The 50,041-nt window shown below is 75.0% G+C and carries 10 protein-coding genes; 9 read left to right on the top strand and 1 reads right to left on the bottom strand.

The window, feature by feature from the left end; genetic code table 11:
• Positions 1–91: 91 nt before the first annotated feature.
• Genes AB0917_RS12645 through AB0917_RS12635 form a run of 3 tightly spaced genes read left to right on the top strand, consistent with a single transcriptional unit; the run spans position 92 to position 42,275 of the window.
• The gene (locus AB0917_RS12645) at positions 92–11,206 is read left to right on the top strand and encodes an amino acid adenylation domain-containing protein (RefSeq protein WP_366819505.1); all 11,115 of its coding nucleotides are present in this window, start codon (positions 92–94) and stop codon (positions 11,204–11,206) included.
• Positions 11,203–26,838, top strand: coding sequence for an amino acid adenylation domain-containing protein (locus tag AB0917_RS12640; RefSeq protein ID WP_366819504.1), 15,636 nt, complete (start codon positions 11,203–11,205; stop codon positions 26,836–26,838). Before AB0917_RS12645 ends, AB0917_RS12640 begins: the two co-directional genes overlap by 4 nt.
• Positions 26,835–42,275, top strand: a complete 15,441-nt coding sequence (locus AB0917_RS12635) for an amino acid adenylation domain-containing protein (RefSeq protein WP_366819503.1) — start codon at positions 26,835–26,837, stop codon at positions 42,273–42,275. The genes AB0917_RS12640 and AB0917_RS12635 overlap by 4 nt, the downstream gene beginning before the upstream one ends.
• Positions 42,276–42,336: 61 nt before the next feature.
• Here the strand turns inward: AB0917_RS12635 and AB0917_RS12630 are convergent, their stop codons facing one another.
• The gene (locus AB0917_RS12630) at positions 42,337–43,326 is read right to left on the bottom strand and encodes an ABC transporter substrate-binding protein (protein ID WP_366819502.1); all 990 of its coding nucleotides are present in this window, start codon (positions 43,324–43,326) and stop codon (positions 42,337–42,339) included.
• Positions 43,327–43,465: 139 nt separating this feature from the next.
• Here AB0917_RS12630 and AB0917_RS12625 point away from each other — a divergent pair, with 139 nt between their 5' ends.
• The 6 genes from AB0917_RS12625 to AB0917_RS12600 all read left to right on the top strand — a co-directional run bounded on the left by AB0917_RS12625 (position 43,466) and on the right by AB0917_RS12600 (position 49,781).
• Complete coding sequence (locus tag AB0917_RS12625; RefSeq protein WP_366819501.1) at positions 43,466–44,263, top strand: siderophore-interacting protein; 798 nt, start codon at positions 43,466–43,468, stop codon at positions 44,261–44,263.
• A gap of 7 nt (positions 44,264–44,270) precedes the next feature.
• Positions 44,271–45,134, top strand: a complete 864-nt coding sequence (locus AB0917_RS12620) for an alpha/beta hydrolase (RefSeq protein ID WP_366819500.1) — start codon at positions 44,271–44,273, stop codon at positions 45,132–45,134.
• Positions 45,131–46,861 carry an ABC transporter ATP-binding protein gene (locus AB0917_RS12615; RefSeq protein WP_366819499.1) on the top strand — a complete coding sequence of 577 codons (1,731 nt, stop codon included), beginning with the start codon at positions 45,131–45,133 and terminating at the stop codon, positions 46,859–46,861. The genes AB0917_RS12620 and AB0917_RS12615 overlap by 4 nt, the downstream gene beginning before the upstream one ends.
• Positions 46,854–48,578 (top strand): ABC transporter ATP-binding protein, encoded by a 1,725-nt coding sequence (locus tag AB0917_RS12610; protein ID WP_366819498.1) that lies wholly within the window; start codon positions 46,854–46,856, stop codon positions 48,576–48,578. Before AB0917_RS12615 ends, AB0917_RS12610 begins: the two co-directional genes overlap by 8 nt.
• Before the next feature lie 116 nt (positions 48,579–48,694).
• Positions 48,695–49,243: an FABP family protein gene (locus AB0917_RS12605; RefSeq protein ID WP_366819497.1), complete on the top strand. Its 549-nt coding sequence runs from the start codon at positions 48,695–48,697 to the stop codon at positions 49,241–49,243.
• Between the two features lie 112 nt (positions 49,244–49,355).
• The gene (locus tag AB0917_RS12600; RefSeq protein WP_366819496.1) at positions 49,356–49,781 is read left to right on the top strand and encodes a DUF4190 domain-containing protein; all 426 of its coding nucleotides are present in this window, start codon (positions 49,356–49,358) and stop codon (positions 49,779–49,781) included.
• The last annotated feature ends 260 nt before the right edge of the window (positions 49,782–50,041 follow it).

Below are 50,041 nucleotides of genomic sequence, written 5' to 3'. Positions count from 1 at the left end.
TGAACGCCTGCGTCGGGTCGATCAACCCTTGCCCTGCCAGGAAGTCGACCACTGCGCAGGCATCCTGCACGTCCACTTCGCCCCAGCGCAGGTGCTCGGCCACCCGCTCTCCGTCCGGCAGATCTTCGACACCCCGACCGTCGCCGGCCTCGCCGCCCGCTCGGCGCCCCCGGCAGCCGCCCTGACCGCCCTCGAAAGCGCCGACGACGTCGCAGGCGCCGGCGGCGGCACCCCGCCCCTCTCGCCCGCGCAGGCCAGGCTCTGGTTCCTCAGCAGGCTCCAGCCCGGTACCAACTACCACCTGCCGTTCGTCCTCACCCTCACCGGGGAGACCGACCTGGACGCCCTGACCGCCGCCGTCGCCGACCTCGCCGACCGCCACGCCGTGCTGCGCACCGTCTTCCCCGAGACCGACGGCACCCCCGTCCAGCGGGTCCTGGAGGACGCCCCGGCGGTCCGCGTCCAGGCGGCCGACGGCCCTCAGGAGGTGGAGCGGACGCTCGACGCCCTGAGCGCCGAACCCTTCGACCTCGCCACCGAGCCCCCGCTGCGCGTCACCGTGCTGACCGAGGCGGACCGCACCACCGTGTTCCTGCTCATCCACCACATCGCGGCCGACGAGTGGTCGGTCGAACCCCTGCTCACCGACCTCTCCGCCGCCTACCGGGCCCGCCTGACCGGCCGGGCACCGGAGCTGCCCACGCTCCCCGTGCGCTACACCGACTACGCCCGCCGGCAGCGGAAGCTGCTGGACGGCGGGCACCTGGAGGACCGGCTCGACTTCTGGCGCCGTACGCTGCGCGGCGCCCCGGCCACCCTCGCGCTGCCCACGGACCGGCCGCGCCCGGACACCCCCAGCGGACGCGGCGGATTCGTCCCCTTCGCCCTGCCCGACGAGGTCGCCTCCCAGCTCCGGGCACTGGCCGCCGACGCCGGGGTGACACCGTTCATGGTGACCCAGGCCGCGCTCTGCACCCTGCTCCGCGGGCTCGGCGCGGGCGACGACATCCCCCTCGGTGTCCCGACCGCCGGCCGGGACGAGCCCCACACCGAGGAGCTGATCGGCTTCTTCGTGAACACCCTCGTCCTGCGCACCGACCTCTCCGGTGACCCGTCCTTCCGTGAACTCCTGGGCCGGGTACGGGCCGTGGACCTGGACGCCTTCGACCACGCGGAGCTGCCCTTCGAGCGGGTGGTGGAGGAGCTCAACCCCGAACGCGGCGCGGCGAACCCGCTGTTCCAGGTCATGCTCACCTACCAGAACCGCACCGAGCCCCCGTTCACCGCGCCCGGAGTGGCGGCCGGCTTCGCCCTGCGGGAGACGCCGACCGCCAAGTTCGACCTCACCGTCGGCTTCACGGACCACCTCGCCACCGGGGCCCTCGAAGGGGCGGTCAACTACAGCGCCGACCTGTTCGACCGCGCCACCGCACGCGCCCTCGCCGACCGGCTCGTGGCCGTACTGGCCAGGGCGGTCGGCCGCCCGGACGCCCCGCTCAGCTCCATCGGCGTTCTCCTGGACGGCGAGGAGGACGTCCTGCTGCGCGGCTGGAACCCGCGCGGTGACCACGCGGGCACCCCGTCCCCGCTCGACCGGTTCGCCCAGGCCGTGCGGGTGCGGCCCGAGGCACCCGCCCTCACCCACGAGGGGCGCACCCTCACCTACGCCGAACTCGACGCCCGTACCAACTCCCTCGCGAGGGAGCTGATGTCGCGCGGTGCCGGGCCCGAGGAACGCGTCGCCCTGCTGCTGCCCCGCTCGCTCACCCTCGTCGAAGCGGTGCTCGCGGTCGCCAAGACGGGGGCCGCCTACGTCCCCGTCGACCCCGCGTACCCCGACGACCGCATCGCCTGGACCCTCCAGGACGCCGCCCCCGCCCTCGTCCTCACCGACACGGCCACCGCCGGCCGCACCCCCGCCACCTGCGCCGCGCCCGTCCTCGTCCTGGACGACGACACCCGCGCCGACACCTGGCGGCGACACGCACAGGGCCCGGTCACCGACGCCGAACGCACCGCCCCCCTGCGCCAGGACCACGCCGCCTACCTCATCTACACCTCCGGCTCCACCGGCCGCCCCAAGGGCGTCGTCGTCACCGGCCGGAACCTGGCCCGCCTCTTCGACGCCACCGCCGAGCACGGCTTCGGCCCCGACGACGTCTGGACCCTCTTCCACAGCCACGCCTTCGACTTCTCCGTCTGGGAGATGTGGGGCGCCCTGCTCCACGGCGGCCGCCTGGTCGTCGTCCCGCACACCGTCACCCGCGCCCCGGACGAGTTCCTCGCCCTGCTGCACGAGGAGGCAGTCACCGTCCTCAACCAGACGCCCTCCGCCTGCTACCAGCTCACCGAGGCGCTCACCGCCCCCGGCTCACCCGGCGCACCGCCCGCGCTGCGGCTGATCGTCCTGGGAGGGGAGGCCCTGGACCCGGGCCGGCTCGATCCCTGGCTCCAACTGCCCGCCCCACCACGCGTGGTGAACATGTACGGGATCACCGAGACCACCGTCCACGTCACCGCCCACCCCCTCACACCCGAGGCGGCCGTCCCCGGCACCAGCCCCGTCGGCCGGGCCATCGACGACCTGCGCCTCTACGTCCTGGACCGCGCCCTGCGACCCGTACCGCCCGGTGTGAGCGGCGAGTTGTACGTCAGCGGGGCCGGGCTCGCCCGCGGCTACCGGGAACGGCACGCGCTGACCGCCGAACGCTTCGTCGCCGACCCGTACGGCGCGCCCGGAGCCCGTATGTACCGCAGCGGCGACCTCGCCCGCTGGTCCGCCGACGGCACCCTCCACTACCTCGGCCGGGCCGACAGCCAGGTGTCGCTGCGCGGCTTCCGCATCGAGACCGCCGAGATCGAGGCGGTGCTCCGCATCCGGGGCGGGGCCCGCTCCGCCGCCGTACTCCTGCGCGAGGACCTGCCCACCGGCCCGGGGCTGGTCGCCTACACCACCGGGGACGTCCCCGGCCGCGCCCTGCGCGAGGCGTGCGCGGCCACCCTGCCCGCCCCCATGGTGCCGTCCGCGTTCGTCGGTCTGGAGCGGCTCCCGCTGACCGCCAACGGCAAGCTGGACCGGGCCGCCCTGCCGCTTCCCGAGGCGAGGAACGGGGACGTCGAGGGCCGGACCGCGCGGACCGCGCAGGAGCGGCTGCTCGCCGGGCTGTACGGGGAGGTGCTGGGCCGCGCCCCCGTCGCCGTGGACGAGGACTTCTTCGCCCTCGGCGGCCACTCGCTGCTCGTCACCCGCCTCGCGGGCCGCGTCCGCGCGGAGCTGGGCCTCGACGTCCCCGTACGGACCCTCTTCGAGGCCCCGACCGTCGCCCGGCTCGCCGCCCGCCTCACCGGACTCACCCGCACCCCGGGGGACGGCCCGCCCGCCCTGACCCGCGCAGCCGAACGCCCCGAGCGGCTGCCGCTCTCACCCGCCCAGGCCCGGCTGTGGTTCCTGCACCGGCTCGGCGGGGCGGCCGCCACCTACGCGGTCCCCCTGCTGCTGACGTTCCACGGCCCCGTCGACGGGCCCGCCCTCGGCCGCGCCCTCACCGCCCTCACCCACCGCCACGAGATCCTGCGCACCAGCTACCCCGAACACGAGGGCCGCCCGGTCCAGCAGGTGCTGCCCGCCGCCGCCTCCGTACCGCTGGACCTCGTCCCCCTGGACGGCGAGAGCCCCGCCGACGCGGCCCGGCGCCTGGCAGCCGAGCCGTTCGACCTGGCGGACCGGCCACCGCTGCGCGCCCATCTGCTGACCGGACCGGGCGGTGAACGCGCCCTGCTGCTGGTGCTGCACCACATCGCCTTCGACGAGGGCTCCACCGGACCGCTCGTACGCGATCTCGCCCAGCTGTACGGAGCCGAACTCGACCCCGCCCACGGGGAACCGGCCGAACCCGTCCTCCAGTACGCCGACTACACCCTGTGGCACCGCACGGCCACCGACGCCCGGGAGAAGGGCCTGCTGGCCTACTGGCGCACCGCGCTCGCCGGAGCGCCCGAGGAGATCCCGCTGCCCTGGGACCGGCCCCGGCCCACGGAGGTCGACGAACGGGGCGACTCCGTGGAGTTCACCATCCCCGCCGAGACCCACCGGGCCGCCGCCCAGCTCGCCCGCTCCGGCGGCGCCACCCTCTTCATGACGCTCCAGGCCGCCCTCGCCGTCCTGCTCGGCGCCCACGGGGCGGGCCACGACCTGCCGATCGGCACCACACTCAGCGGCCGTGGCGAGGACGCCCTCGCCGACCTTCCCGGACTCGTCGCCAACACCGTCGTCCTGCGCACCGACACCTCCGGCAACCCCACCTTCGCCGAACTCCTCGCCCGGGTCCGCGCGGTCGACCTGGACGCCTTCGACCACGGAGAGCTGCCCTTCGAACGGCTCGTGGACGACCTCGCCCCGGAACGCTCCCTCTCCCGCCACCCCCTCTTCCAGGTCGCCCTGATCCACCAGAACGCCCCGCAGCGCACCCGCCCCTTCGGCCCGGCCGGTGTCGAGGTGGAGCTGGTCGAAACCAGGGCCGCCAAGTTCGACCTGACCCTCGCCGTCGTCGAGGACGCCGGTACGGACGGCCTGCGGGCCGCCTTCAACTACCGCACGGCCCTCTTCGACCGCCCGACCGTCGAAGCCCTCGCCCGCCGGCTGACCGGCCTGCTGCACCGGCTCTGCGCCTACCCCGACCTCCCCCTGAGCCACATCCCGGTCCTCGACGGGCCCGAACAGCGCTGGGTGCTCGCCGCGTCGACCGGCCCCGACGTGCCGCTGCCCGCCCGCACCCTCACCGACCTGGTGCGCGAACAGGCCGCCCGCACCCCGGCCGCCGAGGCGCTGCGCGAGGGAGCCCGCAGCTGGAGCTACGGCGAGTTCGACACCGAGGCCGACCGGCTCGCCGGGCTCCTCGCCGACCGGGGCGTACGACGCGGTGACACCGTGGCCGTGGCCCTGCCCCGGAGCGCCGGACTCGTCCTGGCCGTCCACGCCGTACAGCGCGCCGGCGCCGCCTACCTGCCCCTGGACCCGGCCCTGCCTCCGGCCAGGATCCGCGACCTCCTGCGGGACGCGGACGCCTCGCTGCTGATCACCGAGGCGGCCGCGCCCCTGCCCGAAGGCGCGGCCGACGGCCTCCCGGTGCTCGACATCCGCTCGCAGGACGTGCCGCGCTCCACCACCGTGCCCGACACCCCCCGGCCCGCCGACCCCGCCTACACCCTGTTCACCTCCGGCTCCACCGGCCGTCCCAAGGGCGTCCGCGTACCGCACGGCGCCATCGCCAACCGGTTGCGGTGGGCCCAGGAGACCTACCGGCTCACGGCGCGGGACCGCGTCCTGCTCAAGACGCCGGCGAGCTTCGACGTATCGGTCTGGGAGCTGTTCTGGCCGCTGCTGGCCGGCGCCACCCTCGTCACCGCCGGACCCGACGACCACCGCGATCCGGCCGCCCTCGCCCGGCTGATCCGCCAGCACGCCATCACCACCGCGCACTTCGTCCCCTCGATGCTGACGGCCTTCACCGCAGTCGCCGAGCCCGACGACTGCGCCACGCTGCGCCGCGTCATCGCCAGCGGCGAGACCCTGACCGCCGCCGGGGCGGCCGGGCTGCGGCGCCTGGCCCCGCACACCGAGCTCCACAACCTCTACGGGCCGACCGAAGCCGCCGTCGACGTCACCGCCCACCACGTCACCGGCGACGACATCGCCGCCGGACGCGTCCCGATCGGCGCACCCGTGTGGAACACCACCACCCTCGTGCTGGACGAGCGGCTGCGCCCGGCGCCGCCCGGAGCGGCGGGGGAGCTGTACCTCGCCGGCGTACAGCTCGCGCACGGCTACCACGGCAGGGCCGCGCTGACGGCCGAACGGTTCGTCGCCCACCCCTACGGTCCGCCCGGCAGCCGCCTCTACCGCACCGGCGACCTGGCCCGGCTGCGCGCCGACGGGGTGCTGGAACACCTCGGGCGCGTGGACGACCAGCTCAAACTGCGCGGACAGCGCGTCGAACCCGGCGAGATCCAGGCGGTGCTGGACGCCCACCCGGCGGTCGCCCACAGCGCGGTCGTCGCCCGCCAGGACACGGCCACCGGGGCGACGCACCTCATCGGCTACGTCGTCCCGCGACCGGCCTCCGACCGGCTGCCCGCCGGACTGGACGAGCACCTGGCGGCCCGGCTGCCCGCCCACCTCGTCCCCACCGCCCTCGTCCCGCTCGCCGCCCTCCCGGTCACCGCCAACGGCAAGCTGGACCGGGCCGCACTGCCCGCCCCCGACCTGGCCCCCTCGGACACCGCGACCGGACCCGCCACCGACGAGGAACGCCGGCTGGCCGCTCTCTTCGCCGAACTCCTGCGGACCGAACACGTTGGCGTGCACGACAGCTTCTTCGCCCTCGGCGGCGACAGCATCCTCTCGATCCAGCTCGTCAGCGCCGCACGCAAGGCCGGGATCGTCTTCACCCCGCAGGACGTCTTCCGCCGCCGCACGGTCAGCGGCCTGCTCGCCGTCGCCGGACGCGCCGCCGCACGGACGGAGCGGCGGGACACCCCGAGCACCGAGGACGACGGGGCACCGGGACGGCTCACCCCGCTCCAGGAGGGGCTGCTCTTCCTCTCGCAGTACGACGGGCCGCAGGGCGACCGGCCCCGGCACGACGGAGCGCGGGGCGCGGGCGCCGACGTCCTGGACGTCTACCACGTCCAGGTCGTGATCCGGCTCGCGGACACCCTCGACACCGACCGGCTGCGCACCGCCCTGCGCACCGTCGTCGACCGCCACGACCCCCTGCGTACCGGTTTCACCGCCGGCGAGGACGGCTGGACCCAGCGCGTCCACCACGGTGCCGAGCCCGAGGCGGACGAGCTGGACCTGCGCCGCCGCAAGCCCCGGGAGCAGGAGCGGCGCGCGCTGCGCCGCATCGACGACGAACGGCGCCGCCGCTTCGACCTGGCCGCCCCGCCGCTGCTCCGCGCCACCCTCATCCGCCGCACCGGCACCACCGAACTGGTCCTCACCGGCCACCACCTGGTCCTGGACGGCTGGTCCCTGCCCTTGCTCGTCCGGGAGATCCTCCACAGCTACGCGGGCCTGGAGCTGCCCCCCGCACCCCGGTACGCGCACTACCGGTCCTGGCTCGGCGCCCAGGACGAGGCGAGCGCCGCCGAGGCGTGGCGGCACGCCCTGGACGGGGTCACCGAACCCACCCGGCTCGTTGCCGACGACCCCGGCGAGAGCGAACTGCCCGACGAGCACGTGGTGGCGCTGGACGCCGAACTCACCGCCCGCGTCTCGGCGTTCGCCCGGGACCGGGAACTCACCCTGGGCACCCTCACACAGACCGTGTGGGGCCTGGTGCTGAGCGCGCACACCGGCCGCCGCGACGTGGTCTTCGGCACCGTCGTCTCCGGCCGGCCCGCCGACGTACCCGACGCGCCGGACATGATCGGGCTGTACGTCAACACCGTGCCCGTACGCGTCACCCTGCGCCCCGAGGAGACGCTCGCCGCACTCGCGGAGCGCGTCCAGGACGAGTTCGCCGCGCTGCTGCCGCACCAGCACCTCGGGCTCGCCGCGATCCAGCGGGCCGCCGGCCACGGCGTCCTCTTCGACACCCTGACCGCCCTGGAGAGCTACCCGGCCGACCCGGTGGCCTCCCTCGCCGCCGCCACCGGGCTCGGCCTGGAAGGGATCCGGGGCCGGGACGCCACCCACTACCCGGTCACGTTCGCGGCCGTCCCCGGTGAACGGCTCACCCTGCGCCTGGCCCACCGCCCCCGCGCGGTCCCGCCGCAACGGGCCCGGGAACTGGCCGAGCGCGTCGAGCATGTGCTCCGTACGCTCGTCGACGCCCCGGACACCCGCGTGGGCGCCCTGGACCCGCTCACCCCCGCCGAGCGCACCGCGCCGGCCCCGCACCGCGAGGGCCCGGCGGCCCCGCCCGTCCGCACCTGGGCGCGGCTGGTGGCCGCGCAGCGGGACCGGCGGCCGGACGCCGTGGCCGTGGACGCGCCGGGCGCAACGCTCACCTACGCCGAACTGGACGATCGGGCACAGCGGCTGGCCGCACGGCTGCGCGAGGCCGGGATCCGGCCGGGGCAGGCGGTCGCCGTCATCCTGCCGCGCTCCGCCGACCTGGTCGTCGCCCAGCTCGCCGTCCAGCAGACGGGCGCCGCCCACCTGCCCATCGACCCGGACTACCCCGAGCAGCGCATCGCCGCCATGCTCCAGGACGCCCGGCCGGCGGGAATCCTCACCCACCGGGCCCTCGCGGACCGCCACCCGGGCGCGCTGCTCACGGACGGCGGGCCGGAGGCCGGCTCCGGCAACGGGGTCCACACCTCCGTCACCCCCGACCATCCCGACCGGCCCGCCTACCTCACCTTCACCTCCGGCTCCACCGGCCGCCCCAAGGGAGTCGTCACCACCCACCGGGGCCTGGCCGCCCTCGCCACCGCCCAGGCCGAACGGCTCGGCATCGACGACGACAGCCGGGTGCTCCAGCTCGCCTCCCCGTCCTTCGACGCCTCCGTCATGGAGACGCTGATGGCCCTGGCCACCGGTGCCACCCTCGTCATCCCCGAACCCGGGCCCCTGGCAGGAGAGTTGCTCGGCGAGACGATCGCCCGCCGCCGGATCAGCCACGCCCTGATCCCGCCGACCGCCCTGACCGGACTGGCACCCGACGGCCTGGACTGCCTGCGCACCCTCATCGTCGGCGGCGAGGCGTGCACGGCCCCCCTGACCGCCCGCTGGGCGCCGGGCCGACGCATGTTCAACGCCTACGGCCCCACCGAGGCCACCGCCTGCGTCACCATGAGCGCGCCCCTGCGCCCCGGCGCCGAGCCGCCCATCGGCACCCCGCTCCACGGCGTCCGCACCCACGTCCTGGACACCCTGCTCAGGCCGGTCCCGCCCGGCGCGACGGGGGAGCTGTACGTGGCCGGGCCCGGCGTCGCCCAGGGCTACCTGGGCCGCCCGGGGCTGACCGCCGAACGCTTCACCGCCGAGATCGGCGGCGCCCCCGGCAGCCGGATGTACCGCACCGGCGACCTGGTCTCCCGCACGGCGGACGGTTCCCTGCGCTACCACGGCCGCGCCGACGACCAGGTCAAGGTGCGCGGCTTCCGGGTCGAGCCGGGGGAGATCGTGGCCGCGCTCCAGGCGCTGCCGGAGGTCGGCTCCGCCGCCGTGATCCTCCGCCAGGACGACCCGGCCGGACCCCGCCGGCTCGTCGCCTACGTCACCCCCGCCGCCACCGGCGACACGGCGGACGGCTCCCCGGACCCCACGCCCGGAGCTACGGAGGGCGGCCCCGTCGCCCCCACACCCGCCGGCACAGTAGGTCCCCTCGATCCCGACGCCCTGCGCACGGCCCTCGCGCGCGCCCTGCCCGACCACATGGTGCCCGCCGCCTTCGTCACCGTCGCCGGGCTGCCGGTGACCGCGCACGGCAAGCTCGACCGCGACGCCCTGCCCGCACCCGACTTCAGCGCCTCCACCGGGCAGGCCGCACCCGAAGGGCCCATCGAGGAGACCCTCGCCGGCCTCTTCGCCGACCTGCTCGCCCTGCCGTCCGTGGGGGCCGAGGACAGCTTCTTCACCCTCGGCGGGGACAGCATCCTCTCCATGCAACTGGTGGCCCGCGCCCGTGCGGCCGGGCTCCGCCTCACCCCGCGCGAGGTCTTCGAAGCGAGGTCGGTACGGGCACTGGCCGCGCTGGCCGCCGAGCGGGAACCCGCCACGGCCGCCCGTACTCAGGCCCCCGCCGTCCCGGCCACCGGCCCCGCGCCTCTCACCCCCATCATGCGCTGGCTCGCCGAACGTCCGGGCCCCACCGGCCGGTTCAGCCAGTCGATGCTGCTCACCCTGCCACCGCACATCGAGACCACGACGACACGACGGGTACTCGACGCCCTCCTTGACCACCACGACATGCTGCGGGCCCGCATCGACCTGGTGGCCGGGACGTTCCTGATCCCGGAGCCCGGTGAGGCGACGCGGCTCCCGCTGGTCGACGAGGGCGTGTGGGACCCGCGGTCCGGCCCGGACGGCATGGCCCGCGAGGTCGACGAGGTGGCCGCCCGACTCGACCCGGCCGAGGGGCACATGCTGTGTGCCCGCCACTACCCGGGGAGCGGGGGCGACCCCGGCAGGCTGCTGCTGGTCGTCCACCACCTGGCCGTGGACAGGGTCTCCTGGCGCATCCTGCTCGACGACCTCGCCCAGGCGGGACGCGGGGTGTCGCAGGGCCGTGTTCCCCAACTGGACACGGTACCCACCTCGTTCAGGTCCTGGGCGCTCGCGCTGGAACGGGCGGCCTCTCGTCGCACCGCCGAACTCCCCCTCTGGCAGGAGGTCCTGGCCGCCCCCGACCGGCTCCCCGCCGCGACGGCGTACACCCGGCCGGACCTGGGCACGGTCGCCGACGCCCGCCACCTGACCCGGACCCTGGACGGCGGGCACACCCGCACCCTGCTCACCGGGGCGGCCGAACGCCACGGGGCGCGGGTCCAGGACCTGCTGCTCACCGCGGTGGCTCGCGCCGTACGCGAGTGGAGCGGGCGCGACCACGTGGACTTCGCCGCCCATGTGGAGGGCCACGGCCGGGAGCAGCAGATCGAGGACGGCGCCGACCTCTCGCGCACCGTCGGCTGGTTCACCAGCCTCTACCCCGTACGCCTGGTGGCCACGGCCGCCGAACCCCCGGCCGCCACCCTCGCCCGCACCCGGGACCACCTGGAGCGGCTGCCCGACAGCGGGATCGGATACGGGCTGCTGCGCCACCCGGACCCTGCCGCCCCCTCCCCGGAACGCCTCGGCCACGCGCACGAAGGACCCGCCCTCGCCTTCAACTACCTGGGCCGGTTCGCCACGGCACCCGGTGGCGGGGGAGAGCCGTGGAGCCCGGCGCCCGAGGCGGGCGTGCTCGGCGGCGCGATCGACGACACGCTCGCCATGGCCCACGCCGTGGAGATCGACGCCCTCACCCGCGACACCCCCCAGGGGCCCTTGCTGGACACCCGGCTGACCTGGTCACCGGCCGCCCTGGACGAGGCGGCGGCCCATGCCCTCGCCGACTGCTGGGAGCGGGCGCTGACCGCGCTCGCCACCGACGGGCCACCACCCGGGCGCGGACCCGGATCCGCACCCGCCCACGGGCTGTCCCCCCTCAGCCCCGAACAGACCGCGATGCTCGAAGCCCGATGGAGGAACCGGTGAGCGTGGACCACGGCCTGGAAGACATCCTTCCGCTGGCACCCCTTCAGGAAGGCCTGCTCTTCCACGCGGACCTCTCCGGCGCGAGCACCGGCCCGGCCACGGGCGAGGGGCTCGACGTCTACACCATGCGTCTGGTCTTCCGCCTCGACGGCGACCTCGACACCACAGCCCTGCGCCGGGCGATGGACACGGTGCTCGACCGCCACGCCCACCTGCGGGCGGCCTTCCTCCAGGAAGGGCTGGACCGGCCCGTCCAGGTGATCCCCCGGGACGTCGAGGTGCCCTGGCGGGAACTCGACCTGCGCGGCGCCGGCCCGGAGCGGCGGCGGGCCGAGGAGGAGCGGGTCCTCGAGGAGGAACGCGCCCACCGCTTCGACCCCACCCGGCCCCCGCTCCTCCGGCTCACCCTGCTGCGCCACGCCGACCAGGACCACACCCTGATCCTCACCGCCCACCACGTCCTGCTCGACGGCTGGTCGGTGCCCCTGCTCGGCAAGGAGCTGTTCACCGCCTACGCCCAGCACACCAAGGCCCCCGCCGCGCCCGCTCTCCCGGCCGTGCGGCCCTACCGCGACTTCCTGGCCTGGCTCGCCGCCCAGGACCGCCCGGCCGCGGAGGCCGCCTGGTCCCAGCCGCTGGCCCCGCTGACCGGGCCCACCCTCCTGGTCCCCGCCCCCGCGGGCGGTGCCGTGGCCGAACCACCGCTCCAGCTGGACCTGCGGCTCTCCGCCGCCACCGCCGAAGGGCTGGCCGCGTTCGCGGCCTCCCGGCAGCTCACCGTGGCCGCCGTCCACCAGGCCGCCTGGGGCATCACGCTGGCCCGCCTCACCGGCCGGGCGGACGTCACCTTCGGGACCACCGTCTCCGGCCGGCCGGCCGATCTCGACGGGGTGGAGTCCATGATCGGACTGTTCATCAACACCCTGCCGGTGGTCGTCCACGCACCCCCGCGCGCGCCGCTGGCCGACATCGCGACCGCGCTGCACGCCGACCGTACGAAGCTCCTCGGGCACGAGCACCTCGGGTTGCAGCACATCCAGCAACTCGCCGGGCACGGCGAGCTGTTCGACACCCTGCTCGTGGTGGAGAACTTCGGCGTCGACAGCCGGGGGCTCGCCGAGGCCCAGGCCGCCGGAGGTCTCACCGTGCGCTCGGTGCGCGGCGAGGACGCCACGCACTACCCCGTTACCGTCGTCGTCCACCCCGGCCCCGAGCCGAAGATCGCCCTGCGCCACCGCCCCGACCTGCTCACCGCCGACCGGGCCCGCGCCCTCGGCACCGCCTACGTACGCGTCCTGGACGCCCTGGCCACCGACCCCGCCGCCCCGGCCGGCACGGTGGACCTGCTCTCGGCGCAGGACCGCCGCCGCGTCCTGGAGGACGGCGACGCCCTCACGCCGGCGGAGCCGGACGAGGAGCCGGACGAGGAGAGCATCCCGGACCGGTTCGCCGCAGCCGTCGCCCTGGACCCCGACGCCACGGCCGTGACCGACGGGTCCGTGACGACCAGCTACCGCGAACTCGCCGCCGAGTCCGACCGGATCGCCCGCCTGCTGCACGCGCGCGGCGCCCGCCCCGGCACCCTGGTCGCGCTCGCCCTGGACCCCTCCACCGCGCAGATCGCCGCGATCCTCGGCGTGCTGAAGACCGGCGCCGCCTACCTGCCGCTGCCCACCGACGCCCCGGCCGACCGGATCGGCCGCCAACTGGCCACCGCTCGGCCCGTGGTGGGCCTGACCACCTCCCGGTACCGGGACGCACTGCCCCCGGCCGACGGCAGCGGGACGGGCCGCCCCGGAGCCGGCTGGCTGGCGCTGGAGGCCGTACCCGACCCGGAACCCTCGGCGTACCCCGCACCCCGCGTCCCCCGCAACGCCGCCGCGTACGTGATCCACACCTCCGGCTCCACCGGCCGCCCCAAGGGCGTGGTCGTCGAGCACGGCAACGTTCTCCGGCTCCTGGACACCACCGACGAGGACTTCGGCTTCGGCCCCGGGGACGTATGGACGCTCTTCCACTCCTACGCCTTCGACTTCTCCGTCTGGGAGATCTTCGGAGCCCTGCTGTACGGCGGCCGGCTCGTCATCGTCCCGCGTGAAGTGACCCGCGCCCCCGAGGAGTTCGCAGCCCTCCTGCACCGCGAGCACGTCACCGTGCTCAACCAGACCCCCTCCGCCTTCCACCAACTCGCCGACGTTCTGCTGGAGAAGCCCAAGGACGGTGAACTCTCCCTGCGCACCGTGGTGTTCGGCGGTGAGGCGCTGGAGCCTGAGCGGCTGGGGGAGTGGTGGCGGCGGTACGGGGACGAGGGCCCCGAACTCGTCAACATGTACGGCATCACCGAGACGACCGTGCACGTCACCCACCGGGTCCTGGACCACGCACCGGCCCCCGCCGGGGCGCACGAGGCGCGCAGCCCCGTCGGACGGCCCCTGGAAGACCTCGCCGTACGGCTGCTGGACAGCTCGCTCCAGCCGGTCGCCCCCGGTGCGACGGGCGAGCTGTACGTCGCCGGCCCCGGCCTGGCGCGCGGCTACCTGGGCCGGTACGCCCTCACCGCCACGCGCTTCGTCGCCGACCCGTTCGGCGGGCCCGGCTCCCGGATGTACCGCACCGGAGACCTGGCCCGCTGGACGGCGGACGGGGAGCTCGACCACCTCGGCCGCGCCGACGAGCAGGTGCAGATCCGGGGCTTCCGGGTGGAGCCGGGAGAGGCGCGGGCCGCCCTCGCCGCGCTGGACGAGGTGGCCGACGCCGTTGTCCTCGCGCGCCCCGCCCCCGGCGGCGGGACCAGGCTCCTCGGCTACGTCACCCCCGCCGACGGCCCGGTCGACCCGGCCCGCCTCCGCGAGGCCCTGCGCGAGAGCCTGCCCGACCACCTCGTCCCCGCCGCCGTCATCGCCGTCGACCGCTGGCCGCTGACCGGCAACGGCAAGCTCGACCGCAGCGCCCTGCCCGACCCGGAGGACACCACCACGGGCGGCCGACCGCCCGCCACCGCGCAGGAGGAGATCATCGCCCACCTGTACGCGGAGATCCTGGAACGCGAACACGTGGGCGCCGACGACGACTTCTTCGCCCTCGGCGGCCACTCCCTGCTGGCGACCCGGCTCGCCTCCCGCATCCGCTCGGCGCTCGACGTGCGGCTCTCGGTGCGCGACGTCTTCGAGGCCGGGACCGTCGCCGCGCTCGCCCGCCGCACCCGGGGCGCCGAAGCCGCCCCCGTACCCCTGAAGCCCCGCCCCCGCCCCGCCACCCTGCCGCTCTCGCCGGCCCAGCGGCGGCTCTGGTTCCTCCAGCAGCTCCACGGCGTCGGCGCCGACTACACCATCCCGTTCGCCGCCCGGCTGACCGGACCGCTCGACACCGCCGCCCTGCGCGCCGCCCTCACCGACGTGGTGACCCGGCACGAGTCCCTGCGCACCGTCTTCCCCGCCACCGACGGGCAGCCGCGCCAGCACATCGTGGACGCGGGTGACCTGCCGCCGCTGCTGGCCGTGGTCGAATCCACCGGCCGCGACGACGAGATCGAGCTCTTCACCGAGGAGATGGCCCGCACGCCCTTCGACGTCGAGCGGGACGTGCCGTTGCGCGCCGGACTGCTGCGGCTCGCCCCCGACCAGCACGTGATCGTGCTCGTCGTCCACCACATCGCCGCCGACCAGTGGTCGGCCCGCCCCCTGCTCACCGACCTGGCCACCGCCTACGCGGCACGCCGCGCCGGCCGCGCCCCCACCTGGCCGCCGCTGCCGGTCCAGTACGCCGACTTCACCCTCTGGCAGCGGGAGACCCTCGGCTGGGACGACGGCTCCCCGCTCCCCGGCGGCGCCCTGGCCGCCCAGCTCGACCACTGGCGCGAGCACCTGCGCGATCTGCCCGCCGAACTGGAGCTGCCCACCGACCACCCGCGCCCGCCCGTCCCCAGCCACCGGGGCGGATTCATCCGCTTCACCGTCCCGGCCGAGGTCCACACGGCGATGCGCGCCCTGGCCCGCACCGAGTCGGTCTCGCTGTTCATGGTCGCCCACGCGGCCCTGGCCACCCTCCTGTCCCGCACCGGATCGGGCCGGGACATCGTCATCGGCACACCCGTCGCCGGACGCCACGACACCGCTCTCGACGACCTGGTCGGCTTCTTCGTCAACAACCTGGTCCTGCGCGCCGACCTGACCGGCGACCCGTCCTTCCGCGACCTCCTGCGAAGGGTCCGGGAGACCGACCTCGCCGCCTACGCCCACGCCGACGTCCCCTTCGAGCACCTCGTCGACGCCCTCGCCCCGCACCGCTCGCTCGCCCGCCACCCGCTCTTCCAGGTGATGCTGGCGTACGAGAACCGGCAGGCGGGCGAGATCGGGCTGCCCGGCCTCACCACGACGACCGTCCCGGCGCGCGGCCGCTCCGCCAAGTTCGACCTGACCTTCACCCTGGCCGAACGCGACGGCACCGACGGCCTCGAAGGCGTCCTGGAGTACGCCGAGGACCTCTTCGAACCGGCCACCGCGCAGGCGCTCGCCGACCGCCTCGTACGCGTCCTGGCGGCGGCCGTCAGCGACCCCGCCGCCCCCCTGCGCCGGCTGGAGATCCTCAGCCCCGCCGAACGCGCCTCGCTCATCGGCGCCCCCGAGGCCGCCGCCGTACCGCAGGGCGACGCCCCCGCCACCCTCCCCGGCCTCTTCGCCGCCCAGGCAGCCGCACACCCGGACGCCCCCGCGCTCGCCGGACCCACCCTCACCGCCGGCCATCGCGCCGAACTGGACTACCGGAGCCTGGACGCCGCCGCGAGCGCCCTGGCCCGCACCCTCACCGGCCACGGCGTACGCGCCCAGGGGCGGGTCGCCGTCATGCTGCCCCGCACGGTCGAGGCCGTCGTCGCGCTCCTCGCGGTGGCGAAGACCGGAGCCGTCTACGTCCCCGTCGACCCGGGTTACCCCGCCGAGCGGATCGCCCACATGCTCACCGACGCGGAACCCGCACTCATCCTCACCGCGCCCGGCGCACCCACCCCGGAAGGCGCCCCCTGCCTCGGCGGCGTGCCCCGCCTGGAGCTGGACAGCTCCCTGCTCACCCGGTCCGCCGACGACCCCGGCCACTGGCGCGGCCTGCGCCCCGACGCGGCGGCCTACGTCATCTACACTTCGGGCTCGACCGGCACGCCCAAGGGCGTCGTCGTCACCCACACCGGGCTGCCCGCCCTCGCCCGTACGCTCACCGAGGCCTTCGCCACCGGACCGGGCTCCCGCGTCCTCCAGTTCGCCTCGCTGAGCTTCGACACCTCCGTATGGGAGATCGTCATGGCACTGGCGGCCGGGGCGGCCCTGGAGATCGTGCCCGCCGAACAGCGCCTGGGCGAACCGCTCGCCCGCTTCCTCGCCGAGCACCGCGTCACCCACCTCACCGTGCCGCCCGCCGTCCTCGCCGCGCTCCCCGAGGACGCCGTCGCCCCCGGCACCACGCTCGTCGTCGCCGGAGAGGCCTGCACCCCGGCCCTGGTCCGCGCCTGGGCCGGCCGCACCCGCATGTTCAACTCCTACGGCCCCACCGAGACCACCGTCGACGCCACCCTGTGGCGCTGCACCACGGACGGGCTCAGCGGCGACGACAACAGCCCCGTACCCGTCGGCACCGCCGTCGCGGAGAGCGCCGTGTACATCCTGGACGCCGCCCTGTGCTTGGTACCGCCCGGCACCCCCGGCGAGCTGTACGTCGCCGGCTCCGGGCTCGCCCGGGGCTACCGGGGCCGCCCGGGGCTCACCGCCGGCCGCTTCCTCGCCGACCCGTACGGCCCGCCCGGCTCCCGCATGTACCGCACCGGCGACCTGGCCCGGCTCCGCGGCGACGGCGAACTGGAGTACCTGGGCCGCGCGGACCACCAGGTGAAGCTGCGCGGCTTCCGCATCGAGCTGGGGGAGATCGAGTCCGCCCTGACCGCCCTGCCGGGGGTACGCCAGGCCGCCGCCGTCCTGCGCGAGGACCGGCCCGGCAGCAGGCTGCTCGCCGCATACGCCGTCGCCAAGGACGGCACGCAGCTGGACCCCGGCGCACTGCGCGAGGCGCTCGCCCGGCGGCTCCCCGACTACGCCGTCCCGGCCACCCTCACCGTGCTGCCCGCTCTCCCGCTCGGCCCCACCGGCAAGGTGGACCGCGCGGCCCTGCCCGCCCCGGTCACCTCGTCGGACGAGGACACCGTGCCCCTGGAAGGGGCGGCCGCCGAGCTGGCCGCCCTCTTCGCCGACATCCTGCGCCTGGAGAGCCCGCCCGGCGGGGACGACTCGTTCTTCGCCCTGGGCGGCGACAGCATCAGCTCCATCCAACTGGTCTCCCGCGCCCGGCGGTCGGGGATCGAGGTGAGCGCCCGGCAGGTCTTCGAGCACCCCACCCCGCGCGCCCTCGCCGGGGCACTCGCCCCGCGCGCCGGCACACCGGCCGACCGCACCGAGCCCAGGGCGGACGCACCCGCGCCGGCCCCGTTCACCCCGCTCATGCACTGGCTGCGCCGCAGCCCCGAGCACTGGGCCGGCTTCCACCAGTCGATGCTGGTCACCGTCCCGGCCGACCTCACGGCCGAGCGGCTGCGCACCGCGCTGAGCCACCTCCTGGACACCCACGACCTGCTGCGCGCCACCGTCACCACCGACGCGGAGCAGCCGCTCCTCACACCCGCCGGCACCGGCCCCGACCCGGCATCCCTGCTCACCGTCGTGCCCGTCACCGGGGACGAGAGCGAGCTGCGAGGGGCCATCGAGGCCCACTCCCGGGCACGCGCCGCCGAACTCGGCCCGGATACGGGGCAGTTGCTGCGGGCCGTGTGGTTCTCGCGCGGCCCGGGGCGGGACGGACGGCTGCTGCTGCTCGTGCACCACCTCGCCGTCGACGGGGTGTCGTGGCGGATCCTGCTGCCCGATCTCGCCCACGCCGTCACCACCGGCACACCCCCGGCCCGCCCCACGACCTCCTTCGCCCACTGGGCGGGCGCCCTGTACGAGGACCCCGCGCGGTTCGCCGCCGAGCGGGACCACTGGGCGGCCACCCTCCAGGACGCGCCCGCGCCCCTCGCTCCCCGCGACGCGGCGACCGCCCGGCACACCCCCGGCGAGCTGCGCACCGAACTCCCCCCGAAGATCACCGCACCGCTGCTCGCCGCGACGGCCGCCGCCTTCCACGCCCGCCCCGACGAACTCCTCCTGGCCGCCCTCGTCCAGGCGATCGGAGGCGAGGACGCGCTCCTCGTCGACCTGGAGTCCCACGGCCGCCACGAGGAGCTGGTGGCGGGCACCGACCTCTCCCGTACCGTGGGCTGGTTCACCACGCAGTACCCCGTACGCCTGCACCCCGGCAGCGGATCCGTCGGCCAGGACGTCAAGCACGTCAAGGACCGGCTTTCCGCCGTCCCCGGCCGGGGCACCGGCTACGGGGCGCTGCACGCGCAGGCGCCGAGCGGCGCCCAGATCGCCTTCAACTACCTGGGCCGCTTCACCGCCGACACCCCCGACGGCCACTGGGCTCCCGCCCCGGAATCGGACGCCGTGCACGCCGGGCCGCTCCCCGTCCTCCTGGGCGGACACGTCCTGGACCTCAACGCCTCGGTCCTGGACGGCCCGCAGGGCCCCGTCCTCACGGTCCGCTGGACCTACGCCGCCGACCTCCTCGGCCCCGACCGGGTCCGCGCCCTCGCCGACCGGTTCACCGCGGCCCTGGGCGAACTCGTCCGGCGCAGCGGCGAACCCGGCTTCGCCGGACACAGCCCCGCCGACTTCGCGGTGCCGCTGCTCCAGGAGGAGATCACCGAACTGGAGGCGGACCGCCCCGGACTCGACGGCGTCCTGCCCCTCACCCCCCTCCAGCACGGCCTCGCCTACCACGCCCTGACCGAGGACCAGGCCGGGCCCGATCTCTACGTGGTCCAGCTGGAGCTGGAGCTCACCGGCCCCCTCGACCCCGCCCGGCTGCGCCGTGCCGCCCGCACCGTCGTGGGCCGGCACGCCAATCTGCGGGCCGGATTCCGCCGGCTGTCCACCGGACGGCTGGTGCAGTACACGAGTGCCGACGCCGCACCGGAGTGGACCGAGCACGATCTGCGGGAGCGCCCCGCCGACCTGGGCGCTCTCGTCGCGGACGACCGCGCGCGCCGCTTCGACCCGGACCGCCCACCGCTGCTGCGCCTCACCCTGATCCGCACCTCCGACGACCGGTGGCGGCTCCTGCTCACCAGCCACCATCTGCTGCTCGACGGCTGGTCCTCCCCGCTGCTCCTCACCGACCTCTTCGACGCCTACGCCGGTCGGCCCCCGGTCCACCGCCGCCCGTTCACCGACTACGCGCACTGGCTCACCACCCGCGACCGGGCGTCCGCCGAAGCCGCCTGGCGCACCGCCCTGGACGGGGTCACGGAACCCACCCTGACCGCGCCCCTCTCCCCGGCCGCTCCCTCCGCCGCGCCGGCCACCGCACTGATCCCGCAGGAGACCGGGACCGTGCTCGACACGGACCTCACCTCCGCGCTCCAGCGGCACGCGCGGGCGAAGGGCACCACCCTGAACACCGTCGTCCAGGCCGGCTGGGGGCTCGTCCTGGCCCGCCTCACCGGCCGCGACGACGTGGTCTTCGGCAGCGCCGTCTCCGGCCGGCCCGCCGAACTCGACGGCGTGGAAGGCATGCTGGGGCTGTTCGTCAACACGCTGCCCACCCGCGTACGGACCGACCCCGCCCGCCCGCTCGGCGACGCGGTCACCGATCTGCACACCCGCCAGGTCGCCCTGCTCGACCACCAGCACCTCGGACTGGCCGACATCCAGCGCCTGCTGTCCCTGCCGGTGCTGCTGGACACCATGACCGTCTTCGAGAACTACCCCTTCGACGACGAGGCCCTCACCGGCAGCGAACGCGCGGCCGGGCTCGACGTACGCGGTGTCGGCGGGCGGGACGCCACCCACTATCCGCTCACGCTCGCCATCACCCTGCGGGGGGATCGGCTGAGGCTCGTCCTCAAGCACCGCCCCGACCTGTACGACACGGACGCCGCCCGGCGCGTCCTGGACCTGCTGACCCGGGCCCTGGACCACCTCGCCCACCGGCCCGAGACCCTCGCCGGGCGGGTGGACCTCGCTGACGACACGGCGGCCCAGGCGAACGCGGGGACCGCCCCGGCCGCGACCACCGACGGACCGGGACGCGCCCCGGCCACCGACGAGCAGGGGTGCGCCGCCACGGTCGCCGCCCTCGCCGCCGCCGAGCCGGACGCCGTCGCCGTACGCACGCTCGGCGGTGGCGGCGGGAGCGTGAGCTACGGCGAACTCGCCACGCGGGCAGCCGGGTTCGCGCGGCGGCTGCGGGTGGCCGGCGCCGGACCCGAGAGGGTCGTCGCCGTCCTCCTGCCCCGTTCGGTGGAGCTGGTGACCACCGAACTCGCCGTCGCCTGGACGGGAGCGGCCTGCCTGCCGCTGCATCCCGACTGGCCCGCCGAGCGCATCCGTACGGTCCTCGGCGCGTCCGGCGCGGTCGCGCTGGTGTGCCTCCCCGGCGCCGATACCGCCGCGTACGCTCCGCCGCCGGTGGTGCACCCGCCCGTCGAAGAGCCCACGGCCCGGCGCGGCCCCTGGTCGCCGCCCGCCGGGCCCGCGCCGGACCGGCTGGCGTACGTGATGTACACCTCCGGCTCCACCGGGGAGCCCAAGGGCGTCGGCGTCCCCGAGCGCGCCGTGCTCGCCCTCGCCTCCGACAGCCGGTTCACCGGTGAGGCGTACCGCCGGACGCTGGTCCACTCGCCGCACTCCTTCGACGCGGCCACCCACGAGATCTGGGGGACCCTGCTGCGCGGGGGCGAACTCGTGCTCGCCCCCGACGAACCGCTGGACCCGGCCCGCTGGCACGAGCTGCTGACCCGCGACGCGGAACAGGCCGGGGGAGTGGGGGCCGCCTGGTTCACCGCCGGGCTGTTCGCCCTCCTCGCCCAGGACGCCCCGGAGACCTTCACCGCCCTGCGCGAGGTGTGGACCGGCGGCGACGTCGTGTCGCCCGCCGCCGTGAGTGCCGCCCTGCGTGCCGCGCCCGGCCTGCGCGTCGTCAACGGGTACGGGCCGACCGAGACCACCACGTTCGCCACCGCCCACGCGGTGGACCCGGGCACGCCCGGCGACGTCCCGCTCCCGATCGGACGGCCCCTGGACGGCATGACCGCCCGGGTGCTCGACTCGGCGCTGCGGCCCGTCCTGCCCGGTGTCCCGGGTGAGCTGTACGTCGGCGGGTCGGGGCTCGCCCGCGGCTACCACCGGCGCCCCCGGCTCACCGCCGAACGTTTCGTCGCCGACCCGTACGGAGCGCCGGGGGAGCGGCTGTACCGCACGGGTGACCTGGTGCGTGTCCGGCCCGACGGGGCCCTGGACTTCCTGGGCCGCGCGGACGACCAGATCAAGCTGCGCGGACACCGCGTCGAGCCCGGCGAGACCGAGGCCGCGCTGCTCGCGCAGCACGGGGTCGCGCGTGCCGCCGTCGTCCTGCGCACGGACCTGCCCGGCGGCCCCGCACTCATCGGCTACGTCGTCCCGGACGCGCCCCTGGACCTGGAGGCTCTGTGCGACCGGCTCGCCGCCCACCTCCCCGACTACCAGCTCCCCGCCGCTCTCATGGCCCTGGAGGCCCTCCCGCTCACCGAGAACGGCAAGCTCGACCGCGGCGCCCTGCCCGCACCGGCGCGGGCCGGGACGGACCGGGCCACGGGCGAGCCCCTGGACCAGCGCACCGAGCTGCTCCGCCGTCTCTTCGCGGACGCGCTCGACCTGTCCGCACTCGGCCCGCACGACGACTTCTTCGACCACGGCGGGCACTCGCTGACCGCGATGAGCCTGGTCGGGCGGGTCAGGGCCGTGCTGGGTGCGGACCTGACCGTGGCGCAGCTCTTCACCGCCCGCACCCCCGCCGCCACCGCGGCCCTGCTCCGCGACGCGCGGCGGCCCGCCCTGGTCAGAGGGGTGCCTGCCGGTGCCCCGCGCCCCGCCGAACCGCCCCTCTCCGCCGCGCAGCAGCGCCTGTGGTTCCTCCACCGGCTCGACGACGAGCCCACCGCCGCCTACAACGTGCCCATCGCCCTGCGCCTGGCCGGGACGCTGGGCCCGCGGGCCCTGGCCCAGGCCCTGTCGGACCTGGCCGCCCGCCACGAGGTGCTGCGTACGGTCTTCCCCGAACGCGAGGGCCGCGCCGTGCAGCACATCCTCGCGCCGGGCGACGCCCCCGTACCCCTGACCGTACGGACGGTGGCGGAGCCGGAGCTGGACGCGGCCCTCTCCGAGGCCGCCACCCGGCCCTTCGCGCTGGAGACGGAGACCCCGCTGCGCGCCGCCGTGCTCCGGGTGGACGCCGAGGGGCAGGAGGACCGGCACGACGTGCTGCTCCTGGTGCTGCACCACATCGCCGGGGACGAATGGTCCGTACGCCCCCTCCTGGACGACCTGGCCACCGCCCTCGCCGCCCGCACCGGACAGCGGGAGCCGGACTGGGAGCCGCTGCCCGTCCAGTACGCGGACCACACGCTCCGGCAGCGGGAGCTGCTGGGCGCGGAGGGCGACGAGGAGAGCGAGATCGCCCGCCAAGTGCGGTACTGGCGCGAACAGTTGGCCGCTCTGCCGCCCGAGGTGCCGCTCCCGCTGGACCGGCCGCGCCGGCCGGAGACCGGCTACGACGGCGGCATCGTCGAGTTCGGCCTCTCCGAGGAGGCCGCGTCAGGGCTGCGGCGGCTCGCCTCCCGTACCGGCGCGACCCCGTTCATGGTCGCCCACGCGGCGCTCGCGCTCCTCCTGCACCGGATCGGCTCCACCGACGACGTGCCCGTCGGCACCCTCGTCGCCGGCCGCGACGACGCCTCGGTCCACGACCTGGTCGGGTTCTTCGTCAACACCCTCGTCCTGCGTACGGACCTGGGCGGCGACCCGACCCCCGCCCAGCTCGTGGCCCGCGCCCGGGACACCACCCTGGCCGCGCTCGACCACGCGGACCTTCCGTTCGAGCGGCTGGTGGACCTGCTGGACGTCGAACGCTCCCTGGAACGTCACCCGTTGTTCCAGGTGATGCTCAACTACCAGACCCGGACCACCGAAGGGCCGGAGCTGTCCGGACTGAGCAGCACACCGGTGGCCGTGCACACCCGGACCGCCAAGTTCGACCTCACCCTCACCCTCGTCCAGGAACCGGGCGCCGAAGGCGCGTTGAACGGGGGCATCACCTACCGCACCGGACTCTTCGACGAGGCGACCGTCAGGCAGCTCGCCGGCTGGTACCAGCGGATCCTGACCGCCTTCGCCGAGCGGCCCGACCGCCCGGTCTCCACCTGCCGGCTGCTCGCGGACGACGAACACCACCGGCTGGTCACGGAGTGGAACCGCGCCGAGGAGCCGGTGGAACCTCTGCCGATCGCGCGGGAGTTCGCGGCGCGCGCGGCCCGCACACCCGAGGCCGCCGCGCTCATCGCCGGCCCGGACACCCTCACGTACGGCGAACTGCTGGAGCGGGCACAGGGATTGGCCGCACGCCTGCGGGGCCACGGGGTACGGCACGGCGAGCCCGTCGCCGTCCTGCTGCCCCGCTCGGCGCAGCTGGTGACAGCGGCCCACGCCGTGCTCCAGGCCGGCGGCGCCTACCTGCCCCTGGACCCGGCCCACCCCGCGCAGCGCATCGCCACCATGCTCAGCGACCAGCCACCGCTGGTGGTGATGACGGACAGCGCCCACCTGGGCCTGGTGCCGGACGGGCTCGGCTGCCCGGTGCTGCTGCTCGACGACGCAAAATCCCCCGCCCCGGCGGCCCCCGCCTTCGAGCCCGCCGACCCTCATCCGGCGCAGCCCGCCTACATCCTGCACACCTCCGGTTCCACCGGCCGCCCCAAGGCCGTCGTCGTGCCGCACGGCGCGCTGGCCAACCGGCTCGCGTGGACCCAGCGGCGCTTCCCCCTCGGCCCGGGGGACCGGATGCTCGCCAAGGCGGCCCCCGGCTTCGACGTATCGGTCTGGGAGCTGACCGGCCCGCTGCTCGCCGGCGCGGCCGTCGTCCTCGCGGGCCCCGACGCCCACCGGGACCCCGCCCACCTGGCCCGGCTCATCCGCGAACACGAGGTCCACGCGGTCCACTTCGTGCCCTCACTGCTCACCCTCTTCGCGGCGGAGCCGGAGGCCGCGCACTGCACCTCGCTGCGGTGGATCTTCAGCGGCGGCGAAGCGCTCACCGACGCCCTCGTGCAGCGCTGCGCGGAGGTCTTCGCCGCACCGGTCGTCAACCAGTACGGACCCACCGAGGCGGCCGTCGACGTCACCGCCCGGCCCGCCGTCCCCGGCGAACAGCCCTTCGTCCCGCTCGGCGCCCCGGGAGCCGGAACCCGCGCCTACGTCCTGGACGCACGGCTGCGACCCCTGCCGCCCGGTGTGGGCGGGGAACTCTACCTGGGAGGCGCCCAGTTGGCGCTGGGCTACCTCGGCAGGGGAGGGCAGAGCGCCGAACGCTTCGTCGCCGACCCGTTCGGCCCCCCGGGGTCCCGGCTCTACCGCACCGGCGACCTGGCCCGCTGGAACCGCCGCGGTGAGCTGGAGTACCTGCGCCGCGCCGACGACCAGGTCAAACTGCGCGGCGTACGGATCGAACCGGAGGAGGTCCGGGCCGCGCTGCTGAGCCACCCCGCCGTCCGGGACGCGGCCGTCCTCGTCCGCGACGACCTGCCGGGCGCCGCACGCCTGGTCGGCTACGTCACCGTCCAGGACGCACCGGGGGGCCCGGCCGATGGCGTGGCCGGCCCCGCCGCCCTGCTCGCGCACACCGCCCGGCTGCTGCCCGCCGCCCTGGTCCCCTCCGACCTGGTGGTGCTCGACCGCTTCCCCCTGACCGTGAGCGGGAAGGTGGACCGGGCCGCACTGCCCGCGCCCGCCGTCGCGGAGCCCGGCGCACACGACATGCCGCAGGACGCGACGGAGAAGGTGTTCGCCGAACTCGTCGCCGATCTCCTGAAGTTGCCCGCCGTCGGACGGCACGACAGCTTCTTCAGCCTCGGCGGCGACAGCATCACCTCCATCGTGCTCGTCAGCGCGGCCCGGCGACGCGGGCTGGTGATCACCCCGCGCGACGTGTTCGAGCAGCGCACGGTCTCCGCCCTGGCAGGGGTGGCCCGCCGTGAGGAGGCCGTGACCCTGGTCCACGACCCGGGGGCCGGGACCGTGCCGCTCACACCCGTCATGCACGCGTTGCGCCGACGCGGCGGCGACCACCGCACGTACCACCAGTCGCTCCTGGTGACCACTCCGCCCGGCCTCACCCCCGAGCGGCTGCGCCGGGCGCTCGGCCGCCTCGTCGCCCACCACCCCGTCCTCGCCGCCCGCCTGGAGACGGCGGACCCCGACGCATGGACGCTGCACGTGCCCGAGGACCCGGCCCCCGGCGACGACCTGCTCCGCCACCTCCCTGCGACCGGACAGGGCGACGGGGCGCTCGCGGCCACCGTCACCGAGGCCTCGCGCACCGCCGTCGGCGAACTCGACCCGCACAGCGGCCGGATGCTGCGCGCGGTCCACTTCGACCAGGGCGAAGGCGAGCCCGGCCGGCTGCTGCTGACCGCCCACCACCTGGTGGTCGACGCGGTGTCCTGGCGGATCCTCCTTCCCGACCTCGCCCAGCTCTGCGCCGATCCGGAGGGCCCGCTGCCTCCGGTCGAGGTCTCCTTCCGCAGCTGGTCCCGGGCGCTGACCGCCTCGGCCGCCGACCGCCGAGACGAACTCCCGTACTGGAACGAGGTGCTCGGTGAGGGGAACCACGGTCCGTACGGTCGCCTGCCCGACCCCGCCACCGACACCCCGGACACCGTCCACCGGTTCACCACCACCGTGCCCGCCGCCCTGGCCGACCCGGTCCTCACCGAGGTGACCGAGGCCTTCCACTGCGGCGAGCAGGACGTCCTGCTGACGGCCTTCGTCCTCGCCCACAGCCGCTGGCGCTCCACCGGCAGCACGCTCGTCCTGCTCGAAGGGCACGGGAGGGACGCCGCCCTCCCAGGGGTCGCCGCCCCCGCCCGTACGGTCGGCTGGTTCACCAGCCAGTACCCGTTCCGGGCCGTGCTGCGGGACGCGGGGCCCGACACCACCATCGCGGATCCGCAGGCGGCGGGCCGGCTGCTCAAGCAGGTCAAGGAGCAGCTGCGCGCGGTCCCGGACCACGGGATCGGCTTCGGCCAGCTGCACCACCTGGATGCGGTGTCCGCGGCGGAGCTCGACGCCCGCCGCCAGCCGCTGACCGGCTTCAACTACCTGGGCCGTTACGACGTCGGCGAGAGCGACGGCCCCGCCCCCGGACCCTGGACCCCGAGCCCCGAGTCGTCCGCCGTGTGGCGTCCGGCCCCCGCGCTCGGCGTCCACACCGAGGTGGATCTCGACATCACCGCTCTGCGCCGCCCCTCGGGGACCGAACTCGCGGTCAGCTGGCATCACGCGAGCTTGCTCGTGAGCGACGAGGAGATCGCGGTCCTGGACCGCTGGTGGCGTACCGCCCTGGAGACCCTGGTGGCCGCCGCCCGTACACAGGCGGCCGGGCACACCCCGTCCGACCTCGGCCTGGTGTCGCTGAGCCAGGACGAAATCGATGAGTTCGAAGACGAGTGGAGGACCACGTGACCGGCGCACCCCAGGGACTGCAGGACATACTCCCGCTGTCCCCGCTCCAGCAGGGGCTCTACTTCCTGTCGTCCTACGACGACAGCGCGCTGGACGTGTACAACGTGCAGCTCGGCCTGGACCTGACGGGACCGCTCGACACGGGCCGTCTGCGCCGCTCCGCCGAGGCCCTCCTGACCCGCCACCCCAACCTCAAGGCGGCCTTCCGCACCCGGCGCAACGGCGACCCGGTCACCGTGATCCCGCACACGGTGACCGTCCCCTGGCAGGACACCGACCTGTCCGGCCTGGAGGCCGCCGAACGCGACCGGCGCGTGCGACGGCTCACCGACGCCGACCGGCACACCCGCTTCGACCTGGCACGGCCACCCCTGATCCGCTTCACCGCGATCCGGCTGGCCCCCGAACGGCACCGGCTGCTTCTCACCCACCACCACCTGCTGCTGGACGGCTGGTCCACCGCCCGCGTCGTCCAGGAGCTCTTCGCCCTGTACGCGGCCGACGGCGCGCCCACCGCCCTGCCCGAGGTCCGCCCGTACCGCGACTACCTGTCCTGGGCCGCCGCCCAGGACACCGAGGCGGACGAGCGCGCCTGGAGCCGGGCGCTGGCCGGTCTCGACGGCCCGACCGTGATCGCCCCCGGACTCGACGGGCAGCCCCAGGCCGAACCGGCGACGCTGGCCGTGGAGCCGGCACCCGGCTCCGCCGCCGGGCTGGTCGCCGCCGCACGGGCGCTGGACGTCACCGTGCCCGTCGTCGTACAGACCCTGTGGTCCCTGGTACTGGCCGACATGACGGGACGTCAGGACATCGTGTCCGGCACCACCGTGTCCGGGCGGCCCGCCGAACTGGCCGGGGCCGAGAACATGGTGGGGCTGTTCATCAACACCCTGCCGGTCCGGGTCGCACTCCGGCACGAGGAGACCCTCGCCGCGCTCGTCCGGCGCACGGCGGACGAACAGGCCGCCCTCCTCGCGCACCACCATGTCGCGCTCGCCCGGATCCAGAGGCTCGCCGGCTTTGGCGGCCCGCTCTTCGACACCCTGTGCGTGTTCGAGAACTACCTCGTCGACACCGGGACCGCCTCCGACCAAGCGCCCCTCGAACCGCAGGAGTTCGCCGGGCTGCGCGTCGAGGCGGTCACCGGGCAGGACGCCACCCACTACCCGCTCACCCTGGTCGCCGCCCCCGGCGCCGACGGGGGGCCGGTCCTCCGGCTGCGGTACCGCGGCGACGCCCTCACCGAACAGGACGCCGCACGGGTCGCCGCCCGGCTCCGCCGCGCCGTCGAGGAGTTCACCGCCGACCCGCACCGCCCGCTGCCCCGCACCGACCTCCTCACCCCCGAGGAGCGCGACCGGGTCCTGAACACCTTCAACGCCGACACCGTCGACGTCGAACCCGCCACCCTGCCCGTGCTCTTCGAGCGGCAGGCCGCAGCGCACCCCGACGAGCCCGCCGTCGAGGAGGGCGGACGCGTCCTCACGTACGCCGAACTGAACACCCGCGCCAACCGGCTCGCCCACGCCCTCATCGCGGCGGGCACCGGCCCGGAGGACGTCGTCGGCGTCGCCCTGCGCCGGAGCGCCGAGGTGTACGTCGCTCAGCTCGCCGTCGGCAAGGCGGGCGGCGTCTTCGCCCCGCTCGACCCGGATCAGCCCGCCGAACGGCTCGCCGGGCTGATCGCCGACAGCGGGGCCGCCGTCGTCCTCACCCACTCCGGCACCGACCACACCGCCTGGTCCGGCGGCGCCACCGTCGTCACGACCGACCGGCTGCCCGAGGCGCTGCCCGGCCACAACCCCACCGACGCCGACCGCCGGGCGCCCCTGCGCCTGCACAACGGCGCCTACCTCATCCACACCTCCGGCTCCACCGGCCGGCCCAAGGGCGTCCTCGTCGAACACCGCCCGCTCGTCGACCTCATCGCCTGGGCCCACGCCTGCTTCGCCACCGGGCCCGGCGACCGCGTCACCCAGTTCGCCTCCCCCAGCTTCGACGTCACCTTCTGCGAACTCGCCAACTCCCTCTTCTCCGGTGCCACCCTGGTGATCGTTCCCGAGGAGGAGCGGGCCGGAGCGCCGCTCGCCGACTTCCTGAACCGGGCGGCCATCACCCTCGCCGTGATCCCGCCGACCGTCGTCGCCTCCCTGCCGCCGGACGCCCTGCTCCCCGAAGGCATGAGCCTGATCGTCGGCACCGAGGCGCTGCCCCCCGAGACCGTCCGCACCTGGGCCCGCCGCCACCGGCTCTTCAACGCCTACGGGCCCACCGAGGCCGTCGTGAACTCCGCCACCTGGCAGGTGCCCGCGGGCTGGAGCGGGGGACCCGTCCCGATCGGGCCCCCGGACGTCAACAAGCGCGCCTACGTGCTCGACACGGCCCTGCGCCCGGTCGCCCCGGGCGTCCTGGGCGAGCTCTACATCGCCGGACCGGGCCTCGCCCGCGGCTACCTCGGCCGCCCCCTGATCACCGCCGACCGCTTCGTCGCCGACCCGTTCGGCCCGCCCGGGACCCGCATGTACCGCACCGGGGACCTGGCCCGCTGGAACGGGAAGGGCGAGCTGGAGTACGCCGGCCGCACCGACCACCAGCTGAAGATCCGCGGCTTCCGCGTCGAGCCCGGCGAGGTCGAGGCCCGCCTCACCGCCCACCCCGCCATCGCCCAGGCCGTCGTCACCGGCCACACCGACCCCCGGGGCGTCCGCCGGCTGGTCGCCCACGCCGTACCGGCCCAGGGCGAGCCCCCACGCCCGGCGGACATCATCGCCTGGGCCGCCGAGAGCCTGCCCGACCACATGGTCCCCGCGGCCGTGGTCCTCCTCGACGCCCTCCCGCTCACCGCGGCGAACAAGACCGACCGATCGGCCCTGCCCGCACCCGACTTCACCGCGACCGGCGGCGGCACCGCCCCGCGCACCGATCGGGAGAAGGAACTCGCCGCCCTCTTCGCCGAGATCCTCCACCTCCCCGAAGCCGGCGTCGAGGACAGCTTCTTCGCACTCGGCGGCGACAGCATCTCGGCCATCCAGCTCGTCGGCGCGGCCCGCCGCCGGGGCATCCGCTTCAGCCCCCGCGACGTCTTCGAACGGCGCACGGTCGAGCAACTCGCCGCCCTCGCCCGCACGGTGGACGAGGCGGCCGCACCCGTCGAGCGCACCGCGCGCAGCGCCCCGCTCACCCCCGTCCTGCGCCGGCTCGTCGAACGCGGCGGCCCTGTCACCGGCTACCACCAGTCCACCGTGCTCCACACCCCGCCCGGCGCGAACGCCGAGAGGATCGGCGCCGGACTGCTCCGGATCCTGGACCACCACGACGTCCTGCGCGCCCGGCTCACCGACCGCACCCTGGAGATCCCCGCCCCCGGCAGCAACCCCGGGCCGGCGCCGCTGACCCGGATCGACGCCGTCGAGACGGCCGACGAGGAGCTGCTGCCCACCCTGCGCGCCGAGGCCCGCGAGGCGGCCCGGCTGCTGGACCCGTACGCGGGTGCCATGGTCCGGGCGCTCTGGCTGGACGCCGGACCCGACCGGGGCGGACTGCTCGCACTCCTCATCCACCACGCGGTCGTCGACGGCGTCTCCTGGCGCATCCTCACGCAGGACCTGGCCACCGTCCTGGAAGCCGAGCGGCACGGCCACAGCGCCGAACTCCCGCCCGTGGAAACCTCGTTCGCCGACTGGGCGCAGGGCCTGGAACAGGCGGCGCTGGACCCCGGCCGGGTCGCGGAGGCCGCACACTGGGCCGCCGTCCTCGGTGACGGCACAGCGGCCCTGCCCGCCCTCGACCCGGCCCTCGACACCCTCGCCACGGTGCGGACGGTCTCCGTCGGCCTCACGCCCGAGCACACCCTGCCTCTCCTCACCGACCTGCCCGCACGCTTCCACGCCGGCCCCGACGAGTTCCTGGTCACCGCCCTCGCCCTGGCGCTTACCGCCTGGCGGGGCGACACCGGGCCCGTCGTCGTCGACATCGAGGGCCACGGACGCGCCGACCAACTGGTCCCCGGCGCCGAACTGTCCCGTACCGTCGGCTGGTTCACCGCCGTCCACCCCGTACGCCTGGACCTCGGCGGCCCCGGCTCCCGCACCCGGGGCGAGCTGGCCGCCGCACTCAAGCGGGTCAAGGAACAGCTGCGGGCCGCCCCCGACGGCGGCCTCGGACACGGCCTGCTGCGCCACCTCAACCCCGACCTGCGCGAGACCCTCGCCGCCCTGCCCGAACCCCGGATCGCCTACAACTACCTCGGGCGCTTCGGGAGTCCACGCACCGCTGAGGCGGCCGGCGCCCCCGCCCCCTGGAGCCCGGTCACCACCGGGTCCCTGGGCGGCGGAGCGGACGACGCGCTGCCCGCCTCGCACACCCTCACCCTCAACGCCTCCGTCGTGGACGGACCCGGGGGCCCCGCCCTCCAGGCCGGCTTCAGCTTCCCCGAACGCCTCCTGGACACCGCCGAGGCCGAGCGCCTGGCCCATCTCTGGACCGAGGCCCTGCGCAGCCTGGCAGGGCTGGCGAAGGACCCGGCGGCCGGCGGGCACACCCCCGGCGACTTCCCGCTCGTCGCGGTGGACCAGCCGGAGATCGACGCCCTGGAGGCCCGCACGCCCCTGGCCGACCTGCTGCCGCTCTCCCCGCTCCAGTCGGGGCTGTACTTCCTCACCGGCTTCGGCGCGGAGGGCGAGGGACCCGACGTCTACACCACCCAGACCGCCCTGGACATCGAGGGCACCCTCGACACCGAGCGGCTGCGCCGCGCCGGACGCGCCCTCCTGGACCGCCACCCCAACCTCCGGGCCGGATTCCACGGCCGCCGGGGAGCCGACCCGCTCCAGGTCGTCCCCGCCGACGCGGAGATCCCCCTGTACGCCTACGACCTCACCTCCCGCGGCCTCACCGAGGGCCAGCGGCAGGGCCGGGCGCAGAACATCCTGGCGGCCGACCGGCGGCAGGGGTTCGACCTGACCGCGCCCCCGCTCCTGCGGTTCACGCTCGTCCGGCTCGGCGAGCGCCGCCAGGTGCTCGCCCTCACCTCCCACCACATCCTGCTCGACGGCTGGTCGGGGCCGCTGCTCGTGCGGGACCTGCTGGCCCTCTACCGGGGCGCCCCCGGACCGGCCCCCCGCCCCTACCGCGACTACCTCCTCTGGCTGAACGACCGCGACCGCGCCACGACCCACAGCCTGTGGCGGGAGGCGCTCGCCGGGATCGACGGCCCCACCCGGCTCGTCCCGGACGCCGCGGCGATGCCCGCGGGTGTGCCCGAACGCGTCGAGATCCCGCTCCCCGACGACCTGGTGGCCCGCATCCACACCTTCGCCCGGGAGCGGGACGTCACGGTCAGCACCGTGCTCCAGGGCGCCTGGGGGCTGCTGCTGGGCCGGCTCACCGGCCGCACCGACGTGACGTTCGGCGTCACCGTCTCCGGACGCCCCGCCGACCTCGACGGCTCGCACGACATGATCGGCCTGTTCATCAACACCGTGCCCACCCGGGTCACCCTGCGCCACGACCAGACCCTCGCCGGCCTCGTACGGCACCTGGGGGAGCGGCAGGCGGCGCTCATGGACCACCAGTACGAGCCGCTCGCCGAGCTGCAACGCCTCGCCGGACACCGCGAACTCTTCGACACCCTCGTCCTGTTCGAGAACTTCCCGGTCGACGCGGAGCAGCTGCGCCGCACCGAGGAGCGCGCCGGACTGCTGGTGACCGGGGCGCGCGGCCACGACGCCACCCACTACCCGCTGGTGCTGGTCGCCCTGCCCGGCCGCGACCGCCTCGCGCTCGCCCTCGACCACCGCCCCGAACTGCTCGGCGCCGACCGGGTCACCGACATCGGGGCGCAGTTGCTCTCCGTCCTGGAGCAGCTCGTCGACCGGCCCGACTCCACCACCGCCACCGTCCGGACCGGCGCGGTGGACCAGACCCGGCTCGACGGCCCGGTCCGGCCCGTCACCCCGCTCGGCCTCGCCGGACGCTTCCTGCGCCAGGCCGCCGCGACCCCCGACGCGACCGCGCTGATCGCGGGCGACGAGGAGTGGAGCTACGCCGCCCTCGCCGACCGGGTCACGGCCGTCGCGGCGCGGCTGCGCGACCTGGGGGCCCGGCCTGAGAAGCTGATCGCGGTGGCCCTGCCCCGCGGCGCCGACCTGGTCGCCGCCCTCCTCGCCGTCTCCGCCACCGGAGCCGCCTACGTCCCCGTCGACCCGGACTTCCCGGCCGACCGCGTCGCCTACCTGCTGGCCGACTCCGACCCGCTGCTCACCGTCCGCCCCGGCTCCCCGGTCCTCGCCCCGGGTCCGTACGAAGGCCCAGGCGGCCGGGCACCGGACCTGCCCGGTCTCGCACCCGAGCCCGAGGCGACCGCGTACGTCATCCACACCTCCGGCTCCACCGGCAACCCCAAGGGCGTCGTGGTCACCCACCGCGCCCTGGCCAACCTGCTCGACGCGATCGGCCAGACCCTCGAATCCGGCCCCGGCCACCGGCTCCTGGCCGTGACCACCGTCAGCTTCGACATCGCCGCACTGGAACTGTTCGTCCCGCTCGTCACCGGGGCGGCCGTCGTCCTCGCCCGGCGCGAAGAGGTCCTCGACCCGCTGCTCCTGTCCCATCTGGCCCGACGCACCGGCGCCACCCACCTACAGGCCACCCCGTCCCTGTGGCGCGGCCTCACCGACGCCGCCCCCGGACTGCTGGAGGGCCTGTGCGTCATGAGCGGCGGCGAACCGCTCCCCGCCGACCTCGCCGACCGCCTCGCCACCGGCGCGGAGCGGCTGCTGAACCTGTACGGGCCGACCGAGACCACCGTCTGGTCCACCCTCGCCGACCTCGCCCCCGACGGCGCGGCACCGCACGTCGGAGGCGCCCTGCACAACACCACCCTGCGCGTCCTGGACACCTGGCTGCGGCCCGTGCCGCCCGGCGTGCCCGGCGAGCTGTACATCGGCGGCGCCGGACTGGCCCGCGGCTACCTCGGCCGGAGCGCCCTGACCGCCTCACGGTTCACCGCCGACCCGTACGGGGGGCCCGGCAGCCGGATGTACCGCACCGGCGACCTGGCCCGTGTCCAGGACGACGGCACCCTGCGGGTGCTGGGCCGCACCGACCACCAGCTCAAGGTGCGCGGCCACCGCGTGGAGCCCGGCGAGATCGAGGCCGTCCTGCGCACCCACCCCGACGTCACCGACACCGTCGTCGTCGGCCTGCCCGATCCCAGCGGCTCCGTACGCCTGGTCGCCTACGTCACCGGCACCGCCACCGGGCTCCGCCCCTACCTGGCCGAACGGCTGCCCGAACACCTGGTCCCCTCGGTGATCGCGCAACTGCCCGCCCTGCCCCTGACCCCCAACGGCAAGGTCGACCGGGCCGCCCTGCCCGCGCCCCAGGCCTCGGGCGGGGAGCGGGCACGCGCGCCCCGGGACGCCCGCGAGGCCGTCCTCGGGGAGCTGTTCGCCGACGTCCTCGGCCTCGCCCATGCCGGGCCCGACGACGACTTCTTCCACCTCGGCGGCCACTCGCTGCTCGCCATGCAGCTCGCCAACCGGCTCCGCTCCACCCTCGGCGTCGAGGTGGCCCTGCGCGACATCTTCGAGCACCCCACCCCGGCCGCGCTGGCCCGGACCGTGCTCCCGCGCCCGGTCGCCCGCACCGCCCCCGTACGCCGTGAACGCAGCCCTGGAGAGGCGATCCCCCTGTCGTTCGCACAGAGTCGGCTGTGGTTCCTGCACCGGCTCGACGGGCCCAGCGCCACGTACAACCTGTTCATCGTGGTCCGCCTGGGGGGCGAACTGGACCGGGAGGCCCTGCGGCTGGCCGTCGGTGACGTCGTCGTACGCCACGAGAGCCTGCGGACGCTCTACCCGGACGCCGACGGGCTGCCGCACCAGCACATCCTCGACGAGGAGAGCGCCCGCGCCGCCTGCGATCTCGCGGAAGTCGCCGAGGTCGCCGAGGCCGACCTGGAGGAGGCGCTGCGGGCCCGGGTCACCCAGCCCATCGACATCATCGAGGAGATCCCCCTCCGGGCCCGGCTGCTGCGCACGGAGACCGACCACGTCCTCGCCCTGACGCTCCATCACATCGCCGGTGACGAATGGTCGATGCGCCCCCTGGTCGACGACCTGCGTACCGCCTACACCGCGCGCGTCACCGGCACCGGGCCCGACTGGGAGCCGCTGCCCGTCGACTACGCCGACTACGCGCTCTGGCAGCGCGACGTCCTCGGAGAGGAGAGCGACCCCGACAGCCAGGTGGCCCGCCAGGCCGCCTTCTGGAAGGAGACGCTCGCCGGTTCCCCCGACGAACTCGCCCTGCCCTACGACCGGCCGCGCCCCGCCGAGGAGACCCACGAGGGGGCCACGGTCACCTTCGCCGTCGACCCGGCCGTCCACGCCGAACTGCGGAGCCTGGCCGCCCGCAACGGCACCAGCGTCTTCATGGCGGTGCAGGCGGCCCTCGCGGTCCTCCTCTCCGCCCACGGCGCCGGCACCGACATCCCCCTCGGCACCCCGGTCGCCGGCCGCACCGACGAGAAGTTCGACGACCTCATCGGCTTCTTCGTCAACACCCTGGTCCTGCGCACCGACCTGAGCGGCCGCCCCACCTTCCACGAGCTGCTGGCCCGGGTCCGCGACACCGACCTGGCCGCCTTCGACCACGCCGACCTGCCCTTCGAGCAGCTCGTCGACATCGTCGCCCCCGAGCGCACCCTCGCCCGCAACCCGCTCTTCCAGGTCCTGCTGGTCTTCCAGAACGTCTCCGACGACACCTTCACGCTGCCCGGACTCGAGGTCACCCCGGTCGGCGCGGACCCCCGGGTCGCCAAGCTCGACCTCCAGTTCACCCTGGCGGAGCGGCCCGAGGGGGCCGGGATCAACGGCATGCTGACCTACCAGACCAGCCTGTTCGACCACGCCACCGCCCAGGCGCTGGCCGACCGCTACGTCACCCTCCTCACCGCCCTGGTCGCCCGCCCCGAACTCCCCGTCCACCGCGCCACCGTGCTCGGCGGCCGGGAGCGGACCCGGGTGCTCGCGGCGGGCACCGGAGAGACCCGTCCGATGCCGGACGCCACCGTGCCGGAACTCCTCGCCGAGCGGTACGGCCGGGAGGCGGCCGCACCCGCGCTGATCGAGGGCGAGGCCACCCTCTCGTACGAGGAGTTCGACCGGCGCGTGGGTCAACTGGCCTCGGTGCTACGGGACATGGGCGTCGGTCCCGAGGTGTGCGTCGCCGTGGCGCTGCCGCGGAGCACCGACCTGGTCGTCGCCCTGCACGCCGTGCAGCGCGCCGGCGGGGCCTACCTGCCGGTGGACCCCGACCACCCGGCCGAACGCGTCACCCACATGCTCACCGACGCGGCCCCGCGCCTCCTGCTCACCCTGACCGGGCTGCGGGACCGGCTGCCCGTCCCCGACGGCGTGAGCGTTCTGGCGCTGGACGCCCCCGACGTACGAGCCGGACAGGAAGCCGCCGCACCGGTCGGCGTCCATCCGGGGCTGCGCGCCGACCACGCCGCCTACGTCCTGTACACCTCCGGCTCCACCGGCCGCCCCAAGGCCGTCGTCGTCACCCACCGGGCCCTGGTCAACCGGCTCAGCTGGATGGCCGGCCACTTCCCCTTCGGGCCTGAGGACCGCGTCCTGCAGAAGACCCCGGCCGGATTCGACGTCTCCGTATGGGAGTTCTTCCTGCCGATGCTCACCGGGTCGGCCCTCGTGGTCCTACCCGACGGGCTCCACCGCGACCCGGCCGAGGTCGCGGAGGCGGTCATCCGCCACGGCGTCACCACCGTCCACTTCGTCCCCTCGATGCTGGCCGCCTTCGCCGCCGAACCCCGAGCCGCGCACTGCACCGGACTGCGCCGGATCATCGCCAGCGGCGAGGCGCTGCCCGCCGCCCTGGCCGAGAGCGTGCGCCGCGCACTGCCCGCCGCGAGCCTGCACAACCTGTACGGACCCACCGAGGCGGCCATCGACGTCACCGCCTGGCAGGCCACCACCCGGGAACCGGGCGGCAGCGTGCCCATCGGCCGTCCCGTCCACAACACCGGCACCTACGTCCTCGACGCCTGGCTGCGCCCCGCCCCGGACGGCGTCACCGGCGAGCTGTACCTGAGCGGCCCGCAACTCGCCCGCGGCTACCACGGCCGGCCCGCCCTCACCGCCGACCGCTTCGTCGCCCACCCCTTCGGCGCACCCGGCGAACGCCTCTACCGCACCGGCGACCTCGTACGGCGGCGGGGCGACGGCGCCCTGGTCCACGTCGGGCGCACCGACGGGCAGATCAAGCTGCGCGGACTGCGCGTCGAACTCGGCGAGATCGAGGCCGTCATCGCCGAGGACCCCCAGGTCGCCGCCTCGGCCGTCCTGCTGCGCGAGGACACCCCCGGCAGGCCCGTCCTCACCGGCTACCTCGTCCCCGCGCCCGGCGCCTCGCCCGACACCGGAGAGATCACCGAACGCATCGCCCGGCGGCTGCCCGACCACATGGTGCCCACCGCCCTGATCACCCTGGACGCCCTGCCGCTCACCGCCAGCGGCAAGCTGGACCGCGCCACCCTCCCCGCCCCCGACCTGGCCGCCACGGCCACCGCCATCGCCCCGCGCGGCATCCGGGAGGCGGTGCTCACGGCGCTCTTCGCCGAACTCCTCGGCATCCCGGCCGCCGGGGCCGAGGACAGCTTCTTCGCCCTCGGCGGCGACAGCATCCTCTCCATCCAGCTGGTCGCCCGCGCCCGCAAGGCCGGAATGACCCTCACCCCCCGGGACGTCTTCGAGCACAAGACCCCCGCCGCGCTCGCCCGCGCCGCCGCTGCCACCGGACCCGCCGTCGTACCACCGCTGGCCCCCACCGGACGGACCCCGCTCACGCCGTACCTGCGGTGGGCGCTCGGGCACGGGCCGGCCGAGGGGCTGTACGAGTACGTCCGCCTCGTCACCCCGCCCGAGGCGACCCGAGCCACCCTGACGGCCGCGCTCACCCGGCTGATGGGCCGTCACCCGGTGCTGCGCGCGACCCTGGTGGGGGAGCCGGGGCGCCAGGCCCTGCACATTCCGGAGCCCGGGGACCGGCCCGGGGGCGAGGGCCCTGTGCTGCTGCACGCGGACCACGCGAGTGGGCCGACCGACGCCCTCGTCGCCGAGGCCGTCGGCCAACTGGACCCGGCCGCGGGCGAGCTGGTCCGGGCCGTCTGGAGCGACCGGGGTCCCCGTCGCGGCGGCCGGCTCCTCCTGGTCATCCACCGGCTCGCGGTCGACAGCCGGTCCTGGCCCCTCATCACCGCCGACCTGGCCGCCGCCCACGACGACGTCCTCGCCGGAGACCCGCCCGCCCCGCCCGGCGACGGCACCTCCTTCCGGCAGTGGGCGCTGGGCCTCGCCGACGCCGCGACGGCTCCCGCCCGCCGCGCGGAGGCCCCCCTCTGGCGCGCCCGCGAGGAGCGGGACGCCCCCGCCCTCGGGGCCCGCCCCCTCGACCCGGCCCTGGACACCCAGGAAGGCGTCGCCCACCTGGAACACACCCTGGACGCGGACCTCACCCGGACCCTGACCACCCGCGTCCCCGCCGCCGTGCACGGCACCGCCCACGACGTCCTCGTGGCCGCGACCGCGCTGGCGGTCGCCCGCTGGCGCCAGGAGCGCGGCGAGCGCGTGGGCGACGACGTGATCGCCGTCGAGGGCCACGGCCGCGAGGAGAACGTGGTACCCGGCGCCGAACTCTCCGCCACCGTCGGCCGGTTCACCACCTGGCACCCCGTCGCCCTCACGCTTCCCGTACCGCCCGGGGCGCAGGGGGCCGACGCCCGGCGGGCCCTGATGGCCCTCAAGGAGCACCTGCGGGAGACCCCCGACGGAGGTATCGGCCACGGACTGCTGCACCACCTGGACGACCCGGCCGGGCCCTCCCGTACCCCGGAAGTCCTGTTCGCCCACCGCGACCACGACTCCGCAGCGGCGGCCTGGCCGCCCGCCCCCGAAGCTCTGCCACCGCTGGGCCCCGCCCCCGTGCTCTTCCCGCTGGAGATCGTCGCCTCGACGGCCGAGGGCCCGGACGGGCCCCGGCTGACGACCCGCTGGAGCTACGCCACCGGCGTCCTGGACGGTGCGGACGCCGAACGGCTGCTCACCCTGTGGTGCGAGGCGCTGGAAACCCTCGCGGACGTACCGGCGGACCCGGTCCACACACCGTCCGACTTCCCCCTGGTCCCGCTGGACCAGGCGCGGACGGACGACCTCCAGGCGCGGTTCCCCGCGCTGCGGGACATCTGGCCGCTGACCCCGCTCCAGGAGGGGTTCTACGCCCTCACCCAGCTGGCGGGCGACGACATCGACGTCTACACCGTCCAGCTCACCCTGCGGCTCAGCGGCGACCTCGACCCGGCCGCCCTGCACCGGGCCGCCGCCGCGCTGCTGGAGCGCAACCCCGCTCTGCGCACCGCCTTCGTCGCGGCCGGCAGCCGCCCCGTACAGGTCGTCCTGGACGGTGTGGAGCCCGACTGGGCCCAGACCGACCTCCGCCCCACGCCTCCCGGGCTGCGCGAGGAAGCCCTGCGCGCACTCGCCGCCGAGGAGCGCCTGCGCCCCTTCGACCTCACCGCGCCCCCGCTCCTGCGGCTGCGGCTGGTACGGCTGGGGGAGCGGGAGCACGCCCTGATGGTCACCAACCACCACGCGATCCTCGACGGCTGGTCGGTGCCCGTCCTGCTCCAGGAGCTCCTCGCGCTGTACGCGTCGTCGACCGGGGCCGCCGAACCCCCCGCCCCCCGGCGCCCGTTCAAGGACTTCCTGGTCTGGCACGCCGCCCAGGACGTGCGGGCCGCCGAGGACGCCTGGCGCGAGGCCCTGCACGGTGTCACGGAGCCGACCCTGCTGGCCCCCGCCGACCCCGACCGCAGGCCCGTCCTCTCCGGCCGGATCCCCCACCGGCTGGCCGCGGACCTGCGCGAGCGCCTCCAGGCGTTGGCGCGGGGCGCCGACGTCACCATCAACACGGTGGTGCAGTTCGCCTGGGCCCTGCTGCTGGCCCGGCACACCGGCCGTGAGGACGTCGTCTTCGGCGCGACCGTCTCCGGCCGCCCGCCGGAGATCGACGGCGTGGAGAGCATGACGGGCCTGTTCATCAACACCCTGCCCGTCCGCGTCGACCTGCGCGCCGGCGGCACCGTACGGCAGGCCCTGGTCCGGCTCCAGCGCGAGCAGGCGCGGCTCTCCGCCCATCAGCATCTCGGTCTCGCCGACGTCCAGCGGATCGCCGGGGCCGGGGAACTCTTCGACACCCTGATGGTGTTCGAGAACTACTTCATCGACGGCGAAGGGCTGCGCCGCGCCGAGCGCTCCGGCGAACTCGCCGTCACCGGAAGCGACCAGACCGACGCCACCCACTACCCGCTGACCCTGGTCGTCGTGCCCGGCGGCCACCTCATCCTGGAGTACCGGCCCGACCTCTTCGACCCCGAGCAGGCGGCCGCACTCGTGCGGCGGCTCACCCACCTCCTGACCGAGCTGGGCAGCCGGCCGGACACCCCCGTCCACCACCTCCAGGCCCTCGCGCCCGACGAGCGCCACCGCGTCCTGGCCGACTGGAACCCCGCCCCCCGGCCCCACCCGGCACAGACCCTGCCCGAACTCTTCGCCGAGGCGGCCGCCCGGGGCCCCGAAGCCCCGGCCGTGGTCTGCGGCGAGCGGACCCTGAGTTTCCGAGAGGTCGCCGCCCGCGCCGCCCGCCTCGCCCACGAACTGATCGCCCGGGGCGTGGGGCCCGAGGACGTCGTGGCGCTCATGCTGCCGCGTACCGAGGAGATGCTCATCAGCATCCTCGCCGTCCACCAGTCCGGAGCCGCCTACCTGCCGCTCGACCCCGACTACCCGGCCGACCGGCTCGCGTACATGATGGAGGACGCCGCGCCCGCCCTCCTGCTCACCACCACCGCCCTCGCCGGCCGGACCGGCCACCCGGCCACCGTGCTGCTCGACGACCCCCAGGCAGGGGCCGCACTCGCCGCCCGCCCCGCACAACCGCCCACCGACGCCGACCGGTTGCGCCCCCTTCGGCCGCAGAACCCGGCGTACCTCATCTACACCTCCGGCTCCACGGGCACCCCCAAGGGCGTCGTCATCACCCACCAGGGCGTGGTCAACCTCTTCCACAGCCACCGCCGCGCGCTGTACGAGCCGGTCGTCGCCCGGACCGGACGGTCACGGCTGCACGTGGGGCACGCCTGGTCGTTCTCCTTCGACGCCTCCTGGCAGCCCCAGCTGTGGATGTTCCACGGCCACTGCGTCCACGTCCTGGCCGAGGACATCCAGCGCGACCCGGAGCGGCTGCACCGCTATCTGCGGGACCACGCCGTCGACTTCATCGAGGTCGCCCCGTCCGTGCTCGCCCAGTTGGAGCAGGCCGGGCTGACCGAGGGCGGCAGCTGCCCGCTGCCGCTGCTCGGCGTGGGCGGTGAGGCCGTCCCCGACAGCCAGTGGGCCCGGCTGCGGCAGCTCTCGGGCACCGACGTGGTCAACCTGTACGGGCCCACGGAGGCCACGGTCGACGCACTGGTCGCCCATGTCCGCGACAGCGAGAGGCAGTTGATCGGCCGGCCCGTGGACAACGCCCGCGTCCACCTCCTGGACGCCAGGCTGCGGCCCGTACCGCCCGGGGTGGCGGGGGAGATGTACCTCGCGGGGGCCGGGCTGGCCCGTGGCTACCGGGGCCGGGCCGCGCTCACCGCCGAACGGTTCGTCGCCGACCCGTTCGCCGCCGACGGCAGCCGGCTCTACCGGACCGGGGACCTGGCGCGCTGGACCCGGGAGGGGGCCGTGGAGTTCCTCGGCCGGGTCGACGACCAGGTGAAGATCCGGGGCTTCCGGATCGAGCCGGGGGAGATCGAGACGGTCGCCGCCGGCCACCGGGGCCTCGGCCGCGTCGTCGTCACCGCCCGGGAGGACGGCGGGGTGCGACGCCTGGTCGCCTACGCCGTGCCCCGGCCGGGGAGCGCCCCCGACCCGGTCGAGGTACGGACCTGGCTCGCCGAGCGGCTGCCCGGACACCTCGTGCCGGCGGCGGTCGTGCTGCTGGAGGCCCTGCCCACGACCGCCAACGCGAAGCTGGACCGGGAGAGGCTGCCCGCCCCCGACTTCGGCGTCGCCGCGCGCGGCCGGGAGCCGGTGGGGGAGGTGGAGAGCGCCGTGTGCGCCGCCATGGCCCGGGTGCTCTCCCTGGCCCGGATCGGCGCGGACGACGACTTCTTCGCCCTCGGCGGCGACAGCATCGTCACCGTGCGGCTGGCGGGGGCCCTGCGCGCCGACGGCTGGGAGGTCTCCCCGAAGGACGTCTTCCAGCGCCGCACGGCCGCCGCCCTGGCCACACGGCTGCGCCGCCGCGAGAAGGGCGGTTCCCGGCGGCCGGACCGCGGGACGGCGGCCGGTGAAGGCGCCGGTGTCTGAGCCGCCGCCGCACGCAGGAGGGGGACCCGGCACCGGCCGGGCCCCCCTCGGGCGCGCTCCGCTACATCTTCTTGAGCATCTCCTCGATCTCATCGACCGCGCCGATGGCGAAGCTGTAGTTGGCCATCACGAAGTGCTTCGAGGGGAAGGCCCGTCCGGCCTTGACCGCGGGCACGCCCTTCCACAGTTTGTGGTCCAGCAGCTGCTGGGTCGTGGGCGTCGCCTTGCCGTCGGCCTGCACCGAGTAGATCAGCGCGTCGCAGTCCTTGAGGACGTCCATCTCCTCGTAGCTCTTCGGTACGAACCCCGCCTCCTTCTCGGGCAGCCCCGCCCCGATCCGCAGACCGACGTCGCGCATCACGGTGACCAGCGGCGTCCCGAGGAAGAACTTGCCGTTCGGACCGCCGCTGAGGGGCGCCCAGGTGGTGGTCTCGATCTGCTTGCGGTAGGCCGTCCTCACCTCGGTGAGCCGGCTCTCGTACTCCTTCTTCTTCTCGCCGAGCCGGCTCTCCCGGTTGACCGCCTTCGCCAGTTTGGCGATCTGCTCGTTCCAGAACGCCCCGCTGGTGTGCCAGTCGAAGTAGGCGACCGGCGCGATGGTCTTGAGCGGTGCCGACTTCTCCTTGTAGAACTGATCGATGATCAGGTCGGGCTTGAGGGCGGCGATGGCCTGGGAATTGGGCGTTCCCGAGGCGCCGATCGTGTCGACGTCCTTGAGCTGCTCGTACACGTCCTTCGGCAGCAGCTGGGGGTTGGCCGCCCCGTCCGGGATGCCGACGGGGACCAGTCCGAGATCGAGGAGCATCAGGGCGTCGTAGTTCTCCAGGACCACCACCCGCTTGGGCTCCCGCGGGACCTGTACCGTCCCGTTGTCCGTCTCCAGGCTGCGGGTCGCGGCACCGGAGGGTTCCTCGGAGCCGCCGTCCGCCGCCTTGCTGTCGGACTCGCTCACGCCACAGGCCGTCAGCCCCAAGGCCGCTGCCGCACCCGTGAGTCCGCCGAGGAAACGCCTGCGCTCCACCGGGCCGGACAAGATACGTGAACGTGCCATGTTCACTCCTTAGTTCAGGAACAGAGAGGTCTTCCGGCCGCATCAGGACGCGGCCAGAAGTAAGGTATGCCTAACCTATCGCTTCCGGGTGGGATTCCGGGAGTCGATCACCTCAAGAGCAGCGAGGAGCGCGGACAGCATGAGCAGGGCCACGACCGATGAGCGACGAACCCGCAGGCCGGGGCGCATCCACGTGACCACCGTACGCAGGACGCGGCGCGTCACCCCCCGCATGGTCCGCGTCACCCTGGGCGGTGGTGACCTGTCTGCGTTCAGCAGCAACGGAAGCGACCAGCATGTCGCCCTGTACTTCTACGAGCCCGGTGTGCGACTGCCCCGGCCGTTCACGACCGAGGCGGCCAGAGCGCTGCTGCCCACCGCCCAACCGCGCCTGCGCCGCTACACGATCCGGGAACACCGGCCCGAACTCGCGGAAGTCGACATGGACTTCGTCCTGCACGGCCCCGAACAACTGGCCTCCGGCTGGGCCGAGCATGTCCGGCCGGGGGACGAGCTGATCTGGTTCGGGCCCAGCCCGGCCTATCCGCTCACCCCCCTCACCGACTGGACGCTCCTGCTCGGTGACGAGACCGCGCTGCCCGCCATCGGTGCCATCCTCGGTGAACTCCCGCGCGGACACCGGGTCCTGGCGGCGATCGAGGTCGCCGACCGGGCCGAGGAACAGCGGCTGCCCACCCGCGCCGACGCCACGGTCACCTGGCTCCACCGCCACGACCGGGACCACGGCGACCTCCTGCGCGAACACGCCACCGGCCTGGCGCTTCCCGAGGGTGGCGGGCGCGTGTGGGGCGGCGGGGAACGCCGGGTGATGCGCGAGCTGCGCCACCACTTCGTCCACGTCCGAGGCCTGGAGCGCACCGACACCCACCTCACCGCCTACTGGACCCAGGGCGAAACCCAGGACAGCGAGGTCTGACCCCGCCATGCCCACCGCACCCCTCAACGGCATCGACCTCGTCTACGACGACACCGGCGGCGACGGGGAGCCCGTGGTGCTCGTCAACGGCACCGCCGCGAGCCGCACCACCTGGCGCGCCCACCAGACCTTCGCCCTCGTCGACGCGGGCTACCGGGTCATCGCCCCCGACAACCGGGGCCTGGCGCCGAACGTGTTACCGCCCGGCGGCATCACGCTGGAGACCATGGCCGCCGACGTGGCCGCCCTGATCGACCACCTCTCCCTCGCCCCCTGCCGGGTCGTCGGCTTCTCCATGGGCTCCGCCATCGTCGGCGAACTCCTCCTGGCCCGGCCCGAACTGGTGAGCCAGGCGGTGCTGATGGCCGGACGGGCCCGCCCCGACACGTTCGGCTCCGCCCTCAACGAGGCCCGCCGTGAACTGCACGACAGCAAGGCCGACCTCCCCGCCGCGCACCGCGCCGTCTTCTCGGCCCTGTGCTACCTCTCACCGCACACCCTGCGCGATCCGCGCTCGGCGCGCGACTGGCTCGACATCTTCACCTACGCCCCCGGGGAGAACGGACCGGGCGTCCGTGCCCAGTACGACGCCATGGGCGACACCGACCGGCTGCCCCGGTACGCCGCGATCGACGTCCCGCTCCTGTGCGTCGGCTTCGCCGACGACGTCATGATCCCGCCGACGGCCACCCGGGAGATCGCGGACACCGTCCCCGGCGCCCGCTACACCGAGATCGAGCGCGCCGGCCACTTCGGCCACCTCGAACGCCCGGCCGAGGTCAACGCCGCCCTGCTCGGCTTCTTCGCGGAGCCGTCCGGCCGCTCCGCCCGCCCACCACGCCCCGCCGACACCGGACGAGGTGCCGCATGACCCCCCCTCCCACCACCGAGAAGGCCCCCGGGCCCGCCGCCCCCACCACCAGGGAAGGGCTGCGACTCCTGACGGGATGCCTCCGGGACCGACCCGCCCTCGCAGCCCTCGCCGTCCTCGGCGGCCTCGTCTACCAGCTCGCGCTCATCGCCCTGCCCTGGTGCATCGAACGCGCCGTCGACCAGGGCATCGTCAACGGCGACAGCTCCGCCCTGCGCCACTGGGCCCTCGTCATCGTCGGCGCCGGAGTCCTCGCCGCCCTCGCCGAGATGCTCCTCGGCTGGTACTCCACCCTGCTCGCCACCACCCAGGGCAACCGCCTCTACATCGCCCTCGCCGACCGGGTCTCCCGCCTGGACACCCGTACGCTCACCCGCTTCGGCGAAGGCGACCTCGGCATGCGCGGCACCCGCGACGTGGACCTGGTGCGCAACTGGCTCTCCGGCTTCGCCTCGTTCGTGACCGGCGTCGCCGGCTTCATCGTCATGATCGCGGCCATCATGCGGCTCGACCCGATGCTCGCCGTGGTCTGCGTGCTGTGCGTCCCGCCGCTGGTCTGGATCAACACCTACTGGTTCCCCAAGAGGTTCGGCGCCGCCAACACCCAGCTCTCCGCCGCCCACGGAGGCCGCGCCGACGCGGTGGAGGAACTGCTCTCCGCCAGCGCCGCCGTACGCGGACTCGGCGGCGAACCCGCCCTCGTACGACGGCATCACGAGCGCAGCGCCACGGTCACCGAACACACCCTCGCCACCGGACGGGTCTCCGCCGACTGGGCCGCGCTCTCCCCCTTCGTGCCCGCCCTCGCCATCGGCGCCGGACTCGGCCTCGGCGGACTCGCCGTCCTGCGCGGGACCATGTCCGTCGGCGGCATCGTCGCCTTCACCAGCTGGATGAGCATGCTCGTCCTGTGGGTCGGCGTCATCACCCTGCGGGTCAGCCAGCTCAGCCAGGCCACCACCGCCGCCCGCCGCCTCCAGGACGTCCTCCTGCCCCGGCCCACCGACCGCGCCGAGGGGACAGCGTCCCTGCCCGCCACCGGCGACCTCACCGCCGAGGGCGTCGGCCACGCCGTCGACGGACACCCGACCCTCGCCCCGGTCGACCTCACCGTGCGCCCCGGCGAACTGATCACCGTGACCGGCCCCACCGGCTCGGGCAAGACCACCCTGCTGCGGATCCTCGCCGGACTCCAGCCGCCCACGAGCGGCACCGTACGCTTCGGCGGGCTCCCGCTGGAGGCGGCCGACACCGTCGAACTCCACGCCAGGATCGGCTACGTACCCCAACGCCCCGTCACCCTCAGCGGCACCCTCGCGGACAACCTGCGCCTGGGCGCCCCCTACACGGACGACGCACTGCGCGAGGCCTGCCGCACCGCCGCACTCGACGGCTACCTCGCCTCGGCCCCCGACGGCCTGGACACCCTCGTCGGCGAACGCGGCAGCACCCTCTCCGGCGGCCAGCTCCAACGCCTCGCCCTCGCCCGCGCCGTCCTGCGCAGGCCGGCGGTCCTGCTCCTCGACGACATCACCTCCGCCATCGACACCACCACCGAACGCACCCTGCTGGAGCGGCTGCGCGCCTGGTCCGGAACGACCGCGATCGTCTGCGCGACCCACCGCTCCACCTTCATCGACGCGGCCTCGCGCACCCTCGCCCTGGCACCGGCCCGGCCGGCCGCCGCCGACCACGTAACGGAGGACCGGGTGAGTACCGGTGGCTGAACACCCGTGCCTGACCGCCACCCCCGACCAGCGCCGCGTCCTGCGCCGCGCCTGGCCCCACATGCGCCCCGAGCGCCGTGGCATCGCCCTCGCCCTGGCCGCGAGCGCCGCCGCGACCGCCACCACCGTCGCCGTACCCGCCGTCATCGGCGCGGGCGTCGACCAGCTCCTGGAGCGGGACCGCACGGGGCTGTTCACCGCCGTCGCCGCGCTCACCGTGCTGTCGCTGCTCCGGCTCGCCCTGTTCCGCCAGTCGGAACTGCTCCTCACCACCGTCGGTGAACGCGTCGTCCGCGCCCTGCGCGAACTGGCCGTCACCCGGCTCTCCCGGGCGCCCCTGCGCTTCCTCGAAGCGCACCCCTCCGGCGACCTGCTGCGCCGGACCACCACCGAGATCGCCGATCTCGCGGGCTTCGTCCGCAGCCAGCTCCCCGACGTCCTCACCGTCGCCGGCTACCTCCTCTTCACCACCGTCCTGCTGCTCACCTACTCCCCCCTGCTCACCCTGGCGCTGGCCCTGGCGTTCGTGCCCGCCATCGTCGGCGTGCTGAGACTCTTCAAGAGGGCCGCCAACCCGGCCTTCGCCGCCGAGGCGGCCGCGGCCGGCACCGTGGCGACCACCTACCGCGAGCTGGTCCAGTCCCGCGAGATGCTCCAGACGGGCGGCGGCATCGGCTTCTGGCGCGAGCGGTTCCTCGCCGACCACGAGCGGCGCTACCGGGCGGCCCGGCGCAGCCAGCGCAGCCTCTTCCTCATCAGCCTCTCCCGCGTCGTCCAGAGCGTGACGACCGCCGTGCTCCTCCTCGTCGGCGGCTGGCTCACCACCCGGGGCTCCATCAGCGTCGGTACGGTCGTGGTCTTCGTCCTCGCCACCCGCCAGCTCTTCGACTCCGCGACCCAGGCGTCCAACCTGGTCGGACAGGTCCAGATCTCCCTCGTCGGACTCGCCCGCCTGCTCGACCTGCTCACCACCACCGAGCCCCGGTCCGCCCTCGCCCCGCCCCGCACCGCGCCCGACGACGGACCGCACCCCGTCACCGCCGAACGCGGCCCGCTCGAGATCGAGGACCTGCGCTACTCCTACGTGGCGGGCGACGAGGTCCTGCACGGGCTCTCCGTACGGGTGGAGCCGGGCGAACGCGTCGGGCTCGTCGGCCCCACCGGCTCGGGCAAGACGACCCTCGCCAAACTCATGACCGGCCTCTACACCCCCGACAGCGGCACCGTCCGCTACGACGGCCACGACCTGGCGGACCTCCCGCCCGCCGAACTGCGCCGCAGGATCGTCCTGATCCCCCAGCGCGTCCACATGATCGAGGGCACCCTGCTGGACAACCTCCGGCTGGTGCCGGGCGATCCCGACGAGAAGGCCATCGCCCGGTCCGTCGAACACCTCGGCCTCACCGGCTGGACCGACTCGCTCGACGACGGACTCCACACCGACCTCGGCCGCGGCGCGGGCCGGCTCTCGGCCGGTGAACTCCAGCTGATCGGCCTGGTGCGGGCCGCGCTCCTGGACCCGGCCGTCCTCGTCCTCGACGAGGCGACCGCCGACATCGACCCCGAGACGGCGCGGACCCTGGAGACCGCGATCGACACCCTGCGGGCCGACCGGACCCTCATCGTCATCGCCCACCGGGAAGCGACCATCCAACGGCTTCCGCGCATCATCCGGCTGGAGGAGAGCGCCCTGCTGACCGCCGACCGGCCCTGCTGACCCGGCCCTCGTGACCTCCGACCGGCCCCCGGCGAGAGGCGATGCCCCGGGGACGGCCTGCCACGTCCTAGGCTGCCCCCGGCACCAGAACCGGCATCGACCCAGGAGCACGCCCCATGTCAGACCCCGCCCCGCAGCACCCGTATCCCGACGCCTTCCGGCCCGACGACGTACCGGCGCCCCACCCGCTCCTCGCGCCGGTGCTCGGGCTCCTGGGCACCTGGACGGGGAGCGGGCGGGGCGGATACCCGACGCTCGACGGCGAGTTCGCCTACGCGCAGGAGGTCACCTTCAGCCATGACGGACGCCCCTTCCTCCACTACGTGTCGCGCGCCTGGCTGATCGACGCGGACGGGCGGCCCCTGCGGCCCTCGGCCCGGGAGAGCGGCTGGTGGCGGCTCCAGCCGGAAGGGCGGGTGGAGGCGCTGATCACCCAGCCCACCGGCGTCGCGGAGATCGCGGTCGGCCGGGCCGGCGAGGGCACCGTCGACCTCGCCACCCGCGAGGTGGCTCTCACCCCCACCGCCAAGCAGGTCGACGCCACCCGCCGCCGTTACACCCTGACCGGCGAGGACACCCTCGTCTTCGTCCACGACCTCGCGGCGGTCGGACAGCCGCTGGGGCACCACCTGTCGGCGGATTTCCGGCGGTGCGGTACGGCGTAGCGCCGGGCCGCCGGACAGGGCGCCGGACCACCGGAGCGCCGGGCGGATTTGCATACCGAGGGTCTTGTGGGGCATATGGACAGGACAACTTTTGGTAAGGAGTTCGTATCCGATGTCCATGCCCAGTTACCCTCAGCAGCCGAACGCGGACCAAGGGCAGTACGGCGCGCAGTACGGCGCTCCCGAACCCGCCAGGAGCAACGGGTTCGCGGTCACCGCTCTCGTCCTGGGTCTGCTCGCCTGCCTCTTCTTCTGGACGGTCGTCGGGGGACTTCTTCTCGGCCTGCTCGCCCTGGTGTTCGGCATCCTCGGGGCGCTCCGCGCCCGCCAGGGGCAGGCCCCGCGCAAGGGCATGGCGATCGCCGGTGCCGTCCTCGGTGCCCTCGGGCTGATCGGCTCGGTCATCGTCCTCATCATCGGCATATCCGTCTTCAACTCCGACTCCTACAAGGACTTCGAGAACTGCATGGAGAGGGCGCAGACCAAGTCCGCCGAGGACCGGTGCGCGGAGGACTTCGGCGAGAACCTCTTCAAGTGAGCCCGAACGGCGGGACGGCGGTTTGCCACCGCGCCCCGACTTTGTGACGGTAGGGACGAGGAGTGGTCTTCCTCACCACCGGATCCGACGGTCCGGTGGATCATGTGTGCCCAACCGAGCAGAGGGAAGAGGAGGTTTCGATGTCCTCGAAGCGACGTCGTAAGAAGAAGGCCCGCCGCAAGAACGGCGCCAACCACGGCAAGCGCCCCCAGAGCTGAGGCCGGCCCGGGGGTCCGAGGGGCAGCACCGCACGGTGCTGC

It is taken from the genome of Streptomyces sp. NPDC007346 (genome assembly GCF_040703535.1).
GTDB lineage: Bacteria > Actinomycetota > Actinomycetes > Streptomycetales > Streptomycetaceae > Streptomyces.
The sequence above is the reverse complement of the archived record's forward strand: the minus strand, read 5'-3'. Positions and strand labels throughout refer to the sequence as shown.

Excerpts from the sequence above, each read along its gene's own strand:
- AB0917_RS12630 (WP_366819502.1), bottom strand. The coding sequence starts at position 43,326 with ATGGCACGTTCACGTATCTTGTCCGGCCCGGTGGAGCGCAGGCGTTTC.
- AB0917_RS12625 (WP_366819501.1), top strand. The coding sequence starts at position 43,466 with ATGAGCAGGGCCACGACCGATGAGCGACGAACCCGCAGGCCGGGGCGC.
- AB0917_RS12620 (WP_366819500.1), top strand. The coding sequence starts at position 44,271 with ATGCCCACCGCACCCCTCAACGGCATCGACCTCGTCTACGACGACACC.
- AB0917_RS12615 (WP_366819499.1), top strand. The coding sequence starts at position 45,131 with ATGACCCCCCCTCCCACCACCGAGAAGGCCCCCGGGCCCGCCGCCCCC.
- AB0917_RS12605 (WP_366819497.1), top strand. The coding sequence starts at position 48,695 with ATGTCAGACCCCGCCCCGCAGCACCCGTATCCCGACGCCTTCCGGCCC.
- AB0917_RS12600 (WP_366819496.1), top strand. The coding sequence starts at position 49,356 with ATGTCCATGCCCAGTTACCCTCAGCAGCCGAACGCGGACCAAGGGCAG.